General features: G+C 56.9%; 57 protein-coding genes, 2 tRNA genes and 1 pseudogene (2 of these 60 only partly in view). 32 read left to right on the top strand and 28 right to left on the bottom strand.

The features are described 5' to 3' along the window. Both ACZ9IM_RS18240 and ACZ9IM_RS18235 read left to right on the top strand, forming a co-directional pair. Positions 1 to 685: the 3' portion of a Shedu anti-phage system protein SduA domain-containing protein gene (locus ACZ9IM_RS18240; protein WP_476224641.1), read on the top strand. It extends 998 nt beyond the left edge of the window; 685 of the gene's 1,683 nt are visible here — the last part of the coding sequence; its start codon lies beyond the left edge, outside the window; its stop codon occupies positions 683 to 685. 113 nt (positions 686 to 798) lie between these two features. Beyond that, positions 799 to 1,618, top strand: a pseudogene (locus ACZ9IM_RS18235) (TolC family protein); the annotation flags it as partial. A gap of 104 nt (positions 1,619 to 1,722) precedes the next feature. On the opposite strand, the gene ACZ9IM_RS18230 reads toward ACZ9IM_RS18235, so the two are convergent. The 5 genes from ACZ9IM_RS18230 to ACZ9IM_RS18210 form a co-directional block, all read right to left on the bottom strand. Then, positions 1,723 to 2,544: an inositol monophosphatase family protein gene (locus ACZ9IM_RS18230; RefSeq protein ID WP_476224652.1), complete on the bottom strand. Its 822-nt coding sequence runs from the start codon at positions 2,542 to 2,544 to the stop codon at positions 1,723 to 1,725. A gap of 119 nt (positions 2,545 to 2,663) precedes the next feature. Next, complete coding sequence (locus ACZ9IM_RS18225) at positions 2,664 to 3,140, bottom strand: antitoxin Xre/MbcA/ParS toxin-binding domain-containing protein (RefSeq protein WP_476224640.1); 477 nt, start codon at positions 3,138 to 3,140, stop codon at positions 2,664 to 2,666. Positions 3,141 to 3,439: 299 nt separating this feature from the next. Beyond that, on the bottom strand, positions 3,440 to 4,024 hold the full coding sequence (locus ACZ9IM_RS18220) for a DUF6088 family protein (RefSeq protein WP_476224639.1): 585 nt from the start codon (positions 4,022 to 4,024) through the stop codon (positions 3,440 to 3,442). Positions 4,025 to 4,120: 96 nt separating this feature from the next. Then, entirely contained in the window at positions 4,121 to 4,339 is a 219-nt protein-coding gene (locus tag ACZ9IM_RS18215; RefSeq protein WP_476224638.1) for a BPSL0761 family protein, read from the bottom strand. A 66-nt stretch (positions 4,340 to 4,405) separates the two neighbouring features. Beyond that, positions 4,406 to 4,840 carry a hypothetical protein gene (locus tag ACZ9IM_RS18210; protein WP_476224637.1) on the bottom strand — a complete coding sequence of 145 codons (435 nt, stop codon included), beginning with the start codon at positions 4,838 to 4,840 and terminating at the stop codon, positions 4,406 to 4,408. 91 nt (positions 4,841 to 4,931) lie between these two features. Between ACZ9IM_RS18210 and ACZ9IM_RS18205 the strand changes: the two genes are divergently transcribed. Then, complete coding sequence (locus ACZ9IM_RS18205; RefSeq protein WP_476224636.1) at positions 4,932 to 5,213, top strand: helix-turn-helix domain-containing protein; 282 nt, start codon at positions 4,932 to 4,934, stop codon at positions 5,211 to 5,213. A gap of 518 nt (positions 5,214 to 5,731) precedes the next feature. On the opposite strand, the gene ACZ9IM_RS18200 is transcribed toward ACZ9IM_RS18205, so the two are convergent. Together ACZ9IM_RS18200 and ACZ9IM_RS18195 are read right to left on the bottom strand one after the other, a co-directional pair. Continuing rightward, the gene (locus tag ACZ9IM_RS18200; protein WP_427623947.1) at positions 5,732 to 6,256 is read right to left on the bottom strand and encodes a cupin domain-containing protein; all 525 of its coding nucleotides are present in this window, start codon (positions 6,254 to 6,256) and stop codon (positions 5,732 to 5,734) included. Positions 6,257 to 6,399: 143 nt separating this feature from the next. Then, positions 6,400 to 7,317, bottom strand: coding sequence for an AraC family transcriptional regulator (locus tag ACZ9IM_RS18195; protein WP_427623948.1), 918 nt, complete (start codon positions 7,315 to 7,317; stop codon positions 6,400 to 6,402). 331 nt (positions 7,318 to 7,648) lie between these two features. Here ACZ9IM_RS18195 and ACZ9IM_RS18190 point away from each other — a divergent pair, with 331 nt between their 5' ends. Next, a complete protein-coding gene (locus tag ACZ9IM_RS18190) occupies positions 7,649 to 8,608 on the top strand; it encodes an alpha/beta hydrolase (RefSeq protein WP_427623949.1) in 960 nt (319 codons plus the stop codon). Positions 8,609 to 8,694: 86 nt separating this feature from the next. Beyond that, positions 8,695 to 9,894: an MFS transporter gene (locus ACZ9IM_RS18185; protein ID WP_476224635.1), complete on the top strand. Its 1,200-nt coding sequence runs from the start codon at positions 8,695 to 8,697 to the stop codon at positions 9,892 to 9,894. Between the two features lie 89 nt (positions 9,895 to 9,983). On the opposite strand, the gene ACZ9IM_RS18180 is transcribed toward ACZ9IM_RS18185, so the two are convergent. Then, entirely contained in the window at positions 9,984 to 10,913 is a 930-nt protein-coding gene (locus tag ACZ9IM_RS18180) for a LysR substrate-binding domain-containing protein (RefSeq protein WP_052963155.1), read from the bottom strand. A 229-nt stretch (positions 10,914 to 11,142) separates the two neighbouring features. On the opposite strand from ACZ9IM_RS18180, the gene ACZ9IM_RS18175 reads away from it, so the two are divergent. Both ACZ9IM_RS18175 and cuyB read left to right on the top strand, forming a co-directional pair. Beyond that, positions 11,143 to 12,432 (top strand): dicarboxylate/amino acid:cation symporter, encoded by a 1,290-nt coding sequence (locus ACZ9IM_RS18175; RefSeq protein ID WP_476224651.1) that lies wholly within the window; start codon positions 11,143 to 11,145, stop codon positions 12,430 to 12,432. A 10-nt stretch (positions 12,433 to 12,442) separates the two neighbouring features. Next, entirely contained in the window at positions 12,443 to 13,933 is a 1,491-nt protein-coding gene (cuyB, locus tag ACZ9IM_RS18170) for a cysteate racemase (RefSeq protein ID WP_476224634.1), read from the top strand. Between the two features lie 152 nt (positions 13,934 to 14,085). Here cuyB and ACZ9IM_RS18165 read toward each other — a convergent pair whose 3' ends face one another. Then, the gene (locus ACZ9IM_RS18165) at positions 14,086 to 14,451 is read right to left on the bottom strand and encodes a histone-like nucleoid-structuring protein, MvaT/MvaU family (RefSeq protein ID WP_476224633.1); all 366 of its coding nucleotides are present in this window, start codon (positions 14,449 to 14,451) and stop codon (positions 14,086 to 14,088) included. A 302-nt stretch (positions 14,452 to 14,753) separates the two neighbouring features. Between ACZ9IM_RS18165 and potE the strand changes: the two genes are divergently transcribed. Further along, positions 14,754 to 16,094, top strand: a complete 1,341-nt coding sequence (gene potE, locus ACZ9IM_RS18160; RefSeq protein ID WP_476224632.1) for a putrescine-ornithine antiporter — start codon at positions 14,754 to 14,756, stop codon at positions 16,092 to 16,094. 48 nt (positions 16,095 to 16,142) lie between these two features. Then, positions 16,143 to 17,048 carry an amino acid ABC transporter substrate-binding protein gene (locus ACZ9IM_RS18155; RefSeq protein WP_476224631.1) on the top strand — a complete coding sequence of 302 codons (906 nt, stop codon included), beginning with the start codon at positions 16,143 to 16,145 and terminating at the stop codon, positions 17,046 to 17,048. Positions 17,049 to 17,177: 129 nt separating this feature from the next. Here the strand turns inward: ACZ9IM_RS18155 and ACZ9IM_RS18150 are convergent, their stop codons facing one another. The 4 genes from ACZ9IM_RS18150 to ACZ9IM_RS18135 form a co-directional block, all read right to left on the bottom strand. Continuing rightward, positions 17,178 to 18,365 (bottom strand): pyridoxal phosphate-dependent aminotransferase, encoded by a 1,188-nt coding sequence (locus ACZ9IM_RS18150; protein ID WP_476224630.1) that lies wholly within the window; start codon positions 18,363 to 18,365, stop codon positions 17,178 to 17,180. 40 nt (positions 18,366 to 18,405) lie between these two features. Then, entirely contained in the window at positions 18,406 to 20,031 is a 1,626-nt protein-coding gene (locus ACZ9IM_RS18145; protein ID WP_427623958.1) for a methyl-accepting chemotaxis protein, read from the bottom strand. Between the two features lie 362 nt (positions 20,032 to 20,393). Then, the gene (locus tag ACZ9IM_RS18140) at positions 20,394 to 21,536 is read right to left on the bottom strand and encodes a glycerate kinase (protein WP_476224629.1); all 1,143 of its coding nucleotides are present in this window, start codon (positions 21,534 to 21,536) and stop codon (positions 20,394 to 20,396) included. A gap of 274 nt (positions 21,537 to 21,810) precedes the next feature. Beyond that, on the bottom strand, positions 21,811 to 22,923 hold the full coding sequence (locus ACZ9IM_RS18135) for a sugar diacid recognition domain-containing protein (protein WP_427623961.1): 1,113 nt from the start codon (positions 22,921 to 22,923) through the stop codon (positions 21,811 to 21,813). A 169-nt stretch (positions 22,924 to 23,092) separates the two neighbouring features. Between ACZ9IM_RS18135 and ACZ9IM_RS18130 the strand changes: the two genes are divergently transcribed. From ACZ9IM_RS18130 to rarD, 3 genes are all read left to right on the top strand, one after another. After that, positions 23,093 to 24,403, top strand: coding sequence for an MFS transporter (locus tag ACZ9IM_RS18130; RefSeq protein WP_063343739.1), 1,311 nt, complete (start codon positions 23,093 to 23,095; stop codon positions 24,401 to 24,403). 341 nt (positions 24,404 to 24,744) lie between these two features. Further along, positions 24,745 to 25,758, top strand: coding sequence for an aldo/keto reductase (locus ACZ9IM_RS18125; protein WP_476224628.1), 1,014 nt, complete (start codon positions 24,745 to 24,747; stop codon positions 25,756 to 25,758). A 357-nt stretch (positions 25,759 to 26,115) separates the two neighbouring features. Further along, positions 26,116 to 26,997 (top strand): EamA family transporter RarD, encoded by an 882-nt coding sequence (gene rarD / locus ACZ9IM_RS18120; RefSeq protein ID WP_476224627.1) that lies wholly within the window; start codon positions 26,116 to 26,118, stop codon positions 26,995 to 26,997. Positions 26,998 to 27,125: 128 nt separating this feature from the next. Here rarD and hppD read toward each other — a convergent pair whose 3' ends face one another. Then, positions 27,126 to 28,202 (bottom strand): 4-hydroxyphenylpyruvate dioxygenase, encoded by a 1,077-nt coding sequence (gene hppD / locus ACZ9IM_RS18115; RefSeq protein ID WP_008075434.1) that lies wholly within the window; start codon positions 28,200 to 28,202, stop codon positions 27,126 to 27,128. Positions 28,203 to 28,450: 248 nt separating this feature from the next. Continuing rightward, the gene (locus ACZ9IM_RS18110; protein WP_476224625.1) at positions 28,451 to 29,398 is read right to left on the bottom strand and encodes a DMT family transporter; all 948 of its coding nucleotides are present in this window, start codon (positions 29,396 to 29,398) and stop codon (positions 28,451 to 28,453) included. A 274-nt stretch (positions 29,399 to 29,672) separates the two neighbouring features. Between ACZ9IM_RS18110 and ACZ9IM_RS18105 the strand changes: the two genes are divergently transcribed. From ACZ9IM_RS18105 to ACZ9IM_RS18095, 3 genes are all read left to right on the top strand, one after another. Further along, positions 29,673 to 30,545 carry a LysR family transcriptional regulator gene (locus ACZ9IM_RS18105; RefSeq protein WP_427623966.1) on the top strand — a complete coding sequence of 291 codons (873 nt, stop codon included), beginning with the start codon at positions 29,673 to 29,675 and terminating at the stop codon, positions 30,543 to 30,545. A 103-nt stretch (positions 30,546 to 30,648) separates the two neighbouring features. Further along, complete coding sequence (locus ACZ9IM_RS18100; protein ID WP_476224624.1) at positions 30,649 to 32,184, top strand: EAL domain-containing protein; 1,536 nt, start codon at positions 30,649 to 30,651, stop codon at positions 32,182 to 32,184. A 233-nt stretch (positions 32,185 to 32,417) separates the two neighbouring features. Next, complete coding sequence (locus tag ACZ9IM_RS18095; protein ID WP_008075430.1) at positions 32,418 to 32,783, top strand: histone-like nucleoid-structuring protein, MvaT/MvaU family; 366 nt, start codon at positions 32,418 to 32,420, stop codon at positions 32,781 to 32,783. Positions 32,784 to 32,956: 173 nt separating this feature from the next. On the opposite strand, the gene ACZ9IM_RS18090 is transcribed toward ACZ9IM_RS18095, so the two are convergent. Next, entirely contained in the window at positions 32,957 to 33,460 is a 504-nt protein-coding gene (locus ACZ9IM_RS18090; protein WP_427623969.1) for a DUF4946 domain-containing protein, read from the bottom strand. A gap of 156 nt (positions 33,461 to 33,616) precedes the next feature. Here ACZ9IM_RS18090 and gloA point away from each other — a divergent pair, with 156 nt between their 5' ends. Then, positions 33,617 to 34,138, top strand: a complete 522-nt coding sequence (gene gloA / locus ACZ9IM_RS18085) for a lactoylglutathione lyase (RefSeq protein ID WP_008075428.1) — start codon at positions 33,617 to 33,619, stop codon at positions 34,136 to 34,138. Between the two features lie 186 nt (positions 34,139 to 34,324). On the opposite strand, the gene ahpF is transcribed toward gloA, so the two are convergent. The 3 genes from ahpF to ACZ9IM_RS18070 form a co-directional block, all read right to left on the bottom strand. After that, a complete protein-coding gene (gene ahpF, locus ACZ9IM_RS18080; protein WP_427623970.1) occupies positions 34,325 to 35,887 on the bottom strand; it encodes an alkyl hydroperoxide reductase subunit F in 1,563 nt (520 codons plus the stop codon). 125 nt (positions 35,888 to 36,012) lie between these two features. Beyond that, a complete protein-coding gene (gene ahpC, locus ACZ9IM_RS18075; protein WP_007900047.1) occupies positions 36,013 to 36,576 on the bottom strand; it encodes an alkyl hydroperoxide reductase subunit C in 564 nt (187 codons plus the stop codon). A 137-nt stretch (positions 36,577 to 36,713) separates the two neighbouring features. Further along, complete coding sequence (locus tag ACZ9IM_RS18070; RefSeq protein ID WP_476224622.1) at positions 36,714 to 37,652, bottom strand: site-specific integrase; 939 nt, start codon at positions 37,650 to 37,652, stop codon at positions 36,714 to 36,716. Between the two features lie 178 nt (positions 37,653 to 37,830). Here ACZ9IM_RS18070 and ACZ9IM_RS18065 point away from each other — a divergent pair, with 178 nt between their 5' ends. Further along, entirely contained in the window at positions 37,831 to 38,850 is a 1,020-nt protein-coding gene (locus ACZ9IM_RS18065; protein WP_476224621.1) for a DNA-binding protein, read from the top strand. Here the strand turns inward: ACZ9IM_RS18065 and gorA are convergent. Together gorA and galU are read right to left on the bottom strand one after the other, a co-directional pair. Beyond that, a complete protein-coding gene (gene gorA / locus ACZ9IM_RS18060) occupies positions 38,847 to 40,205 on the bottom strand; it encodes a glutathione-disulfide reductase (protein WP_476224620.1) in 1,359 nt (452 codons plus the stop codon). The genes ACZ9IM_RS18065 and gorA overlap by 4 nt on opposite strands. A 129-nt stretch (positions 40,206 to 40,334) precedes the next feature. Then, positions 40,335 to 41,174 carry a UTP--glucose-1-phosphate uridylyltransferase GalU gene (gene galU, locus ACZ9IM_RS18055; RefSeq protein WP_007900040.1) on the bottom strand — a complete coding sequence of 280 codons (840 nt, stop codon included), beginning with the start codon at positions 41,172 to 41,174 and terminating at the stop codon, positions 40,335 to 40,337. Positions 41,175 to 41,454: 280 nt separating this feature from the next. Here galU and ACZ9IM_RS18050 point away from each other — a divergent pair, with 280 nt between their 5' ends. Both ACZ9IM_RS18050 and ACZ9IM_RS18045 read left to right on the top strand, forming a co-directional pair. Then, positions 41,455 to 41,643: a hypothetical protein gene (locus tag ACZ9IM_RS18050; RefSeq protein ID WP_007900038.1), complete on the top strand. Its 189-nt coding sequence runs from the start codon at positions 41,455 to 41,457 to the stop codon at positions 41,641 to 41,643. Positions 41,644 to 41,782: 139 nt separating this feature from the next. Beyond that, positions 41,783 to 42,064: a hypothetical protein gene (locus ACZ9IM_RS18045; RefSeq protein ID WP_123495387.1), complete on the top strand. Its 282-nt coding sequence runs from the start codon at positions 41,783 to 41,785 to the stop codon at positions 42,062 to 42,064. A 168-nt stretch (positions 42,065 to 42,232) separates the two neighbouring features. Here ACZ9IM_RS18045 and ACZ9IM_RS18040 read toward each other — a convergent pair whose 3' ends face one another. Together ACZ9IM_RS18040 and ACZ9IM_RS18035 are read right to left on the bottom strand one after the other, a co-directional pair. Continuing rightward, positions 42,233 to 42,463, bottom strand: coding sequence for a hypothetical protein (locus ACZ9IM_RS18040; RefSeq protein ID WP_007935641.1), 231 nt, complete (start codon positions 42,461 to 42,463; stop codon positions 42,233 to 42,235). 72 nt (positions 42,464 to 42,535) lie between these two features. Next, entirely contained in the window at positions 42,536 to 42,892 is a 357-nt protein-coding gene (locus ACZ9IM_RS18035) for a hypothetical protein (protein ID WP_427623976.1), read from the bottom strand. A gap of 212 nt (positions 42,893 to 43,104) precedes the next feature. Between ACZ9IM_RS18035 and ACZ9IM_RS18030 the strand changes: the two genes are divergently transcribed. The 5 genes from ACZ9IM_RS18030 to ada all read left to right on the top strand — a co-directional run bounded on the left by ACZ9IM_RS18030 (position 43,105) and on the right by ada (position 46,274). Further along, positions 43,105 to 43,407, top strand: coding sequence for a DUF1883 domain-containing protein (locus tag ACZ9IM_RS18030; protein WP_007900033.1), 303 nt, complete (start codon positions 43,105 to 43,107; stop codon positions 43,405 to 43,407). 28 nt (positions 43,408 to 43,435) lie between these two features. Then, a complete protein-coding gene (locus tag ACZ9IM_RS18025) occupies positions 43,436 to 43,606 on the top strand; it encodes a hypothetical protein (RefSeq protein ID WP_162130638.1) in 171 nt (56 codons plus the stop codon). 126 nt (positions 43,607 to 43,732) lie between these two features. Then, positions 43,733 to 44,443 (top strand): 2OG-Fe(II) oxygenase, encoded by a 711-nt coding sequence (locus tag ACZ9IM_RS18020; protein WP_427623978.1) that lies wholly within the window; start codon positions 43,733 to 43,735, stop codon positions 44,441 to 44,443. Then, complete coding sequence (gene alkB / locus ACZ9IM_RS18015) at positions 44,433 to 45,113, top strand: DNA oxidative demethylase AlkB (RefSeq protein WP_476224619.1); 681 nt, start codon at positions 44,433 to 44,435, stop codon at positions 45,111 to 45,113. Before ACZ9IM_RS18020 ends, alkB begins: the two co-directional genes overlap by 11 nt. An 87-nt stretch (positions 45,114 to 45,200) precedes the next feature. Next, complete coding sequence (ada, locus tag ACZ9IM_RS18010; protein ID WP_476224618.1) at positions 45,201 to 46,274, top strand: bifunctional DNA-binding transcriptional regulator/O6-methylguanine-DNA methyltransferase Ada; 1,074 nt, start codon at positions 45,201 to 45,203, stop codon at positions 46,272 to 46,274. On the opposite strand, the gene ACZ9IM_RS18005 is transcribed toward ada, so the two are convergent. After that, a complete protein-coding gene (locus ACZ9IM_RS18005; RefSeq protein ID WP_476224617.1) occupies positions 46,238 to 46,726 on the bottom strand; it encodes a GyrI-like domain-containing protein in 489 nt (162 codons plus the stop codon). The two genes, ada and ACZ9IM_RS18005, sit on opposite strands and share 37 nt — an antisense overlap. Positions 46,727 to 46,779: 53 nt before the next feature. Next, positions 46,780 to 47,763, bottom strand: coding sequence for an acrylyl-CoA reductase (NADPH) (gene acuI, locus ACZ9IM_RS18000; RefSeq protein WP_427623985.1), 984 nt, complete (start codon positions 47,761 to 47,763; stop codon positions 46,780 to 46,782). Positions 47,764 to 47,923: 160 nt separating this feature from the next. Between acuI and ACZ9IM_RS17995 the strand changes: the two genes are divergently transcribed. From ACZ9IM_RS17995 to ACZ9IM_RS17960, 8 genes are all read left to right on the top strand, one after another. Continuing rightward, entirely contained in the window at positions 47,924 to 48,988 is a 1,065-nt protein-coding gene (locus ACZ9IM_RS17995; protein WP_476224616.1) for an NAD(P)H-dependent flavin oxidoreductase, read from the top strand. A gap of 284 nt (positions 48,989 to 49,272) precedes the next feature. Next, on the top strand, positions 49,273 to 50,031 hold the full coding sequence (gene modA, locus ACZ9IM_RS17990) for a molybdate ABC transporter substrate-binding protein (RefSeq protein ID WP_427623988.1): 759 nt from the start codon (positions 49,273 to 49,275) through the stop codon (positions 50,029 to 50,031). Continuing rightward, on the top strand, positions 50,032 to 50,712 hold the full coding sequence (gene modB / locus ACZ9IM_RS17985) for a molybdate ABC transporter permease subunit (RefSeq protein WP_476224615.1): 681 nt from the start codon (positions 50,032 to 50,034) through the stop codon (positions 50,710 to 50,712). Between the two features lie 3 nt (positions 50,713 to 50,715). Continuing rightward, positions 50,716 to 51,795 (top strand): molybdenum ABC transporter ATP-binding protein, encoded by a 1,080-nt coding sequence (gene modC / locus ACZ9IM_RS17980; RefSeq protein ID WP_476224614.1) that lies wholly within the window; start codon positions 50,716 to 50,718, stop codon positions 51,793 to 51,795. A gap of 75 nt (positions 51,796 to 51,870) precedes the next feature. Continuing rightward, positions 51,871 to 52,908, top strand: coding sequence for a DNA topoisomerase IB (locus ACZ9IM_RS17975; protein ID WP_476224613.1), 1,038 nt, complete (start codon positions 51,871 to 51,873; stop codon positions 52,906 to 52,908). Positions 52,909 to 52,977: 69 nt separating this feature from the next. Next, the gene (locus ACZ9IM_RS17970) at positions 52,978 to 53,235 is read left to right on the top strand and encodes a hypothetical protein (RefSeq protein WP_007900018.1); all 258 of its coding nucleotides are present in this window, start codon (positions 52,978 to 52,980) and stop codon (positions 53,233 to 53,235) included. Between the two features lie 130 nt (positions 53,236 to 53,365). Further along, positions 53,366 to 53,596: a hypothetical protein gene (locus tag ACZ9IM_RS17965; RefSeq protein ID WP_008012835.1), complete on the top strand. Its 231-nt coding sequence runs from the start codon at positions 53,366 to 53,368 to the stop codon at positions 53,594 to 53,596. Between the two features lie 310 nt (positions 53,597 to 53,906). Continuing rightward, entirely contained in the window at positions 53,907 to 54,191 is a 285-nt protein-coding gene (locus ACZ9IM_RS17960; RefSeq protein WP_008012834.1) for a hypothetical protein, read from the top strand. A 65-nt stretch (positions 54,192 to 54,256) separates the two neighbouring features. Here the strand turns inward: ACZ9IM_RS17960 and ACZ9IM_RS17955 are convergent, their stop codons facing one another. The 3 genes from ACZ9IM_RS17955 to ACZ9IM_RS17945 form a co-directional block, all read right to left on the bottom strand. Then, a complete protein-coding gene (locus tag ACZ9IM_RS17955) occupies positions 54,257 to 54,532 on the bottom strand; it encodes a hypothetical protein (protein WP_427624011.1) in 276 nt (91 codons plus the stop codon). Between the two features lie 30 nt (positions 54,533 to 54,562). Beyond that, positions 54,563 to 54,649 (bottom strand) — tRNA-Leu (locus tag ACZ9IM_RS17950). Positions 54,650 to 54,844: 195 nt separating this feature from the next. Continuing rightward, a tRNA-Cys gene (locus ACZ9IM_RS17945) sits at position 54,845 on the bottom strand (it continues 73 nt past the right edge of the window).

The following is a 54,845-nucleotide window of genomic DNA, read 5'->3' as shown; positions in this document are numbered from 1 at the left end:
CAACAGCCGCAAGGAGTTTGAGATGAGACTGTATTGCGATGTGCATTACAGACAGGTTCCTTTGGTAGAAGGCAGGTCCTCTAAAATGATGCCGTATCCAGTAGTGGAGGCGGAGAATAATAGTAAGAATTTCGAAATAGATGCGCTGGCAAGGCGAGCAGTTTTGCGCTTCGTTGTGCAGCATTGCCTTCCCGGGAATTTGCAAGCATTGGGAGATACTGCCAAGGTAAGGGATGTTGGAACGTATAAATTTATAACAAACTGGTTAATGGTGATTGCTAGTTTGTCGGGTTTTATGCGGGGGATCTATCTGCCATTAATCTACATGGCTGATATATCAGGAGATTCTTGCAGTGTGAACCCTTACATGCTGGCAGGAAGGTTTTTTTCTGGAAGCCTCTCTCCCGCTCGATACTCGCAGTCGTTGATAAAAGATCACCGCCTCGTAGAGTCTGCCGAACATGAAGAAAGCACGGAACTGGCCCGTTGGAATCTGCGCACTCAGGACGAAAATGGTGTGAGTATGAATGAGGTAATGCTGAAAATTCGGCAAAGGTTTACCTTGGACGAGCTCAGTTTAATGTGCCAATACTTTGACTTTAAGCCATTTGAGGATGCTGCGGCTCCACAGGTGGTTGACCTGCTGCCACTCTGGGTTGAGGGAGAATCGAGGCCCGTAGGTTGAATCCACAGGCAAAAGTTGCCCTTCCAGAAGGTCCGCTTATGGCCGTTTTCAGCCTGTCGCAACCAACTAAAAATGAGCCTGGCTGGACGTTGGAATCAATACCCGAGACCAGTCTGGCCAAGTCGCAGGTGGCGTCGAGTCGGGCCGGGCTGTCGCCGACGGTTGGCGTGGGCTTGTCGGGTTCGCGGGGGGAGGGCGGCGATAGCACCACCAACACCACCTCAAGCGGGGTCAAGAACAGCGTCAGCGCTAGCTTGACCGCCAGTTGGGAGTCGGACCTGTGGGGCGAGGTACGCCGTAGCATCGAGTCGAGCCAAGCGACGGCCCAGCAATCCGATGCCTTGCTGGCTGGGGTGCGGCTGTCCATCAGCTCCAGCGTAGCCAGTAACTACTTCGCGCTGCGGCAGATGAATATCGATGTGCGGTTGTAGCAATAGCAACAGAAGATCAATCAGCAGCTGCTGGACATGATCCATTCCCAGTACACCCAGGGTGTTGCCACAAACGACCAACTGCTGGTAGCCCAGGATCAACTGACTACCTCAATTGCCGATCTGCAGACCTCGCTGCGCGATCGCGAGCAATACGAACATGCCTTGGCGGTGCTGGTGGGCGTGGCACCGAGCGAGTCTGCTGTAGCATCTCGAAATGACTTCACCTTCGTCCTGCCTCGGCCACCGCTGACCTTGCCTTCTACCCTGCTCCTGCGCCGCCCCGATGTGGTGGCTGCCGAACGCTCGGCGGCGGCCCATGTTCGGTAGTCAGGAGGCGCAGTTGCGCGCTGGCACCGTCAGCCAAGAGGCGGTGCTTACCCAGCAACTGGTGCTGCCGCAAGCCGAGCAGAACCTGCGGGACACCCAGGGCCAGCTCAGTCAGGGAAGTGTCGCGCTGATCCAGAGCCTGGGGGGAGGCTGGCAAGCCATCGAGCACTGAACGGCTAGGGTGCACCATGCAATATCCGGGTCTGCGCGTTATCGGATATTACATTCGGTTACTGAACGCATTGTCTGCCTGCTCTTCTGTTTGTTGTTCAAACATCATGGGGTCAACTTAGGAGGTAAAAGCCGCGACCAATCTCGATTTAGCAGATCAACACACGCATCTTGAGCTCCTCCAAAGCATCTGAGTGAGACCTTAGTCATGTCGGTGCTATAAGTGATGATGTTGCTGTCTTGGTCGAACAACTCGCCTTTACTCGCTCTAAGTAGAGCGTGCCCGGCGGCCACATCATGAGCCGATACGGGATAAAGCGAAACACCGCAGACCCCATCACCAGCAGCTACACGGGCAAGCCGATAGGCGATGCTCGGCATGGCATGGAATTTACCAGGGAAGCACAGCTCGCTATTTTCTCCAGGTCTACCCACCGCGGCAGCGCTGACCATAACAAGCCGGTCAGGCGTTAAATTTTGTTGACTCAGATCCACTTCAATGGGGGAACCGTTGCGAAGCAGGTGTGGTAGTCCCTCTGTCCACGCAATGCAATCTTTACCGCGGTCATCAGTTACAGGCGCGTAAACCACACCTAGTACTGGGATCGAGTGTCGTAGTAAGCCAACAGAAATTGATGAGCCTTTGACACCTTTCAGGAAATCAGCAGTACCGTCATTTGGATCGATTACCCAACACCATGGATGATTAGTTAAAGCATGCCCAGTTTCCTCACCCCAAAAATCACAGTCAACCAACTGGAGTAGAGATTTGCGAAGCTGTTGCTCAATCTCGACGTCTACCGCTGCTTTGTCGTCATAACCACGAGCGCCTCCAGGCCTTTCCCACTCGGAGACTAAGAGTTCACCAGCAAGCATCACCTCGATCACTACCTGATCGAGCAGTGTAATCAGGTTGATGTCATCCATTTTGCGCACACTCGCTCTCCTGTGATTACCTTACGGGGATATCCTATTGAGGCTCCCATTTGGTCTACAAAGCGCATACACGCGCCCCTATGATGAAATTGCACTTTCGCTGGCCTTCATCAGGCAACGCCCCCCCATTTCAAAGTTTGAAGCACACGACGAACCTGCTGACTTCCGATTTCGGTCCCGCAGTGCATGATGGGCTTATTTCCGCCGAGGGCTTTATTTGGTTTCGACATCCAGCATGTGGCCATATCTCTGCTCTGGAAGATCTCTTCAGCTAAACGGCAGACAATGGCTATTCGATCTATTCGTTCTGAGACGGTATGGTCGAGAGGTTTTTGCCCACGCCGACGTCGTTCGAGCGTGGATATTGGCGAATTGAGCAGCGCCTCCAAGCTACGGTCCTGAAGGTCAAAGGTTATGCGAACCGCTTGGTAAAGATGAGCGGATAAGCCTGCCTTGATCTGGAGAAGTCGCTCCGATTCCATCAGTAAATCGCGATTGGCGCTGAAATCCCAAAATGCAGTGATCGCTGCGTCACGGAGGTTTTCTTTCTTGCTTGCCTGACGTTGAGCAGTCGTTGGGGAGTTCATCTCAGCTCCATCGAAAACTAGGTAAATCCGTCAAATGAAGCAAACATTCCGCCCTGAGCATTTCTGTGTGGTGAACTGTTTGGTGGCGGAAAATTGCAAATGCTCGACCCCAACTGCGCTTCCTTACCATGCCCTAGGTGCCAATCACCACGGTTTGCGCGATAGTTGCGATCACCCATTTATACTCAGAGTCTGCTAAGAATTGCTTTGTCCCTCGATGAATTCGTCGCTGTCCTGGCGGTGGTACCCATTCCGTTGCCGGTCACCTGAGGCTCGGTGGATGCATCCTGTGATGACCTTTAAGTTACTTTACAGAACGAGACCTGCATCCAAGCGGGAATCTCACTGTCGACGAGTTGCTTGAATTCAGATGGGTCTAGCTTAGCTTTGATACTGGCGATGACGGCGTCATTCACTCCTGCTTTGCCTAAGTAGAAGAGGGCGCAGAGAGCTAAACCGACCTTCGTTCCGGCATGTTGCAATTTTTCAGGGGAAACGTGGAGCAAGCGTACGATTGCCCGACCAACCTTTAACTCGCGACTGGCACCGCTCGTGTAAAAAACAGGCCTGATCTGCATCTGGGTACTCAACCCGAAAGACCTGAGCGCCTCCGCACCATGCACCTGAATAATCTCGCGATTATTTCTAGCGATCATTCGGAGAATTGACTCAGTACTTGGCCGCACATTACCGGCGAAAAAGCTGAGCTTTGGCCGCATGTAAATACCGCGACTCAATCGTGCCAACTCACCTGACGCAGCGAGCCGGGACAAGGTTCTGGCCACAGCCGCACGCGAACCTGCGCTAGCGAAACGGTCTATGCTGAAAGGCTGTCCTTTGGGGGTGTACTTGATGCGCTTGACGATATTGGCGGTAACAGACATACCACACACCAGTTTTGAACGGAAAATTAGGAAGCACTTGAACGTATCTCAAACGTTGAGCTATCGAAGCAGTGCTACAAGGTTAGACAAAACTGCTTAGTCGATTGTGGAGCTCAGGAAGCGGGCTGTGAACACATTTTTCATTTGTTCCTCCACCTTTCCAGCCAGCAGAACTTCATCTGAAGTGGGGTAATGACGCAAGAGCCGGCGAGCCTCGTTATGTACGGATTCAGGCAACGCTTGGTCACCGGATAGATCAACCAGAAAGTCTCGGGTCTGAATTATCGATCGCGTACGCTCATGCGGCATCGTCATCACTGACTCCTTAGGTAGGGGAACCTGCAACACTTGCGCCAGCGTATCACGGAGAAATGCACGATATCAGTCGCGCTTTCTTTTGACGGCGGGGAACAGAACCCTAACGTTTTTTAGGTTCACCTCGGTGTTCACACCCAAATGCGAGTAGGTTCGATCAGGAACCTTGAAAAGTGGAACCCGCTCACCCTGTTGATTGATAGCCTCACTCGCTTCCAGGAGCGGCTCCATTTTCCATTGACCGGTTTCATTTACAAAACCCGGAGTTACGTACTGAATGGAGCGCACCCGAAATGACTCGTGCTGGACTTTGAGAATGTCTTTCAGCGCGTCAAATGATGACACCATGAGCATTTCACCTACGAACTCCTTACCGTAGCGTACGTGTGCTTCGAGGTAAAACCAAGGGATCATGACTGTCTGCCGCATGAACGGACGCCCCAGAAAATCGGCATTGAAAAGGCTGGAAATGATGGTTGGCCCGTCATGATCGTTGCTCATCGCTGGTACCTCAGCATCTCGAATGAACAATATATGTTGTAGTCATATATTGCGCAATGTCGCTTTATCGTTCCTTTTGTGAGAAAGCAAAATGGAACTGAAAGAAGCATTTGGTGCGACGCTCCGACAGGCTCGCCTCCGGAAGGGCCTGACGCAGGAGCATTTTTCGTTAGTAAGCAGCCGCACCAATGTCAGCTTACTTGAGCGAGGTGGTACCAGCCCGACGCTTGTGAAGCTCGAGGAGTTATGCAGCGTCTTGGGGGTTCATCCCGTCAGCCTAGTTACAGCGTGTTACATACGAAAGGAAAACATAACGGATCCCAAAGCGTTTTTAGCTCAAGTGCGAAAGGATCTGAAAGCCATTGATTCCTGAAAGCCATTGATCGTAGGTTCAGTGCTCACCAGATTTTCGTGACACAAGAAAAGGTCAATTTCGCTCGTGATGAGACGCTGGAGGGTGTTAGGCGCCTCATCGCGGCGAAAGAAGCATCGGCCGATAAGCTGGATTTTGTGGGTGCAAGCCTAAACCTGCGGTGCACCAGTGCAAAAACCAAGTCGCGTTAAACGCGATTGGGCTAGGCGCATCAATACATCCAACGATCATGCCGTGCTGCGAGATCAGGTTGCGCACGCATTTGATGGGAAAATTTTAAACTAGCGGAGTCTCAAGGCTGGTAGGCAAGAGTGTAAATAGCGGGAAAATACCCAGATTTAGATCTTTGATGCCCCGAAATTTATGAAATTACTTCCGGGTACTTGATGAAAATGAACACTCATGAACATTTCTAACATGGCATCTGGTTTAACATAATATACATTACACGTAACATGATGTTTCAGGATTAGCCCGGTTGCACGCAGATTTTGAAGCCCTCAATTCATCCAAGCCCTTCATCCTTGCGTCAGCTTTCCAATCAGCTCTGAATGCTCGGGAAACTGTTCTCTGAGCTTCTGCCGATTGCCCATCTCCATATCTGCAAAATCAAATCCTGGTGAAACCGCTTCACTGATCAAACCGTATTCCGCCAAACCATTCATCAGCTGCGAAGCTTTCCAGACGCCACCAGGTACATGCAGCTGCAGACATTGCCCGGCGATAACATCGCTGCCCATCACCACAATATTCAACGTGCCGTCTGGAAAAATCAGGCTGTACTGAATCGGGTTTCCCAAATGGTAGTAATGAACGATGTCCGATTGATTCAAGTGAAAATGACCTATAGGCGAATCCTTGGTCAGCAGGTAATAAATTGAAGTCATCAAGTGACGTTGACCTCCATTGACCTCGACCATAGCGTGGTGATCAGATTGAAAGGTTCTTCGGTAGAAACCGCCTTCCATGTGAGGCTCCAGAGCCAATGCGGCGATGACTGCTTCAGCGCTGGGAATTTGAATGTTGAGCTCACTGTTGGTCATGTGGATTGCCCTCCTTAAAACACTGTAGCTATTACTAATATCTATTCGATAGATTATAACTATGCTAAATGGTTGTTTAGTCGTTTTATCTCGATAGCGTTTAAAAGCGTGAGCAAACGCAATTCGTCAGCTTGACTCTATAGCTACCCCTGCCCTCGCAACACCGCAATATCCCGCTTGGGAGGTACGCCAAACAGACGGCTGTATTCGCGGCTGAACTGGGACGGGCTTTCATATCCAACCTTGTAAGCCGCACTGGATACGTCCTGGTGTTCATTGAGCATCAATCGCCTCGCCTCGTTCAGTCGCAGCCATTTCTGGTACTGCAAGGGGCTCATTGTGGTGAGTTGACGGAAGTGGTGGTGAAAGGTAGGCGTACTCATCTGTACCCGGGCGGCAAGTTCGTCGACACGAAGGGCCGAGGTGTAATTCAACTTCAGCCAATCGATGGCTTTGGCGATTCGATAACCCTGGCCATCGACAGAAGTGATTTGTCGTAGCCGGCTCGCCTGATCACTTTGCAAGAGACGGTAGTGAATCTCGCGTTGAATCAAGGGGGCCAGAACAGGAATGGACTCCGGCTCATCGAGCAGTGCCAATAAGCGCTCGAATGACGCCAGCATTGCAGGGGTCACTGAACCAATTCCTACCCCCTTCGCAACTGATCGATCACGGGTCGGTGGTAGGTCACTTTGTGCTATCAGCTCAGCCAGCATGCGCAGATCGAGCTTCAAAGTGAGTCCCAGGCATGGCTGTTCCGGGCTTGCTGCCAGCACCTCCGAATTGGCAGGCAAGTCCAATGAGGTGATCAGAAATCGCGACGTGTCATACGGATAGCCTTCGCCGCCTACCCAGAGCTGTTTCTCACCCCGGGCAACGAGGATGATGCTTGGCTCGACCATGCAGACGACGGGCGGCGATGGATGTTCGCGCCTGAAGAAGCCGAGGCCCGTAATGGGCGTTCCGTAATCACCTGGTTTCGGGATCTGCGCGCCGATGATCTGCGCAAGCGTTTCTTGCGGCGATGTCTGTTGCGGTGCGGTGCCGTGTTTGATCGTCATGTTCGTCTAGTACCTCTTCGCTGAACTCTAACTCGCCAGTTCACGACCGTCCTGCAAAAAAACAGAGACTCATAGAATCAGGCAAGTAATCCAGCGATATGCACTACAGGGAGTATGGGCAGAACCGGAGAATGTTCATCCGACACACCCATTGAGGAATCTCCCATGTCGTCAAGTATTGCTTCGTGATCGACAACGCCATGTTGGCTGATTAAGCACTGGGTCAAAGCACTCCAGCAAACTACAACTCAATCGAAAGGACTATCCGGTGAAAGGAATTTTTCTTGCCCTGGGGCTTCTCATCACCTCTTTTTCTTCAATGGGAGCCGATATGTCAAACGGCGCGGACAACTTCTACAAAAGCGAGAAAGTGACCGTTGAAAAGGTCACCTTCAAGAATCAATACGGTATGAAGGTGGCGGGCAACCTGTTCACCCCGAAAGACCTCGCCCCCAAATCCAGGAACGCCGCCATCATCGTCGGCCATCCAATGGGGGCGGTGAAAGAGCAGAGTGCGAACTTGTACGCCACCAAAATGGCCGAACAAGGATTTGTCACCCTGTCCCTGGATTTGTCCTTCTGGGGTGAGAGCGAGGGCGTGCCTCGCCAAGCCGTCTCGCCCGATATTTACGCAGAAGACTTCAGTGCCGCCGTGGACTTTCTCGGCACTCACCCAATTGTCGATCCTGAGCGAATTGGCGTCCTCGGCATCTGCGGCAGTGGCAGCTTCGCTATCAGTGCGGCCAAGATTGATCCGCGTATGAAGGCCATCGCCACCGTCAGCATGTACGACATGGGTGCGGCCAACCGTAACGGTCTCAAACACGCAGTGACTGCGGAACAACGCCAGCAGATCATTCGCGACGCCACCGAGCAGCGCTATGCCGAATTCCAGGGTGGCGATATCCGCTACACCGGCGGCACGCCGCTCAAACTGACCGGCAATGCCGTGGGTGACGAGTTCTACGATTTTTATCGCACCCACCGAGGCGAAGTCACTCCGGCCGGCGCATCGCCGCAGACAACCACCATGCCGACGCTGACCAGCAACGTGAAGTTCATGAACTTCTATCCGTTCAATGACATCGAGACTATCTCCCCTCGCCCGCTGCTGTTTATTGCCGGCGCCCAGGCACACTCACGCGAGTTCAGTGAGGACGCCTACAAGCGGGCCGCCGAGCCTAAAGAGTTGCTCATTATTCCAGATGCCGGACACGTGGATCTTTACGACCGGGTCAACCTCATTCCATTCGCCAAGTTGACCACGTTCTTCAAAAGCACCCTGAAGTAATCTGATCGGTGCCCTGGCCGGGCATCACTTCTCTCGTAGCCTCGTCCTCGGGGCTACGACGCTTCGCGCAATACAGGATTCAACCAATGACTGATCACCTCCTCCCTGTGCCCCATAAATCATGGGGCGCCGTATTCGCCATGTCGCTCGCCGCCTTCGTGCTGGTGGCATCGGAGTTCATGCCCGTCAGCCTCCTGACACCGATTGCCGCAGATCTACACGTCACCGAGGGACAAGCCGGCCAGGGAATCTCCGTTTCGGGGCTGTTTGCCTTGTTCACCAGTCTTCTGATCGCATCGGTGGCTGCGCGGATTGACCGCAAACCGCTGCTCCTTTCACTGACACTGCTTATGATTCTTTCTGGAACAGTAGTCGCGTTCGCCCCGAACTACTGGGTGTTCATGATCGGCCGCGCGCTGATCGGTGTTGCGATAGGTGGCTTCTGGTCATTATCGGCGGCAACCGCCATGCGCCTGGTGCCTGATGACCAGATCACTCGCGCAATGGCAACCGTCAACGGCGGCAATGCTTTGGCGACGGTTATTGCAGCGCCACTGGGCAGTTTTCTCGGTGCCCTGATTGGCTGGCGCGGTGCATTCCTGTGCGTCATCCCCGTCGCGATAGTCGCTTGTGTATGGCTGTTGTTAAGCCTTCCACCGATGAAATCGCAAAGCGGTTCAGGCACTGGCAACGTCTTCAGGTTGATGAAACGCACGCCGGTCGCATTAGGCATGCTGGCGGTCAGCGTGTTTTTCATGGGCCAGTTCATGCTGTTTACCTATTTGCGCCCGTTTCTTGAAACGGTCACCCACGTCAGTGTTTCCATGCTGTCGTTGATGTTGCTCGTCCTGGGTATTGCGGGCCTCGCAGGAACCTTCCTGATTGAAGCGTTCTTGAAAAATGGTCTGCATCGAACCCTCATCGTCATCCCGATCTTGATGGCAGTGATTGCACTGGCGCTTGTTTCATTCGGTAGCTCGGCGGCCACCACGACTGTTTTGCTTGGCCTCTGGGGACTGGTTGCGACTGCTGCGCCCGTGGGATGGTGGACATGGCTGGCGAGAACGTTGCCAGACGCTGCTGAAGCGGGAGGCGGCTTAATGGTGGCGATCATCCAACTGGCAATCACGTCTGGTGCAACCATTGGCGGGCTGGTCTTTGACTTGAGCGGCTATCGAGCGACCTTCGAATTGAGCGCCACTGTGCTGGGCGTGGCGGCCGTTCTTGCCTTCCTGGCTGCACGCGCAGCATCGCGGGAGCCTCTTGCCGCGATGAACATCGCTTGAAATACCACAAGACATGCCAAGGCATATCTTGTGGTATGGGAAAAGCGTGCCGGTAAAGCCAAACCCGCGCGGTCGTAAACCCCAAATCACTAATGAGCTGTTTTGCCATGGAGATCGCGGGAAGCTCCTTCGAGGGTTTTCCATAGACTGCGCATCGTAGGGTTCTCGTTGGTGATGGAGCAGTAGGAGCGTATCTCCAGTCGCGTACTCCATTCATCACCACCCGCTTTTACCAACTGACCTCGCTGAAGCTCGTCAATGACAGCGCTTTGTGGCAACCATGCCACGCCATACCCCTCTATCGCCATTCGCATCAAAAGCATCGCCATGTCTGCCTCATAGCACCGTTCCAGCACACTCACACTTGGACCATTTTTGATGACTATGTCGGCAACGCGCCCTAGAAAAGTTGTGGCCGTATAAGCGAGGTGAGGCACAGCTTTAGCTGAGGTGCCGGGCAGGCGATACAGCGGTTGCCCCTTCTTGTCAGGGGCACACAACGGAATAAAGGCGTCATGCCCCAACGTCAGGCAACCGAATTTTTCCGGGTCTAGAAGAATGGGTGCCAAGGGATGGTGGTAGACGATCATCAGATCGCAACTCCCCTCCTCCAAGGCTATGACGGCATCATGAATGTTCGCGGCAACGACTCGGGCGTTGAACTGCTCATTGTGCTGCTGAAATTGGGTTAGCCATTTAGGTAGAAATGTCATTGAAAGGCTGTGGCCAGCAGTCACCTGGATAGATCGCCCAGGCATTCGCTCAACCTCGCGCAGGGCCGAGCGCAGTCTCAATAACCCCGCCAATGCCTCGCGGCCCTCTTCACAAAAACTTCGCCCCGCAGGCGTGAGCTGAACGGGATAAGTACCGCGATCTACCAACTCCGCGCCTACCCATTCCTCAAGTGACCGTATGCGACGCGACAGAGCCGACTGGGTCACGCAGCGAACCTCCGCAGCCCGAGAAAAGTTCTTCCACTCGGAAATCGCTAAAAGATCATCCAACCATTTGATTTGCATACCGGCACCTCATGCCCCGAATGCGCAGTGTACTGCGCCTCAGTCAGGACAAAGCAGCAGTTTCGAAAACTATTCCAAAAGCGCATGAGGCTAGCGAGATTACTCATCACGACCTTTCAATCCCGCCCCTAGAATCGAAAACGTTGAAGCGATGCCATAGAGCTTCGACCCAATGACACTTGTCTCCTGCCAAGTAAAAAAAGCAAAAAAACCACTTGAGGAAAGCTCCGTGAAGAAAAATAAACTTCCGCGTCGGATCGCAATTGGCATCGCCTTGGGCGTGCTTGTCGGTTGGGCGTGCCACCATTTCGCAGGGAGCGAACAAAGCGCCAAAGAGATCGCCTCTTACTTCTCTATGGTCACCGACATCTTTTTACGCATGATCAAGATGGTCATCGCGCCGCTGGTATTCGCTACCTTGGTCGGTGGCATTGCCAGCATGGGAAACTCCCGCTCTGTTGGCCGGATTGGCCTAAGAGCCATGGCCTGGTTCGTCACCGCTTCGGTGATCTCGCTGGCAATCGGCATGGGCCTGGTCAACCTGTTCCAACCCGGTGCGGGATTGAACATGGAGGTTGTCCAGCATGCGGCAAGTCCCGTGGTGGTCAACACCGGGGATTTCAGCCTTAAGGTTTTCATCAGTCACGTGTTCCCTCGCAGCATTGCTGAAGCTATGGCCAACAACGAAATCCTGCAAATCGTGGTGTTCTCGTTGTTCTTCGGGTTTGCCTTGGCAAGTGTGAAGCGAGCGGGTTACACAACGATTGTCGATAGCATCGAAGAGCTAGCCAAGGTGATGTTCAAAGTCACTGACTTCGTCATGGCCTTCGCGCCCATTGGCGTTTTCGCAGCCATCGCATCGGCTATTACCACGCAAGGTCTTGGCTTGATAGTCGATTACGGAAAACTGATTGCCGAGTTCTACTTGGGCATTGTGATTCTGTGGTGCGTGTTGTTCGCTGCCGGCTACCTGTTCCTGGGTCGTTCAGTGTTTACCTTGGGCAAGCTGATTCGCGAACCTGTCCTGTTAGCATTCTCGACTGCCAGTAGCGAATCCGCGTATCCGAAAACCATGGAGGCACTGGAGAAGTTTGGTGCGCCGAAGCGCGTATCCAGCTTCGTTCTACCGCTGGGTTACTCATTCAATCTTGATGGTTCGATGATGTATCAAGCGTTCGCCATCATGTTCATTGCTCAGGCCTACAACGTTGACTTGAGCTTCACACAGCAACTGCTCATCTTGCTGACGCTGATGATTACCAGTAAGGGAATGGCCGGTGTAGCCCGAGCATCGGTGGTTGTGGTGGCGGCTACGTTACCCATGTTCAATCTTCCCGAAGCCGGTATTTTGCTAATCCTTGGCATTGATCAATTCCTTGATATGGCCAGGACTGCCACCAACGTGGTTGGCAATAGCATCGCAACGGCTGTGGTTGCCAAATCAGAACCACATGAAGAACTTGAAGAAGCGCCCGGCACGAAATCTCCGCTCCCGATTCATACTGCAGCCACTGCCTGAGAACCTGAACATGAAAGGTAAATCGAAGCCGTCCAGCGGGTCATCGTTTGCTCGCAAACTAGGTATCGTCGGCGGACTTGGCTCACTGGCCGGCGGCGATCTTTTCTACAAATTGGTGAAGTCCAGAGCTGTTTTGGAGGATCAAGGTCGCTATCACTTCCTGTTTGAGCAACACCCTTTCAAAGACGTCCTGATGCCCCTGGACCGGGGCGCGAACATGACCTCCAGGAAGTTCTACGTTTTTCAGGTTTGTCAGACATTCGAGGCAAGCGAAGTAAATGCCGTTTTACTACCTTGCTTTGCCAGTCACACCTTTCGAGAGGAAATTCAGGAGGAAATAGGCATACCCGTCCTGGATATGGTGGCTGCGTTGCGCAAGCATATTGATCACGTCGCTGAACGCGGCAGTACGTTGGGAATCATCGCATCCGACTATGTTCGGCACTCCGGGCTGTTTGAGCGATATTTCGGCAATGACTTCAAGCTCGTGTATCCAGATGATAACGAGCAGTCCGGGTTGATGGACGCGATGTATGGCATTAACGGCATCAAAGACGGGTACCTAGACGGGGTGCCGCTAGAGTGTGTTTATAAGGCGTGCCTTTCGCTTCAGGATCAGGGAGCCACAATCATATTGCCGGGTATGACTGAGTTCTCATTGATCTGTGGTGATCTGCAACGGCGAGGCATCACAGCTCTGGATATCAACGAGATTTATGCCGGTTTCGCGACGTCGCAAAGCGGCCAGTTGACACGTCCGCCGTTTAAATTAGGGATAGTTGGCGGAGTTGGGCCGGCGGCAACAGTCGACTTCATGGGTAAGGTAGTTGCGCATACCCCGGCAGGCCGAGATCAAGAGCACATTAAAATGGTGGTCGAACAAAACCCCCAGATTCCTGATCGCACAGCCAACCTGCTGTATGACGACACCGACCCGACAATGGCGATGTATGCAACATGCAAGCGTCTTGAAAGCGCTGGAGCCAATGCCATTGCGATTCCGTGCAATACAGCTCACGCCTTCGTCGAACGCATCCAGGCGCACCTGCGTGTCCCCATAGTGAATATGTTGACCGAGACGGTTGAGGCTATCGCTCAGCAATACGGTGCTGGCAAAACCGTAGGGCTGCTAGCGACGTCCGGCACAATCAAAAGTCAGGTCTATCACGAGGCTGCCCGGCGAGCAGGACTTCACGTCATCACCCCAGGCGTGGATTACCAAGTGTTGGTCATGGAGTCGATTTATGGAGACCATGGTGTTAAAGCGGGTTTCACTGACGGCATATGCAAAGACCAGCTTCTAACCGCTGCTGAGCACTTATGTGAACTGGGCGCTGATGTGCTCATCTTGGGTTGTACAGAGTTGCCTCTGGTGCTCGAACATAGCGAAGCTTACAAGATAAAAAAACATACGGTGGCGTTGATCGACCCGACAACTATTTTGGCATTGAAGTGTATTGAGCTTGCCCGTGAAAATACGGTCAAGCCTCACAGGCACTAGCCCATATCAGCTACAGAAAGGCCCTTCTCGGGCAATGATCGGACATGTAGGCGCCAGCGGTGCGGCGATCCGCTGGCGCCTACGAAAAGCGGTTTACTCGGTTAACTGACTGGCATTACCCTCCTCAGGCCTTTTTTGTACTCAAACCAAACTCACTTGGTCCGCCAGGACTCGACAGTGGCAGAGCCGAATTTGGCTTTCCACTCCCTCAGTATCTTCTGGTTGCCGCCCTTGGTCTCGACGACTTCGCCAGTGTTTGGATTTTTGTAGATCTTCACCTGGCGCGGCTTGCGTGTGCCGGATTTCGGCGCGGTTACTGATGCGCGACGACCCGTTTGTGGCTCAAGAAGATTGATCACGTCTTTCAGGCTATAGCCGTATTTGGCTAGCAAATCACGCAGCTTCTTTTCGAAATCAATTTCCTTTTGAAGGCCTGCATCACCTTTCAGTGCTTCGAGCGCCTGGAGCTGTTTAGCCAGATGTTTTTCCAGTTGACGGAACTCTACGAGCTTGGACATGTAAAACCTCATATGTGTTTTGTATGTACATGTGACAGAGCCAGCTAAAGAAAAGTCCCCCTACAATGACCGTTGACTGATCTAAATCAGATGCTTGAACAACAAACGAAGTCAGCTTGTTGTCTCAAGTCTCCTGCTTTGGAGTCATACCCTGTCGGCCATTTCTTTTTGCTGTTCAGAACCCCAAAAGCCATCTTCGATGAGACTAACTGGCGATAAATCTGTTCGATGGGCTATTTCCCGACCTTGAGCATGGCAATCAGGGCTATGGTCAATGTGTTGAGCAGATCAAGGAGTTTCCGATGGCCGACTCAAACAAGAAAATGAGCCTCATGGGGCTCACCACTCTGGTGACGGTGAACATGATGGGGTCGGGCATCATCATGTTGCCGACGAGCATGGCCCAACTCGGGGCCGTTTCGTTGCTGTCATGGATCGTCACTGCCGTCGGTTCGATGGCCATCGCTTACTGCTTTTCCCAGTGCGGCATTTACTGCCTGCGCTCAGGCGGGTTGTCTGCCTACACCGAAGAGGCGCACGCCAAATCAGGCTTCTTCCTCTGTTCGTACCTGTACTTTCTCTCGCTGGGCATCGCCAACGTGGCCGTCGCCATCTCTGCGGTGGGTTACATGACATCGTTCGTGCCCTGGCTGGGCAGTGGCGCCATTCCTCTGTTCATCGGTACGGTTGGCCTGCTCTGGTTGACCACCGTGGCCAACTTCGGTGGCCCCGGTATCACCGGCAAGATCGGCGCGATTACCGTGTGGGGGGTGATCATCCCGGTGGCAGGCTTGAGCATCATCGGTTGGTTCTGGTTCAAGCCCGATGTGCTGATTGCCGCCTGGAATCCGAACAACCTGCCGATCTCCGACGCTATCAGTAAGGCTATTCCCCTTACCCTGTGGGCTTTCCTCGGCATGGAGTCGGCGGCACAGGCCTCCGATGCAGTGGAAGATCCCAAGCGCACCGTACCGTTGGCCTGCCTGTTCGGCACGCTGGGTGCGGCAGTGGTGTATGTGCTGTCGACTACGGTCATCCAGGGCATCGTACCCAATGCCGAACTGGCCAACTCTTCGGCGCCCTTCGCGCTCGTCTATGCACATATGTTCACCCCCACGGTCGGCAACATCGTCATGGCGCTGGCGGTGATGGCCTGTGTTGGTTCGCTGCTGGGCTGGCAGTTCACCCTGGCGCAAACGGCCAAGATGACCGCTGACAGAGGCATGTTTCCGAAATTGTTCAGCAAGGTCAGCGCACAGGATGCGCCCATAGTCGGCATGCTCGTCTGCGGCGTCTTTCAGACCTTGATGGCGCTGTCGACCATCTCGCCCAATGCCAGCGCCCAGTTCGGAAAGCTCGTCAGCCTGGCAGCAGTGACCAACCTGATCCCATACGTGACAGCCGCCACCGGCCTGCTGGTCATGATGTACAAAGCCAAAGTCAGTACAGGGGTCTACACCCGCAACACGACGCTTTTACTGATCGCCGTGGCCTATTCGTTGTACGCCCTTTATGCCTGCGGCAAAGATGCCGTTTTCGGTGGACTCATTGTCCTTGCATTCGGCTACTTGCTCTATGGCTTCCTCTCCAAGCGTTTTGTCGATGTGTCTCCAACCGTTCAGACCAGGGCCGGCAATCCTTAGCTGTATCTTCAGGACAGCACAGACATCCGAATGTGGGGCGCCAAGGATATGAAAGTACAACTGACCAAAGCCACTAACTTGCTGTTCATCTGCCTGTTCACAATGGTGCCGGTACTGGCTGGTGCCAATACCCTTGAACGCCTGCGGGCAAGTAATACCTTCACCCTCGGTTACCTGCCGGACTTCGCACCCTTTACCGTCCAGGCAGGCGACAAAGCCAGCGGTTATGCGATCGAGCTTTGTCTGAAGGTCGCCGACAAAATCAAGACCGAGCTGGGTTTGCCCGCGTTGCAGGTACGTTACCGCCCCGTCTCCATCAACGACGAGATGAATGCCGTGAGCTCGGGCGAGATCGACATCCTCTGTACGCCGACGCCACCCACATTGGAGCGACGCAAGCGTGTGAGCTTCTCGGTTCCGATCTACACGGCCGGCCTCTCGGCAGTGGTGCGCCAGGAAGCGCCTGAGGCGTTGCTCAATGTACTTAATGGCAAAGTAGCCCATACCGGACCGACCTGGCGTGCGACCATCAATCATGGGCTGGCCAACCAAACCTATGCCGCCACCGCAGGTGGCGTCACCGAGGCATGGATCCGTCAACAGATGCGATTACTCGGGGTGGTGGCTACCCTGGTCACGGTCGAGAACACTGAAGCGGGCCTCAAACTGGTTGCCGAAGGCAAAGCCGATGCCTTCTTCGCCGAGCGCATGATGTTGAAGAATCTCCTCGCCAATAACTATTCCGCAGGGAATCTGGTCCTGCTGGATCGAATTTTCGAGTACTCGCCGACTTCAATGGCGGTGGATCGAGACGATGAAGATTTCCGTTTGCTGGTCGACACCGCGCTGAGTGAAATGTACCGATCGGGCGAGATCGAGCAGGCATACGACACCTACCTGGAAGGCATTACCGACACGGACAAAAAGCTGTTCAAGGTCTATGCGATACCGTAGAGGCAATCCTGAAAAGTACAACAGCCATCGCGGGCAAGCCCGCTCCCGCGGAGTTTTGTGAACGCCACAAAATCCCGTGTAGGAGCGAGGCTTGCCCGCGAAAAGGCCATCAAACTCAACACACATCCTTCAGGCCCGTCGCACCTGCAGCAACTGCGCCGCACACGATGCAATCCGCTGACACGCATCCGCCAGCCTCGCCTGATCCACCACCAGGCCAATGCGAATATGCCCCGCCGCGCTCGGCCCGAAGGCTTCGCCAGCCAGCACCGACACGCCGTACTCTTCCAGCAAACGCTCGGCAAAATCTTGCGCACCGAGCCCGGTCTGGCGCACATCGACCATCACGAACATCCCGCCATCCGGTTTGATTGGCCGGATACCCGGGCAACCGCTTAGCCTTGCGCACACCAGATCGCGACGCTGGCGATATTCCTCACGCATCAGCGCCACTTCCGGCAAATCTTTATCGAGCGCCACTTGCGCGGCGTTCTGGACGAAATCCGGAAGGCCGAACAGCATGCACAGCGACAGATGCATCAAATGTTCAGCCAACGGTTTCGGGCCGATCATCCAGCCCACCCGCCAGCCGGTCATGGCATGGGATTTGGACAGACTGTTGATCGTCGCGGTGCGCTCGGCCATGCCCGGCAGACTGGCCGGGCTGATGTGCTCGCCCTCAAACAACAGGTCGCTGTAGACCTCGTCGCTGATCAGCCAAAGGTCATGCCGCACACACAACGCTGCCAACGCTTGCCAACTCTGCAACGACAGACTGGCACCGGAGGGGTTATTCGGGCTGTTGAGCAAAATGACGCGGGTTTTTGAGGTGATCAGCGCCGCGACATCCGCCGGTTCAACCCGAAAGCCATTTTCCGGACGCACCGCCACCGGCACCACGCTGGCTCCGCAGGCACCGAACACGCCTTCATAGGTCACATACATTGGTTCGGCGACGATCACTTCATCGCCAGGGTCGAGCAGGCATTGGGCAACCGAATACACCGCGCACTGCGCGCCAGGCAATACGATCACATGGTCGGCATCTACCAACTGGCCGCTGCGCCGCTGATGACGGCTGGCGATGCTACTGCGCAGCGCGCGGGTGCCGCGTACATCCGAGTAATGGGTGTCACCCGCCAACAGGCTATCGATGGCGGCGTGAATGATCGGCAGCGGCGTGTCGAAATCCGGGTCGCCAATGGAAAGCAGCAACACGTCGACGCCCTGCTCGCGCAATTCCAGCGCTCGATCATGAATCTTCCAGGCTGCGGCTCCGTCACCATCGATTCGTTGGGTCAAGGCTGAATAGCGCATGTACTTCTCCTAACGCGCGAGTTCCAGTTTCAACCCTATCTCAAATCACGAAACGCGCCACCATCGCATTCAAATCAACCGCCAATCGCGACAGTTCGTGGGTGGCGGCGCTGGTCTGGTTGGCACCGGCGGCAGACTGGGTAGCCAGGTCGCGAATGTTCACCAGATTGCGGTCGACTTCACGGGACACCTGAGCCTGTTCTTCCGAGGCGCTGGCGATCACCAGGTTGCGTTCGTTGATCAGTTGAATCGATTGGGTGATCTGCTCCAGGGCGATACCCGCCGCACGAGCCATTTCCAGAGTGCTTTGGGTGCGCTGATTGCTTTGCTGCATCGATGAGACCGCTTCGCCGGTGCCGTTCTGGATGCCGGCGACCATCTTCTCGATTTCCTGGGTCGACTGCGCGGTGCGATGGGCCAACGCCCGGACCTCGTCCGCCACCACCGCAAAGCCACGCCCGGCTTCCCCGGCACGGGCCGCTTCGATCGCGGCGTTGAGGGCCAGCAGGTTGGTCTGTTCGGCGATGGCACGAATCACGTCCAGCACTTTGCCAATGTCGCGGCCCTGAGTCGCCAGGCCCTCGATCATCAACGCGGTGTTTTGCACGTCGTGGGTCATGGTCTGGATCGCGTCGACGGTTTCCACCACCCGGTCACGACCTTCGCGGGCCGCCTGGGTCGACTGGTTCGAGGCTTCGGAGGTCGACACCGCGTTGCGCGCCACTTCTTCCACGGCGGCAGTCATTTCGTTGACGGCGGTGGCGGCCTGTTCGATTTCGTTGTTTTGCTGTTGCAGGCCACGGGACGCTTCTTGCGTCACGGTGCTGAGTTCTTCCGCGGCGGCGCCCAGTTGCGTCGCGGAGCCGGCGATCTGTTCGATGGTTTTGCGCAGGTTGATCTGCATGGCGGACAAGGCGCCAAGCAAACGCGCCGGTTCGTCGTTGCCGTCGACTTCGATGACCTTGCTCAGGTTGCCGCCAGCAATGGTTTCGGCCGCAAGCACCGCACGGTTCAGCGGTGTGAGGATGCTGCGGGTCAACAGCCAGGCCAGCAGCACGGTCAGCAACGAAGCCATCACCGCCACCGTCACAATGCCGATAAAGGCTTCGTTGTAATGCTCGCCCGCCTTGGCCGACGCGACTTTGGCATCGGCGGCGTTGAGCGCCACCAGTTTGTTCAGTTGCTCGCCCATCTGATCGGTGCCTTCCTTGATCCGGGTATTGATCAGGGCGCGCATCTCCTCCAGTTTGTTCTGCCGCGACAGGTCCAGCATTTGGCTCTGGGCCTGCATGTAGTTGTCGAGGGTTGTCGCGAAGGTTTTGTACAGCGCGGCTTCTTCAGGGCCGGCCGGCAAGGCGGCATAGCTGGCTTGGGCGCTGCGCACCTTGTCGACGAGCACGCCGATGCGGGTCTGGGCTTCCTGCAATGCGGCCGGATCACGGTTGACCAGTACGCGGAACGAGAGAATCCGCAGCCGCAGGACGTTCTCCGTCACGTTACCCAGAAACCCGATGCTGGGTAACTGCGTGGCTTCCATGTCGATTGAGGCCTGGCGGATGATCGACATGCGGTTCACGGCAAACACACCCAGCACGATCACCAGCAAGGCAATGAAGGCGAAACCCAGGAAAGCTCGAGGCGCGATTTTCAGATTACGCAGTGACATAGGATGATCTCGGTAATTGAGGCGGCGAGCATCCTTGCGGGGGATCACTGTTCGGGTGGGCAATGGCGCGCGCACCTTTCAGTTTGGCGCCACTGTTGTAATAGGTTTGTGTGCGCCTGTTAGCTGTATCGGCCGGGGTTGAGGTTTTTGCAGGGGTTGGAGAAATATTTTTCGAGGGCGGCAGGAGTGTTTCAGTGGTGAAACAGATGCTGCGCGGAGATCGGCTTTGCGCAGTAGCTTTTGTGGCGAGGGAGCTTGCTCCCGCTGGGCTGCGAAGCGGCCCCAGAGAGTTTACGGCTGCTGCGCAACCGAACGGGAGCAAGCTCCCTCGCCACAAGAATTTCTTTCTGCTGAAGATTGAGTCAGGCCTTGCGAGCCGCCACCCGCCACACCCGCGCAATATCACGGGCGCGCTCGCGCAACAAACGCGGCGCCTCGGCGCAGGCCTGCTCCAGTGTCATCGGACCGCTTGCCAACGCGAAGGCCGCATCGATGCCATGCTCGTACAGCGCCTGATACCCCTCGCCCAAGGTGCCGGCGATGACGATGACCGGCACGCCGTGCTGGCGTGCGATGCGCGCCACGCCAAACGGTGTTTTGCCGCGCAGGGTCTGGGCATCGAAGCGACCTTCGCCGGTGATCACCAGGTCGGCGCCTTTGACCGCCTCGGCCAGCCCCACCAATTCGGCGACCACTTCCACCCCGGCCTGAAATTGCGCACCGAGAAACGCCTTGGCGGCAAACCCCAATCCGCCCGCCGCGCCGCTGCCCGGCTCGTCGCGCACGTCCTTGTCCAAAGCTTGTGCGCAGAGTTCGGCAAAGTGCTCGAGGGCCTGGTCCAGTTGTTCGACCTGTTCGGGTGTTGCACCTTTCTGCGGGCCGAAAATCGCTGAGGCGCCATGAGGGCCGCACAGCGGGTTATTGACGTCGGCGGCGATGTCGAAGCGCACCTTGGCCAGACGCGGATCGATCTCACTCAGATCAAGGCGGGCCAATTGCGCCAGGGCCAGACCACCCGGCACCAGGGTTTGGTCCTGAGCGTCCAGCAGTTTCACGCCCAAGGCCTGCATCGCCCCGGCGCCGCCGTCGTTGGTGGCGCTGCCGCCAATCGCCAGGATCACCCGTTGTGCTCCGGCATCCAGCGCGGCGCGGATCAATTCACCGGTACCGTAGGTGCTGCTGGTGCAGGCATCGCGCAGGTTCGGCGCAACCAATTGCAGGCCACTGGCCTCGGCCATTTCGATGATCGCGGTGTGACTCTGTGGCAACCAGCCCCACGCGGCATCGACCGTGGCACCCAACGGCCCGCGAACATGGGTACGGCGCAGTTCGCCGTCGCATGCGGCCAGAATCGATTCGACCGTGCCTTCCCCGCCATCAGCCATCGGGCACTTGATCAAGTGTGCATCCGGCCAGACTTCCGCCAACCCCAGCGCAATGGCCTCGGCCACACATTGAGCACTCAGGCTGTCCTTGAACGAATCGGGGGCGATGACGATTTTCATGCGAATTCTCCAGTTCCAATGCGTCCATGCTGCCAGCCGCCATGAACAATAACGCCGGTCCGCTGCACAAGCGGTCAAGAGGATTATTGTTCATTTCCACAAAACTCACTGCCTACATAATTCTCAACGTAGGAGCTGCCGAAGGCTGCGATCTTTTGATCTTGCTTTTTTCCGGCGCACTGAAGATCAAGATCAAAAGATCGCAGGCTTCGCCAGCTCCTACATTTGAACGCGTGCGAATGGATGCGCGTGATCGACCGGGGAATTGTGTGTATCAGTCGGTTTGGGGCAGGAGCTGGACTCCAAGGTAAAGCGCGAGCATTCCATCCAGCTTCAGCGGATCGACGCCGCTGAGTTCAGCGATTCGTTCCATGCGGTAACGCAGACTGTTGCGATGAATGCCCAACGCCTCGGCGCAGGCCTGGCTCTGGCCGTCGTGTTCGCACCAACTGCGCAGGGTCGCCAGCAGTTGGCCGTTGCCATCCTTGGCGATGACTTTGCGCAGCGGACGCAGCAGTTCATCCAGCGCATCGTCGTTGCGGTGCCGCCAGAGCATCACCGGTAGCCGATAGCGGTTCAGCGTCAGCAAGCGCGAATGCGGCAACACATCACGCCCGTAGGCCAGCAAATCACCGACCCGACGATAGCAGCGGCGCAATCCCGACAAGCCATCGGCCTGCCCGCCCACGGCAATGCGCAAAATATTCCAGCCTAGGCCATCGAGCTTCTCCAGCAGCCGATCATTTTCGATCGCAGGCGTCGCCGGTCGGCACCATAGCAACGAAGACTTGGCCGAGCTCACGCACCAACTGTCCGGATAACGCGACATCAGCCAGGCGCTGAGCGCTTCGACGGTCTGGCCCGGGCCGTGTTCCAGGCCCAACTCGAATAGATACGGCACTCGCGTCAACTGCGGTTTGAGCCCCAGTTGCTGCGCTTCGTCCAGCAACCGCGGCGAATCCCCCGCCTCGCTGAGCAGCAGCGCCAACAGATCGTCGCAACGCTGACGCCGCCATTGCTGCTCGGCCTGCTGATTGCGCTGGCCCACCAGCATCTCGGCGGTCATGCGCACCAGCTCGGCGTAGGTGCGCAATTGCTCGGGTTCGCCGGTAATGCCCAGCACCCCAATCAAACGCTGATCGAGCAATAGCGGCAGATTGATGCCCGGTTGCACGCCTTTGAGGTGAATCGCGGTCTGCGCGTCGATCTCGACCACGCGCCCGTTGGCCAGCACCAACTGCGCGCCTTCGTGGCGAGTGTTGATGCGCTCCGGTTCGCCGCTGCCGAGAATCAATCCCTGACTGTCCATGACATTGACGTTGTACGGCAGGATGGCCATCGCCCGGTCGACGATGTCCTGGGCCAGGTCGTGATCGAGTTCGAACATAGCGCGGTTCCTTGAAAACGTGATGGAACGGGTTGTACACCCGCACAGGCCTTGGTCATAAATCCTGTGCTCAGGCACAAAGACAACCACCCAAGGGGTGGCCGAGACTCACTGGGCGATCAACGTTACCCTTGCGTCGCAAAAAATCATAATAAAGAGAGAGCCCGCCATGTCACAGAGCGCCGCAGCTACCCTGGCCACCGCTGACGACAAAAACGCCGTTTACAAACGCATTACCCTGCGCTTGATCCCCTTCATCTTCATCTGCTACCTGTTCAATTACCTTGACCGGGTGAACGTCGGGTTCGCCAAGCTGCAGATGCTAGACGCACTGAAATTCAGCGAAACCGTGTACGGCCTCGGTGCCGGAATTTTCTTCATCGGCTACGTACTCTGCGGCGTACCGAGCAACCTGGCCCTGACCAAATTCGGCCCGCGACGCTGGATCGCGCTGATGATGATCACTTGGGGCACGCTCTCGACTTGCCTGCTGTTCGTCACCACACCGACCGAGTTCTACACTTTGCGCCTGTTTACCGGTGCGGCCGAAGCCGGTTTTTTTCCGGGTGTGGTGCTTTATCTCTCGCAGTGGTTCCCGACGTTCCGTCGTGGCCGCATCATGGCGCTGTTCATGTCGGCAATCCCGGTGTCCGGCCTGCTCGGCAGCCCGTTTTCTGGCTGGATCCTCAACCACTTCGGCGCAGGCCAGGCTGGTTTGGCCGGCTGGCAGTGGATGTTCCTGCTGCAAGGCATACCGACCGTTATTCTCGGCGCCCTCGCCTACTTCCTGCTCAGCGACAGCTACGCCAACGCCAAGTGGCTGACCCCTTACGAGCGTTCGGTGCTTGAGGCCGATCACGCGCAAGACCTGGCCAGCAAACCGAAAACCGCCACCGATTCCCTGCTGGCGGTGTTCAAGAACCCGGCGATCTGGGCCTTCGGCCTGATTTATTTCTGCATCCAGAGCGGTGTCTACGCGATCAACTTCTGGCTGCCGTCGATCATCAAGAATCTGGGTTTCAGCGATAACCTGGTGATTGGTTGGCTCAGTGCGATTCCGTATCTGCTGGCGGCGGTGTTTATGTTGATGGTCGGTCGTTCCGCTGATTTGCGCAAAGAACGCCGCTGGCACTTGGTGGTGCCGATGCTGATGGGCGCGGTGGGTCTGTTGATTGCGGTGAACTTCGCTGCCAACCCCGCCATTGCCATTCTCGGGCTGACCATCGCCACCATGGGCGCCCTTACCGGCCTGCCGATGTTCTGGCCCGTGCCGACCGCCATGCTCAGCGCGGGTGCGGCTGCCGGTGGGTTGGCGTTGATCAACTCCATGGGGCAGATGGCGGGTTTTCTTAGCCCGTACCTGGTGGGTTGGGTCAAGGACAGCACCGGGTCGACTGATGCGGCGCTGTATCTGCTGGCGGGTGTGATTGTTTGTGGGAGTTTGCTGGCGTTGCGCATGACGCGGACGTTGCGGGTTTAAAGGGCAAGATCAAAAGATCGCAGGCTGCGCCAGCTCCTACACGGGAATGATGTACACCCTGTAGGAACTGGCGCAGCCTGCGATCTTTTTGCTTTGCATGCTTTTGTGGCGAGGGGCTGTTGTGGCGAGGGGGCTTGTCGGAGTGCCGCATCAACCCGTTCGGCTGCGAAGCAGTCGTAAACCCGTTACATGCGGTTCAACTTTGAAATGCCGGGGCCGCTTCGCGCCCCAACGGGGGCAAGCCCCCTCGCCACAGGTGATCGGGCCTAATAATTCCGATTGCTCCCAGTCACGGTTCTGGTATTTGATTAGGGCTTTCTGACCGGTAAAAGGATTTCGTCATGAGCTATCGCACGCTGGGTCATTCGGGTTTACAGGTGTCGACCCTTACATTGGGCACCATGATGTTCGGCGAACAGACCAGCACCGAAGATTCCCTGCGAATCATCGACAAGGCCTGGGACCAGGGCATCAACTTCATCGACACTGCGGACGTGTACACCAACGGCCGTTCCGAAGAGATCGTCGGCGAAGCGATCGCCAGTCGGCGGCAGGAATGGGTACTGGCCACCAAGGTCGGCTTCGGACCGGTGGACGGTATGCCGAACCGCAGCGGCCTGAGCCGCAAGCATCTGTTCAACGGCATCGACGCCAGCCTGACGCGGTTGGGCACCGATTATCTGGACATCTATTACCTGCACCGCGAAGACCACAACACGCCGCTGGACGTCACGGTGTCCGCCATTGGCGATTTGATCCGCCAGGGCAAGATCCGCTACTGGGGCCTGTCGAATTACCGTGGCTGGCGTATTGCCGAAGTCATCCGCATCGCCGACAAACTCGGTGTCGACAGGCCGGTCATCAGCCAACCGCTGTACAACATCGTCAACCGTCAGGCGGAAACCGAACAGATCACTGCTGCACAAAACTATGGCCTCGGCGTGGTGCCATACAGTCCTCTTGCACGTGGTGTGCTCAGCGGCAAGTACGCGCCCGACGTGACACCGGACGCCAACAGCCGCGCGGGCCGTCAGGACAAACGCATTCTGGAAACCGAATGGCGGGTGGAGTCGTTACGCATTGCCCAACAGATCCAGGAATACACGCAGGGCCGTGGCGTGGGCATCGTCGAGTTCGCGATTGCCTGGGTACTGAACAATGGCGCTGTGACTTCGGCCATCGTCGGGCCTCGCACTGAGGAACAGTGGGATGCGTACACCAAGGCGCAGGCGGTGACGATCACGGCTGAGGACGAGGCGTTTATTGATTCGCTAGTGACACCGGGTCACGCGTCGACGCCGGGGTTCAATGACATGAGCCACTTTGTACCAGGGCGTAAACTGCGCACGGTTTGAGATTAATCGCGAGCAGGGCTCGCTCCCACAGGGTTTTGTGTCGATCACAAGATCTATTGGCGTTCCCGGCCAACTGTGGGAGCGAGCCTGCTCGCGATGGCGGTTTCACATTCAGCATTGATGTTGACTGGCAGTCCGCTTTCGCGGGCCCGCTCCCACAGGGTTTTGTGTGGATCACAAGATCTACAGTCGATCACGGCCAACTGTGGGAGCTAGCCTGCTCGCGATGGCGGTTTTGCATCCACCATTTGTCTGTGCTTCTGCCACACTCGATGGGTGTTGATCGTTCGGACAATATTCAACACAAAAACCACGTATCCTGCGCGCCCCGTTTGACCTTCAACCCGCGAGGACAGTTTGTCTAAAGGTATCGCTCTATCGGTTACAGCCTCGATGCTGTTTGCCGTCATGTATTACTACACATCGCTGCTCTCCCCCTTGAGCGGCGTAGAAATCTTCGGTTGGCGGATGCTGCTGACCGCGCCGTGCATGACCGTGTTCATGGTGGTGTCCGGTGAATGGAAGCGCGTGGTCGAGATTGTTCGGCGGCTGGCTGGCAAGCCGAAGCTGATTGTCGGCCTGATTGGCTCCGCAGTGCTGCTGGGTCTGCAACTCTGGTTGTTCATGTGGGCACCGCTCAACGGTTATAGCCTCGACGTGTCGCTGGGGTATTTCCTGTTGCCGCTGTCCATGGTCCTGACTGGGCGAATCGCCTATGGCGAGCGTCTTTCCTATCTGCAGAAAATCGCCGTGTTCTTCGCCAGCCTTGGCGTGCTCAACGAGTTGTATCAGGTCGGCGGTTTTTCCTGGGCGACCTTGCTGGTGGTGGTTGGCTATCCGATCTATTTCATCCTGCGCAAACGCCTGGCGACAGACAACCTTGGCGGGCTCTGGCTGGACATGGCGTTGATGCTGCCGGTGGCGTTCTGGTTCGTGCAGGGCGGCGAGCAAGGTTTCGGCGTGTTTGATCAACATCCGTGGCTGTCGCTGTTGATCCCGATACTCGGGGTGATCAGTGCTTCGGCGCTGGTGGTCTACATCATTGCCAGTCGGCTGCTGCCGTTCAGCCTGTTCGGGTTGTTGAGTTACGTCGAGCCGGTGCTGTTGCTCGGCGTTGCGTTGCTGCTGGGGGAAAGTATCAAGGCCGGCGAATGGCTGACCTATATTCCGATCTGGTTGGCGGTGGTGGTATTGGTGTTTGAAGGGTTCAAGCATTTGATGCGTCATCGACGCCCGTAACATTGCATGCACAATGAAATGTGGGAGCGAGCCTGCTCGCGATAGCGGTCTTTCAGCCAACATCCATGTTGAATTTGAAGTCCCCATCGCGAGCAAGCTCGCTCCCACAGTTTTAAAGCTGAACCGGGTTAATCGGTAGAGAGCACACCCCGACGAACCTGGTCACGCTCGATGGATTCAAACAGTGCCTTGAAGTTGCCTTCGCCGAAGCCATCGTCACCTTTACGCTGGATGAATTCAAAGAACACCGGGCCCATCAGGGTTTCCGAGAAGATCTGCAGCAGCAGACGCTTGTCGCCCGACTCGGACGAACCGTCCAGCAGAATGCCCCGCGCTTGCAATTCGTTGACCGGCTCGCCGTGATTCGGCAAACGGCCTTCGAGCATTTCGTAGTAGGTGTCCGGCGGCGGCGTCATGAAGCGCATACCGATGCTTTTCAAGTGATCCCAGGTCTTGATCAGGTCATCGCTGAGGAAGGCCACGTGCTGGATGCCCTCCCCGTTGAATTGCATCAGGAACTCTTCGATCTGCCCGGCGCCCTTGGAGGACTCTTCGTTCAGCGGGATACGGATCATGCCGTCCGGCGCGGTCATGGCCTTGGAGGTCAGGCCGGTGTATTCGCCTTTGATATCGAAGTAACGGATTTCACGGAAGTTGAACAGCTTTTCGTAGAAGTTGGCCCAGTAGGCCATGCGCCCGCGATACACGTTGTGGGTCAGGTGATCGATGATCTTCAGGCCGGCCCCGACCGGGTTGCGGTCAACGCCTTCGATGAACACGAAGTCGATGTCGTAGATCGAACTGCCTTCGCCGAAACGGTCGATCAGGTACAGCGGCGCGCCGCCAATGCCTTTGATCGCCGGCAGGTGCAGCTCCATCGGACCGGTTTCGATGTGGATCGGTTGGGCGCCGAGTTCCAGGGCACGCTTGTAGGCCTTTTGCGAATCCTTGACGCGGAACGCCATCCCGCACACCGACGGGCCATGCTCGGCCGCGAAGTACGACGCCACGCTGTTGGGTTCGTTGTTGAGGATCAGGTTGATCGCGCCCTGGCGATACAGGTGCACGTCTTTGGAGCGGTGGGTCGCGACCTTGGTGAAGCCCATGATCTGGAAGATCGGCTCCAGGGTGTTAGGGGTCGGCGATGCGAATTCGATGAACTCAAAGCCCATCAGGCCCATTGGGTTTTCGTATAAATCTGCCATGGTTGGCGCCTCATCATTTTCTTGTCAATTAACGGATCGTTAGTTGCTAGCAATGCTGAGACCGGCGGGTGGCGCGCAGGAGATGCCCCGCACGCTGCGGGCGAGGAAGTCACCGTAGATCAATTGAAACCCAAAACTCTTCATTGTCGACCCAAGGCTCTTGCGGGCGAGGCTTCTGCTGCCAGAAGACGATTATTCTTATATGCGTAACCCGATTCTACACAGCGTAAATCAGTTTGTCCGCCTTCTTATAAAATCCCCCTTTTTGTAGCGTGCGCAAGCGGTTTGTTGCACAGAAAAATCCCCGCCAGGATCAGCCCGCCGCCCAGGCACATCACCAGTGTCAATTGCTCGCCCAGCAACAATGCGCCAAACAGAACGGCGGTCAGCGGGTTCAAGGCGATGAACACACCCGAACGCGTCGCACCGATTTTGCGGATACCGTCGTAATAACCAATATAGGCCAGTGCCGAACCCAGCACGCCCAGGTACAGCAGGCTCAACCATTGTTGCGTGCCGAGTTCAGCCAGTGCCGCGACACTCAGCTCACCACGCACGGCGCTGGTCACCCAGAGCATCAGCGTGCCCAGCAAAATCGAGTACGTCACCGTCTGCACCGGCCCCAACGTTTGATTCAGGCCTTTGGAGAACAGAGAATAAATGCCCCAGCCGAGCACGCAGCCGAAAATCAACAGATCGCCGATCCAGGCATCAGTACCACCGGCCAGTAACTGCGGATTGCGGCTGACGATCACCAGGCTGGCGCCGGCAATGCAGATCGCAATGCCGGACACTTTCGCCCCACTCAGCCGCTCCTTGAACAATAGCCACGACGCCAGGCCGATCACGGCCGGATTCAACGCCACGATCAACGACGCCCGTGACGCGTTGATGTAATGCAGCCCATAAAAGAAGCACAGGTTGTAGAAGAAAATCCCGAAAAAACCCAGCAACGTCAGTTGCAGCCATTGCCGAGGGCTGGGGCGTACCAAAGGCACCCGCGCCAGCAACAGAAACAGCAGCAACGCCACGCTCGCCAGCAAGAACCGCAGGCTCGCGGCCAATAACGGACTGAGGCTATCGGCCAGAAATCGCCCGGCGACGAACGTCCCGCCCCAGATCATGGTGACCGCGGCCAGTTTCAGATAAACCGGTACATCGGAAGTTTTCGCAAGTGTCTGTTCGTACGTAGTCATTAAGTCTCCACCATCAGAAATCGGGTACATGGCATAACCAGTCAGTTAAGCCATAGCGCACCCGTAGCAGCTGCCGAGCCCGCGAGGCTGCGTTCGACTGCGCAGCAGTCGCAAAATCAGGGACTGCGGCACGTCAGGTAGACCGCATCAGCCGGATTCACGACTGCTTCGCAGCCGAACGCAGGCTTCACCAGCTGTTACAGATTGCGATCGGCCTCGGCACATGGCGTATCATTCTGCTAATACCCGATCATCGTAAAATGAGTAAATACTCATGACCCTGACTCAACTCGAGATTTTCTCGCTGGTGGCCGAACTGCGCGGTTTCACGGCGGCAGCCCATCGTTTGGAGATTTCCCAATCCGCGGTGTCCCACGCGCTCAAGTCGCTGGAACAGGAACTGGGTGTAGAACTGCTGCGTCGGCATCAGTCTCAGGTCGAGCTGAGTGACATCGGCCAGCAGCTGTTACTGCGCGCTCGGGCGATGCTCGGGCTGGCCAACACGTTGCGCCAGGAAGCGGCGGATGCCCGCGGGATGAAACGCGGCACCCTGCGCATCGGCTCGTTCGGCCCGACTTCATCGATCAAACTACTGCCGAAAATCCTGCAGCATTACCGCGCCGCACACCCGGGCATCGAGGTTCACATCGACGAAGGGCCGGATCGCCAAGTGATCCAGTGGCTGGAAGAGCGACGTATCGATATCGGCTTCGTGGTGTTGCCCCTGGAGCGTTTCGACACTTTTGGGCTGATCGAAGACCAGATGGTCGCGCTGCTGCCTGCCGACCATGCGCTGGCCGGTCGCGACAGTTTGAGCTTGAGCGATTTATGCCACGACCCTTTTGTACTGACCGAAGCCGGTTCTTCGGAACTGGTATCGCGCTTATTCAACGCGGCGCGGTTGACGCCGAATATTCGCTATCGCTGTTCGCAGTTGCTCAGCACACTGGACACCGTAGGCCGTGGCGACGCCCTGACCGTTGTCGCCGAAAGCTCTTTGCCTGACCACAACGACAACCGCTACGTGAAAAAACCGCTGTCGCCACCGGTCAGCCGCCAAGTCGGGCTGGCGGTGCTCGATCAGCGTCAGTCATCACCTGCGACGCTGGCCTTTATCAAACTGGCTTCAAGCCTGAATGATCATTGAACGGCATAGGTGCTGCCGGCCAACTATCATGGCTGAACTCTTCTGGGAGGCGTGTCGCCCTGCCAGCCTTTGAGAGCCCTCTTTTATCGCGATGGATTTGCGAATGCAATTGAACGTCAAAAGTCGCCGCAAACGCGGCACCCGGATCGTCGTGACCGTTCTGAGCGCGCTGCTCCCGGTGGCGTTGGGGGGCGCCATCCTCTATCTGCAGGCTGAACGTACGCTCAAGCAAAGTACCGAACTGTCTGGCGAAGAAGCCGTTCGCCAATTCGAGCTGATGCTCGACAACACCGCACTAGCGGCGCAAGAACTACTGCCTCTGGCCGGCCAAAACTGCAACGACGTTAAACTGGCCCTGCGTGAACAAGTCACCCGCCGACCATTCGTGCGCTCGACCAATCTTGTATGGAACACCAACCTCTATTGCAGTTCGTTGTTCGGTGAATATCAGGAAAAGATCAATCCCGACGATTACACCCAAGGCAAGCTATGGCTCATGAACGGCAATCCAGTCACGCCCAATACCGCGTTGTTGGTGTATCGGCTGAATGAAGGAAACCAGGGCGCATTGACTACGCTGGACGGTTATCACCTGAGTAACGTGCTGCGCCTGATTGGTCGCAAAACATTATTGTTGCTGCAAGTCGGCCCCCACTGGTTGTCAGCCGACGGCAAGGTCCATGACGATGCCCTGCCCGCCTTGCCCGTGGCGCTAAACACGCTGGCGTCTTCGCGTTATGCCTTTACCGTTACCGCAGGTTTTCCCGAAGGAGAAACCTGGCGTTACATGCGCAGTGAGTACCCGCCGCTGTTCAGTCTGTTGATGTTCTTCAGTGTGGTCTCCGGCTCAATCGGACATGTGCTGCAGAAACGCTCGATGTCGCCGAGCCGTGAAATGCAGCGGGCGCTGGAGGCAGCAGAGTTCATTCCTTATTTTCAGCCCGTGGTGCACGGCGACAATAAGCAGTGGTCCGGCGCCGAAGTATTGATGCGCTGGGAACATCCCAAGGAAGGCCTGGTGCGCCCTGATCTGTTCATCCCGTTTGCCGAACATTCCGGGCTGATCGTGCCGATGACTCGCTCCTTGATGCGACAGACCTGCGCATTGCTGGCTCCCCTATCGACCTCGTTCGACAGGCCGTTTCACATTGGCATCAACATTACCGCCAGTCACTGCCGGGATCTGGAACTGGTCGAAGACTGCCGTGAATTCCTCAGCGCTTTCGCCCCGGGCAGCATCAACCTGGTGCTGGAGCTGACCGAACGCGAACTCATCGAGCCGACAGCCATCACCCTGCAATTGTTCGAGCAGCTTCACGGGTTGGGCGTGATGATCGCGATCGATGACTTCGGAACGGGTCACTCAAGCCTGGGTTACTTGCGTCAGTTCAATGTGGACTTTCTGAAAATCGATCAGAGCTTTGTCTCCATGATTGGCGTTGACGCCCTGTCCCGACACATTCTGGACAGCATCATCGAACTGTCGGCCAAACTCGATCTGGGTATTGTCGCCGAAGGCGTGGAAACCGTAGAACAGAATGACTATCTGACGGCCCACGGCGTGAACTTCCTGCAAGGTTATCTGTTTGGTCGGCCGATGCCCGGCGCAGACTTCATTAGAGCATTAAGTGATCGTTAACTAACCGCTCTAAGGGGCGAAATCATGAAGATGCGCACCAAATTGAATCAAAAGACTACTCTTGTTACATGAAGAAAAAGTCAGGATTTACTCTTGGCCAATTAACTACTACAATTTTTCATGCCTGTGCAGAACTGGCAGGTGCGCCATTATCACCGAGTCGCTTCAAGGCTCTTGGCTTATAGCTTTGTTTGCGGTTGGTATCAGCCAAACACACTATTGGAGTAAAGATATTGTCCAGACTCGCTGAATTCCGTGCAGCTGAAAAGGCCCTTCAAGAACAGCTCAAGCAGTTGGAATCGCTGAAGAACGATGCCGGGCTCAAGAAAGAAATCGAATTCGAAGAAAAGCTCCAGGGGCTGATGAAAACCTACGGCAAGAGCTTGCGCGACATCATCGCCATCCTCGATCCAAACCCGGCAAAATCCGGCCTGCAGCAGGCAGCAGCGCCTAAAACCCGCCGCGCTCGCGTGGTCAAGGTGTATCAGAACCCGCACACCGGCGAACTGATTGAAACCAAGGGCGGCAATCATCGCGGCCTGAAAGCCTGGAAGGAACAATACGGTGCTGCCACCGTTGATTCCTGGCTGCGAGGCTAAGCACTCGCGATCATGAAAAAGCCCTGCAATGCAGGGCTTTTTCATGGACAGCGTCTAAATGCAACGAAAGTCGCCGATCAACTCGTTACATCCCGATGAACTTTATGCTTAATCCCTTTGGCTATCTAAAAAATGTCGAACACGCTGAAATCTACTGATACGTAAACCTTAAACTAAAGTTTCAAGCTGTTTCGAGCCGCCGCTATGTCGTCCTGACTTGCCTTATAAACCTCTGCCTGCCCCGCATAAGAAAGAACATAGGCCTTATCGGCGTCAACCGCCGCGACCAATGTTTGAGACAGCACATGTCGACCGTTCTGCGTAATCGTGCAGGTAGTTTCCAGCGCCGATAGCCGGCTTAAGGTAGTCGGGTGAATTTTAGTGCAAACGCTCTGATATCCACTCTGAAAAAAGTCCTTTTGCACCGACTTGCGCATTTCCAGGAGCACGCCTTCCAGGTTCACCTGATGACCACTTTCTACCTGAGTCATGGTCAACTCCATCACCATCACCGGCGTACCATCCTGATCGTTTTTTACCGCGCGTTGCCGGGATACCTGGGGTTTAGCCTCGTCTTGCGCAATAGCCTCGACGGTCCATCCGCCTGGCCAGGTCATGACCGGAGCCTCTGCATAAACGGGGGTAACACCTGAAAGCAGACACATCAGGACGAACATCGATTGACAGAATCGGGTCATTGCAATGAACACTCACGAATTGAGCCGTAAAGTCTGAGCCTCACCCGGCTGTCAGGCAAGCCTGCGGTTTTGGTTTGGCGATGCCGGAGCCCTTGCGTATCATTGTGACCATTCTTGGATTTTCCGGAGGGCCCCATGAGCCTGCACGAACTCAATACATTTCCCGGTGTGACTGCACAACCCGACACCGCCACCCAGAAGTTCGTCTTCAACCACACCATGCTGCGGGTCAAGGACATTACCAAGTCCCTGGATTTCTACACCCGCGTCCTGGGTTTCTCGCTGGTGGAAAAACGCGATTTCCCGGAAGCCGAGTTCAGTCTGTATTTCCTGGCGCTGGTCGATAAAAACCAGATCCCGGCCGATGCCGCGGCTCGCACCGAGTGGATGAAATCGATTCCCGGCATTCTCGAGCTGACCCATAACCACGGCACCGAGAACGACGCGGATTTCGCCTACCACAATGGCAACACCGACCCACGTGGCTTCGGCCATATCTGCATTTCGGTACCGGACATTCGTGCCGCGTGCGAGCGCTTCGAAGCGCTGGGCTGCGATTTCCAGAAACGCCTGAACGACGGCCGCATGAAGAGCCTGGCCTTCATCAAGGACCCGGATGGTTACTGGGTAGAAATCATTCAGCCTGCACCGATGTAAGCCCCACACACAGAAATGATCGTTCCCACGCTCTGCGTGGTAACGCCTCCTGTGACGCTCTGCGTCACGCTTTGGGACGCGGAGCGTCCCGGGCTGCATTCCCACGCAGAGCGTGGGAACGATCAGTGCGAGACACAAAAAAACCCCATGATCACTCATGGGGTTTTGTGTTTTCGGCGTCGGCGTTTATGCAGGCGCCGAGGTGCGGATCAAGTGATCGAATGCACTGAGGGAAGCCTTGGCGCCCTCGCCCACCGCAATCACGATCTGCTTGTACGGCACGGTGGTCACGTCACCGGCCGCAAACACGCCAGGCATCGACGTTTCACCGCGGGCATCGACGATGATCTCGCCACGCGGCGACAGCTCGATGGTGCCTTTGAGCCAATCGGTGTTAGGCAACAGACCTATCTGCACGAAGATTCCTTCCAGCTCGACAGTGCGCAACTCGTCCGACTGACGATCCTTGTAGCGCAGGCCGTTGACCTTTTGACCATCGCCAGTCACTTCAGTGGTTTGCGCACTGGTGATAACAGTAACGTTCGCCAGGCTGTGCAACTTGCGCTGCAATACCGCATCGGCGCGCAGTTGTACGTCGAACTCCAGCAGCGTCACGTGGGATACGATACCGGCCAGGTCGATGGCTGCTTCGACGCCGGAGTTACCGCCGCCAATCACCGCCACACGCTTGCCTTTGAACAGCGGACCGTCACAGTGCGGGCAGTACGCCACGCCCTTGTTGCGGTATTGCTGCTCACCGGGAACGTTCATTTCACGCCACCGGGCGCCGGTCGCCAAAATCACGGTCTTGGCTTTCAAGGACGCACCACTGGCGAAGTGGATTTCGTGCAGCGCGCCATTTTTGCCCGGCACAAGCTTGTCGGCGCGTTGCAGGTTCATGATATCCACGTCGTACTGCTTGACGTGTTCTTCCAGCGCCACGGCCAGTTTCGGCCCTTCGGTTTCCTGCACCGAGATGAAGTTCTCGATGGCCATGGTGTCGAGCACCTGCCCACCAAAACGTTCCGCCGCCACACCGGTGCGAATACCTTTACGAGCAGCGTAGATCGCCGCCGAAGCACCGGCCGGGCCACCGCCGACGACCAGTACATCAAAGGCTTCTTTAGCGCTGATTTTCTCGGCCTGGCGCTCGATGCCGCTGGTGTCGATCTTGGCGAGGATCTCTTCCAGGCCCATGCGGCCCTGGCCGAAGTTAACGCCGTTCAGGTAAACGCTTGGGACGGCCATGATCTGGCGCTCGTCGACTTCAGCCTGAAACAGCGCGCCATCGATGGCGACGTGGCGGATGTTCGGGTTCAGCACAGCCATCAGATTCAACGCCTGGACCACGTCCGGGCAGTTCTGGCAGGACAGCGAGAAGTAAGTCTCGAAGTTGAACTCGCCTTTGAGCGAGCGTATCTGTTCGATCACTTCAACGCTGGCCTTCGATGGGTGGCCGCCAACTTGCAGCAGGGCCAGCACCAAGGACGTGAATTCGTGGCCCATCGGGATACCGGCGAAACGCAGGCTGATGTCGGCTCCCGGGCGGTTGATCGAGAACGATGGCTTACGTGCATCGTCACCGTTGTCGAGCAAAGTAATCTGGGTAGAAAGACTGGCAACGTCTTTGAGTAATGCGAGCATTTCCTGGGATTTCGCACCGTCATCGAGGGATGCAACGATCTCGATCGGCTGGGTGACCCGTTCCAGGTACGATTTCAACTGGGCTTTAAGAGTGGCGTCCAACATACGGGCGATTTCCTTTATTCGTGTCGAAAAAAAACGCCCGAGCGAATCTCGCCCGGGCGTTTTTGAGGGCGGTGCAGCTTACTTAGGAGGTGCGGAGTTCCGCCCTGATGAAGCGCGTCACAGACTTAGATCTTGCCGACCAGGTCCAGGGACGGAGCCAGAGTGGCCTCGCCTTCTTTCCACTTGGCTGGGCAAACCTGGCCCGGGTGAGCAGCAACGTACTGAGCAGCCTTGATTTTGCGCAGCAGCTCGGAAGCATCACGGCCTACACCGCCGTCGTTCAGTTCAACGATTTTGACCTGGCCTTCAGGGTTGATCACGAAGGTGCCACGGTCAGCCAGACCAGCTTCTTCGATCAGCACGTCGAAGTTGCGGGAGATAGCGTGAGTCGGGTCGCCGATCATGGTGTACTGGATTTTGCCGATCGCTGGCGAAGTGTTGTGCCAGGCAGCGTGAGCAAAGTGGGTATCGGTGGAAACGCTGTAGATTTCGACGCCCAGCTTCTGGAACTCGGCGTAGTTGTCAGCCAGGTCTTCCAGTTCGGTCGGGCAGACGAAGGTGAAGTCAGCTGGGTAGAAGAACACGACAGACCACTTGCCTTTCAGGTCAGCGTCCGACACTTTTACGAAGTCGCCATTTTTAAAGGCGTCAGCTTTGAACGGTTTAACTTGGCTGTTGATGATAGGCATCGATGACTCTCCGTCAGGGGTTAAGAAGTTGATGGGTGAATCCTACCCAGTCGATCGCCGGCTGGCTCATTGGCAAACCTGATGCTGCTGATTGGTTTTCGCTATTAGCCGACAGTATTAATAGAAGAAAACGTGATCTACAGCGTCAATGGCTTTTCAGCGATGCGGGTCATCCCGATAAACGGGCTGGATTCAACATAGCGCATGGCGGACTTCATATCCTTCCAGCCCACGTAACTCATCAACGACTTCAAATCCCAACCGCTCTGATGAGCCCAGGTGGCAAATCCACGCCGCAAGGAGTGACTGGTGTAGTGCTCGGCCGGAATACCGGCGCGTTCCAGGGCCTGGCGCAACAACGGGATCACGCTGTTGGCATGCAAGCCCTCCTCGCTCAAATGACCCCAGCGGTCGATACCCCGAAATACCGGCCCGCGGACCAACGCGGCGTCAGTGATCCATTGGATATAGGCCTGCACCGGACACAAACGCTGCAAGGCTGGCGTCTGGTACGTCTGGCCGAGGTTCTCGCGGTCGCTCTTGCTGCGAGGCAAGTAGAGGGTAATGCCTGAGCCGGCGCTGGCCTGCACATGCTCAATCTGCACGCGACACAATTCATCGCTACGGAAACCGCGCCAAAAGCCCAGCAGAATCAGCGCCGTGTCGCGCCTGGCACGCAGCAATCCCGGTTGATCGCCCTGCGCCTTGGCGGTTTGCGCCTCCTGCTCCAGCCAGGCCACCACTTGCTCCAGATGCTGAAGCTGCAATGGCTCGGCCTGTTTCTCCTGTGCCGGGTGCAGCGCGCGAATGCCCTTGAACACTTTGCGCACCACGGGCGCCTTGGTGGGATCGGCGAAACCCTGACTGTTGTGCCACTGGGCCAGCGCGGACAAGCGCAACTTCAAGGTATTGATCGATAGCACGCCTGCGTGGGCCACGAGATAGCGCGCCACGCTGTCACTGGTCGCTGGCAGGAACCCGCCCCAACTGACTTCGAAGTGCTCGATGGCCGCGCGATAGCTGCGACGGGTGTTGTCGCGCGTGGCGGCTTGCAGGTAGCGATCCAGTTCAGTCATGGGCTCAGTTCTCGAAAACGTACCGCTCTGGCGGGTGAAACCACGGATTACAGTGCATCACACGGGGTAATACCAGTATATCCCGCATGATGAATCATAGAATTTAAACTTTATTCATATCATGGTACATTGTGTATATTAGTGGTACGTACCACAGTATCAAATCGTAGGAGAACACATGGCACGTGGCGGCGTAAACAAGGCACTGGTGCAAGCGGCACGCTCAGCAATCCTCGCCCGGGGCGAACACCCGAGCATCGACGCGGTGCGGATCGAGATGGGCAATACCGGTTCAAAAACCACAATCCATCGCTATATGAAGGAGCTCGATGACGGCGCCGAACCCGCGCAAACACCTTCCGAGCCTATCGATGATGAGCTGACAAATCTGGTGTCACGCCTGGCGCAACGCCTGAAAGAGCAGGCGCAAGAGCCCATCGACCAGGCACGCGCACAGTTCGAGCAACAACGAAAAGAGCTGGAAACCCAACTGCATGAGGCCCGCGAGGCCAATACCGAATTGCACCAGCAATACGAAATTCAAAGTCTGGCACTGACCCAGGAATCAGCAGAACTGCATGACACCCGCTCCATGCTGCAAAGCGAACAAACCCGCAACGCCGGATTGAACCAGGCGCTGGCAGATTTCGAATTACGCTTGCAAGACAAGGATGAGCAGATTCGCTCGCTGGAAGAAAAGCACCTGCACGCTCGTGAGGCGCTGGAACACTACCGCAATGCCGTCAAAGACCAGCGCGAGCAGGAACAGCGCCGCCACGAAGGCCAGGTGCAGCAGATTCAGATGGAGTTGCGTCAGGCGCAGCAAGGCGCACTGGTTCGCCAGGATGAAATCACCCAACTGCATCGCGATAACGAGCGCTTACTGACGGAAAACCGCGGAACGCTGCGAGAGTTGAGCCTGTCGCAAGAGCAACTCAAGCACACCAATAGCCGGCAGGATCAGCTGCTGGAACAGGTCAACCGTATCGACAGCGAACGCACCCTCCTCCAGGAACGCTTGCGCATTGCCATGCTGGAAAGCCAGTCACTCAAGCAGAACATCGACGAACAGTCGCACATCAACAAAGCGCTGGAAGTTGAACTGATCAAGTTGCAGGCAAGCCTGGATGAAAGCGCGCGACTGGCCGCTGTCGTTGCGGCAGGGCCAGACGCATCAGCGCCGCGTAAGGACGATTAACTCGCGACCGGCGTACGCATGGTGACGAACTCTTCGGCGGCAGTCGGATGCACGCCGATGGTTTCGTCGAAGTCACGTTTGGTCGCGCCTGCCTTCAAGGCAATTGCCAACCCCTGAACGATCTCGCCGGCTTCCGGGCCTACCATGTGGCAGCCCAGGACCTTGTCAGTCTTGGCGTCCACCACCAGCTTCATCAAGGTTCGTTCCTGGCATTCAGTCAGGGTCAGCTTCATCGGCCGGAAACGGCTTTCGAAGATCACCACCTCATGCCCGGCCTCCCGCGCCTCTTCTTCGGTCAGGCCGACAGTGCCGATGTTAGGCAAGCTGAACACGGCGGTCGGGATCATCTTGTAATCCACCGGACGATATTGCTCGGGTTTGAACAAACGCCGCGCCACGGCCATGCCTTCCGCGAGCGCGACCGGCGTGAGCTGTACTCGCCCGATCACATCGCCCAGAGCCAGGATAGATGGCTCTGCGGTTTGATACTGCTCATCGACCTCGACAAAACCTTTCTTGTCGAGTTTGACGCCGGTGTTTTCCAGCCCAAGGTTGTCGAGCATCGGACGCCGGCCGGTGGCGTAGAACACGCAGTCCGCCTCCAGTACACGACCATCCTTGAGCGTGGCTTTCAGGCTGCCATCGGCTTGCTTTTCGATGCGTTCGATATCGGCATTGAATTGCAGGTCCATGCCGCGCCTGGACAACTCTTCCTGCAAATGCTTGCGCACCGCACCATCGAAGCCACGCAGGAACAGATCACCGCGATACAGCAGCGTGGTCTCGGCACCCAGCCCGTGGAAAATCCCGGCAAACTCCACCGCAATGTAACCACCACCGACCACCAGAACGCGCTTTGGCAGCTCTTTAAGGAAGAACGCCTGGTTAGAACTGATCGCGTGCTCGTGCCCCGGAATCTCCGGGATCTGCGGCCAGCCACCGGTAGTGATCAGGATGTTTTTGGCGGTGTAGCGTTTGCCATCGAACTCGACGGTATGCGGATCGACGATTTTCGCGTGGCCTTCATGCAAGGTCACGCCGCTGTTGACCAGCAGATTGCGATAGATGCCGTTCAGGCGATTGATCTCGCGATCCTTGTTGGCGATCAGCGTCGCCCAGTCGAACTTCGCCTCACCCGGGGCCCAGCCGAAGCCTTGCGACTGCTCGAAGTCTTCGGCGAAGTGCGCACCATAGACCAGCAATTTTTTCGGCACGCAGCCGACGTTCACACACGTACCGCCCAGGTAGCGGCTCTCGGCCACGGCGACTTTCGCGCCGAAACCGGCCGCAAACCGCGCAGCCCGCACACCGCCGGAACCGGCGCCAATCACATACAGGTCAAAATCGTAGGCCATTTCTATCTCCTCGGCAGGCCACCAGCATACCTGCGAGCGGCCTTTGGGCAAGCGTTGCAAACTATTTGAGGCCGGAAAATGAAAAAGCCACCCGAAGGTGGCTTTTCAATACAAGCAGCTCAGGCGCTATCAGTAAGCCTTGCCAGTCTTGTAGAAGTTCTCGAAGCAGAAGTTGGTCGCGTCGATGTAGCCTTCGGCGCCACCGCAGTCGAAACGCTTGCCTTTGAACTTGTAGGCCATGACGCAGCCGTTTTGTGCCTGCTTCATCAGGGCGTCGGTGATCTGGATTTCGCCGCCCTTGCCTGGCTCGGTTTGTTCGATCAGGTCGAAGATGTCCGGGGTCAGGATGTAACGGCCGATGATCGCCAGGTTCGACGGCGCATCTTCAGGCTTCGGTTTTTCAACCATGCTGTGAACGCGGTAGATGTCGTCGCGGATCATCTCACCGGCAATCACACCGTACTTGTGAGTTTCTTGCGGATCGACTTCCTGAATGGCAACGATCGAGCAGCGGAACTGCTTGTACAGCTTGACCATCTGGGTCAGTACGCCGTCGCCTTCCAGGTTTACGCACAAGTCATCCGCCAGTACCACGGCGAACGGTTCGTCGCCGATCAGCGGGCGACCCGTCAGAATCGCGTGGCCCAAGCCTTTCATTTCGGTCTGGCGAGTGTAGGAGAACGAGCACTCGTCGAGCAGTTTGCGGATACCGACCAGGTATTTCTCTTTGTCGGTGCCCTTGATCTGGTTTTCCAGCTCGTAGCTGATGTCGAAGTGGTCTTCCAGAGCGCGCTTGCCACGACCGGTGACGATGGAAATTTCGGTCAACCCGGCATCCAGTGCTTCTTCGACGCCGTACTGGATCAGTGGCTTGTTTACCACCGGCAGCATTTCTTTGGGCATGGCTTTAGTCGCTGGCAGGAAGCGAGTACCGTAACCGGCTGCTGGGAACAAGCATTTCTTGATCATATAAGTCCTTGAAAGGGCTGTGTGTACGAGTTTCGGCGCAGTCTAATCAGGCGGCGTGCACCTTACAATGCCCCGCGCTGGCTAACCGATGCCATCATAGAGAAATATTCTGATGGATAGTTCCGCAGATACATTGCACAACCTCTTATAGATAGCAGAGATCGGCAGATTTGCGCGGCCATCATCCGAAAGACAATCCGCCCTACCCTACACCATAGGCACCCGTTGAGGGCATTTGGCGCTATCATTGTGCGATTGAACCAGCCAACGAGGCAGATAGATGTCGGCAGCAAAAAGTGTTAATGGGTACCTGATCAATCAGGCAAAAGACGGCCAGTGGTGGGTAGACAGCGTCGGCGGCGAAAATATTGCCGGGCCGTTCCCTACCGAAGCGTTGGCGATTGAAGTGGCATCAGTGTTGCAAGATCAACCCGCAGGCCCCAAGCGGCGCGGCAAGGACAAGCCTTGAACTGAACCTGACACGACGCAGCCCTGCCTTTGTGCAGGGCTTTTTTGTGATTATCTGCAGAGAAGTGGCCATTCGCTACAATCTTTCGATGCCACCGCTGTCACAGCCTTTAGCCCCCATCACCGACGATCACCACGACATGAATAAATTTTTGCCACTGATTGCAGTTCTGGCCCTGAGCGGCTGCGCCACGTCCGAAACGACTTACCTGAAAAATGGCGAACAAGGCCTGAGCATCGACTGCTCCGGGGAAGCCAACGACTGGGCCACCTGCTACGAAAAAGCCGATGCCTCGTGCGCTGGCACCGGTTATCGGATTGTCGGTACCGACGGCACACCTTCGCCGCAGGAAAGCGACAAGACCTTGGGCGTCGACGTCGGCAATTACAAAAACCGCAGCGTGGTGGTGGTCTGCAAGTAGCTCTCCCGTGTTAAGAAACTTGAGCTACGCAAATCCTGTGGGAGCGTGGCTTGCCCGCGAAGAACGATGACGCGTAATACCTGAAAAACCGCGGTGTATTCTTCGCGGGCAAGCCTCGCTCCCACAGGTTCAGTGTCTTAACTTAACGTCATTAGGGCTCCCCCTGCCCTACATATGGATTTCGGCGAATTTGATCCCGAGCCCGCGCACGGTCTCGATTAAATCGTCGAGGCGACTGAAGGACTCGACTTCATCGTTGTCATCCACCAGGAAAAAACTGCGCCCGGCGCTTTTCTTGAAAAACACGATCCACTCCCCCGGATTCGCCGGGTTCTGAATCACGTGGGTGGCAGAGATATGACCCTCTGCATGGCGCTCCCGCACCTGCTCTCGCTTCATGCTCAACTCCAGAAATGACAATGCCGTCAAAGCGCGACTTTGACGGCATCGATGCTGACTGGGGGTAGTTTATCAGCCGGATATGCATGCGGTGGCGGCATTGCGTACATCCCATGGGCGCAATGGCACATTGGAGATGCGCTCATGCAGCTTGATGCTGCTGCCGCCAGAGCGGTCTTCAATTTCAAACACGGCGGCCGGCCCCGACGAGAACTTTTGCGGCACGATAACTCGCACGCCGTCCTTGTGCGGTTCGACTTGCAGGGCTCCACGGCTATCGGCGAGCTTTTCGACCAGGCATTGGGCGTACTCATGGGGATTCTTGCCTGATATCACGCTCATGGTGGGCAGTGTCTCATTGATGTCCGAGACACTCGCACATCCACCCACTGCCAACGCCAACGGCCCGACCAGAACTCCCCACTTCATACAGAACCTCCGATAAAGACCTTCCGACAGCACAAATGCTGGTTTTCTCCGAGGCTCACTGCTTTTATCGCTCATAGAATTCCGTATAACTGTTTTTAATTGTCAAAGCGCACCTCGAGAGCCGGATAATAACCTGTTCGGGCTGATAAACTGCGCCAATCGCCCATGCTATCGTTTTGATTTTGTAGAAAAAGCCCTTCTGGAGGCGCCTCATGAAATTTATCCACCAGCGCGAGCACCTCAACGAAGACGACATCGTCGTCATCCAGTGCTCCCAAATGTGCAACATCCGCTTGATGAACGACGCCAACTTCCGCAGCTTCAAGAATGGCGGCCGTCATACTTACCACGGCGGCGCATTCGACACCTTCCCGGCCCGCATCACTGCGCCAAGCACCGGTTTCTGGAACATCACCATCGACACGGTCAATCGCCGGCCGATCAGCGTGACCCGCAAACCGACCCTGACGCACTCGATCAAAATCATCCGCCGCTCCAGCTCCAAACTGAGCTGAGCCCACACCAAAACAGGCAGGTATGACCGTGGCCCAGACGACCAAATACGTCATCAAATACAAACTCAACGGCGAGCGCCGCTTTGAATTCGCCCAGCTGGAAAACGGCACGGAAGCAGAAGCCAAGGCTGCACTCGACGTCATTCATGGCCAGACTGAAGATGTCATCAGCGAGATCAGCGTGAGCAAAGCGCTGTAAAGCGATCTGGAGCGACAACATGGACGTCTGCTCCCCTTTCGAATTCGACCGCAAGCGCCGGAGTGCCCACTCCCGCAACGCTCACTAAACTGACCGCCTCGACCTTTTGGTCAAGGAGTCAGAACCTTGTTTACCGACCCGATTCATAACGATGCCCTCGACTGGATCACGCTTGCGCAGCAACTCGATCAGGATGGCTGCGCGCTAATCCGGTCGTTTTTAGGCCATCAGTCCTGCGATGAAATAAGCGCCCTGTACGACCGGCCCGAGCCCTTTCGCTCCAAAGTGGTGATGGCTCGCCACGGTTTTGGCCGGGGCGAGTACAAGTACTTCAAGTACCCGTTGCCGGATCCGGTGGCCCGGTTGCGTAGCGCGCTCTACCCTCGACTGGTTCCAATCGCCAATCGCTGGTACGAATCGATGGACCTGCCGACCCGTTTCCCCGAATCGCACGAAGCATTTTTGCAGCGCTGTCATGCCGCCGGTCAGGAACGCCCGACACCTTTGTTGCTGCAATATGGGCCGCAGGACTACAACTGTTTGCATCAGGACCTGTACGGCGAACACGTTTTTCCGCTGCAAGTGGCGATTCTTCTGTCAGAACCGGGGGAAGACTTTACCGGCGGTGAGTTTGTGCTGACTGAACAACGTCCGAGGATGCAGTCGCGCCCGCAAGTCATCGGTCTGAAGAAAGGCGACGCGTTGATTTTTGCCGTGAATCAGCGTCCGGTAAAAGGTGTTCGCGGCTATTACCGAGTAACGATGCGTCATGGCGTGAGTCGCCTGCACAGTGGAAAACGGCATACCCTTGGAATCATCTTTCACGATGCGTTATGACCCCATGAGCCCGATCACTTTTGATCTGTTTGCCGATACAGAACCCGAGCAGCCGTCCAGACGCGAGCAGATTGGCGAACAATCCTACGTGCTTAGAGGCTTTGCCCTGCCTTGGCTCGACCGGTTGCTGCCGGCGCTGGAGGCGGTTCTGGCCGCCGCGCCCTTTCGGCAGATGGTCACGCCCGGCGGCTTTACCATGTCGGTGGCACTGAGCAGTTGCGGCACCTGGGGCTGGACGACTGACCGCAGCGGCTACAAGTACACCCGTAATGATCCGCAGACCGGCGCGCCCTGGCCTGAAATGCCTAAGGTGTTTTTCGAGCTGGCGCAAGCGGCGGCACGAGAGGCAGACTTTATGGATTTCGTACCGGATTCCTGCCTGATCAACCGCTATATTCCCGGTGCCAGAATGTCGTTGCATCAAGACAAAGACGAAGGTTCCTACGCGGCTCCCATCGTTTCGGTGTCCTTGGGGTTGCCGGCGACGTTCCTGTTCGGTGGCTTCGAACGCAGCGCCAAAAGCCAACGCGTGCCGCTGTTACACGGCGATATTGTGGTCTGGGGCGGCGTCGACCGTTTGCGTTATCACGGCGTATTGCCGATCAAGGAGGGTTATCATCCTCAGTTGGGCGAACAACGGATCAACTTCACCTTTCGTACCGCGGGATGAAACCGTTGAGTTCGACCGCAAGACCCGGAGTGTGGCGTCTCTGCCGGCTGGTTAATCTGCATGAAACGGGTCAACGGACATGAAGCCATGACAACTCAATCGACAAAAATCGCTACCGAGAACGATCCTCGCTGGGCTGCCGTGGTCGCGCGCGATCCCCGCGCCGACGGGCAGTTTGTGTATGCGGTGAAAACCACCGGCATCTACTGCCGCCCCAGCAGCCTGGCGCGTTTGCCGAAACCGCAGAATGTCGAGTTCTTCGACACCGCCGAGCAAGCTCAGGCGGCGGGTTATCGCCCCAGCAAACGAGCCGCGAAGGATCAAAGCGACGTCGCCGCACAGCACGCCACAACCGTGGCCGCCGCATGCCGTCACATCGAATCCGCCGAGACGTTGCCGGCGCTGAATGAACTGGCGGACGCCGCCGGCCTGAGCAGTTTCCACTTCCATCGCGTGTTTAAGGCCATCACCGGCCTGACGCCCAAGGGCTACGCCACCGCCCATCGTTCACGCAAGGTTCGCGAGCGCCTGGTGGACGGAGGCACGGTCACCGACGCGCTGTATGACGCCGGATTCAACTCCAACAGCCGATTCTATGAGGCCGCGGATCAAGTGCTGGGCATGAAGCCCGGCGATTACCGTGCGGCCGGGCAGAACAATGACATTCGTTTTGCCGTCGGCCAGTGTTCTCTGGGAGCGATTCTGGTGGCGCAAAGTGAGCGCGGCGTCTGCGCGATTCTGTTGGGGGACGACCCGCATCAATTGGTCTGTGACCTGCAGGACAAGTTTCGGCGTGCCAACCTGATTGGCGCCGATCATGAGTTCGAGCAGTTGATCGCTAAAGTGGTGGGTTTTATCGAAGCCCCGGCCCTCGGCCTGGACTTGCCGCTGGACGTACGCGGCACGGCGTTTCAGGAACGGGTGTGGCAAGCGCTGCGGGAGATTCCCGCCGGCAGCACCGCCAGTTACGCCGATATCGCTCAACGCATCGGCGCACCGAAAGCCGTGCGCGCCGTGGCCCAGGCCTGTGGTGCGAACAGCCTGGCGGTGGCAATCCCTTGCCATCGCGTGGTGCGCAGCGACGGCAACCTGTCGGGCTATCGCTGGGGCGTGGAGCGCAAGCGTCAGTTGCTGGAACGCGAAAACGCGGCTGAGTCCTGAATGCCGATGTAGATCGCCACTGACTCCGGGCCGGTGTAGACCTCGAAGTCCGTGGCGAATTTGCGACGAACCTGCGGGTTATCCTCGAAGTAAGCCCAGACCAGGCCCCACGTCTGGATGACGCTGTCGGGCATCGGCCCTTTGGCGCTGAATACCAGGTAATCGCCGCCCTCAACCTGAATCTGCGCAAAGTCCTCGGAGGGCGCGGTGACCGCTGCACCCGCGGTCACATCGAAGTGGCCCGAAGCGTCGGACTCGTAGTTGGAATAGACGCCGTACATAAAGGAATCCGGCTGCTTGTGGGCGATCTTGTCGAAAACGTCCTCAACGAAAAACTGTTCCCACATAGGGCCGATACGCGCGGTATCTGGCTGCTTTTCTGCGGCATTTAGGGTTCGAACCTGCAAACCCGAGACGCTAAAGGGCAGCACTTCACGCAGCTTTACATCCATTGTCGCTATTTCCTTGTTTCTACAGTTTGTCTGTTTGATTGGCGCCGAGACGATCAACGATTGACGTCGACTACCACCCGACCACGCAACTGGCCGGCAAGCAGGCGCTGGGCCGCGTCGATGGCTTCACTCAAGCCGATTTCGTGGCTGATCAGCGGCAGCAAGGCAAAGTCCAGATCCTTGGCCAGGCGATTCCAGGCCAGTATCCGCTTGGCTTTGGGTTGGGTCACGCTGTTGATGCCGGCCAGGGTCACACCGCGCAAAATGAACGGCGCAACGGAGGCCGGGAAGTCCATGCCCTGGGCCAGTCCGCAAGCAGCGACGATGCCGTTGGCCCGAGTGCTGGCGCAAGCGTTGGCCAGCGTGTGGCTGCCGACCGAATCGATCACCGCAGCCCAACGTTCCTTGGCCAATGGTTTGCCCGGCTCCGACAACGTGGCGCGATCGATGATTTCACTGGCACCCAATTGCTTGAGGTAGTCGTGCTCGGCGGTGCGGCCGGTGGACGCCACCACGCGATAGCCGAGTTTGTTCAGCAGCGCGATGGCGAAACTGCCTACGCCACCGTTGGCGCCTGTCACCAGCACTTCGCCTTGATCGGGGTTCACACCGTTGTGCTCCAGCGCCAGGATGCTCAGCATCGCTGTGTAACCGGCCGTGCCGATGGCCATCGCTTGCGCGGCGGTGAAGGCTTTGGGCAACGGGATCAGCCAGTCGCCATTCAGGCGAGCTTTCTGCGCCAATCCGCCCCAGTGTCCTTCGCCCACACCCCAGCCATTGAGCAGGACTTGATCACCAACCTTGTAATCCGGATGCCCGCTGACTTCGACAGTGCCTGCCAGATCGATCCCCGGCACCATCGGGAATTTTCGCACCACCGGGCTGCTGCCCGTGATCGCCAGGCCATCCTTGAAGTTCAGCGTGCTGTACGCCACACGCACCGTCACATCGCCTTCAGGCAATTGATCATCACTGATCTCTTGCAAGGTGGCCCGGTAACCGTTGTCGTCCTTGTCGATCAAAATACCTTTGAACATCACTGCCTCCCGATGGAATCGCTCAGTTGTCGTGCTGTTGAAATAACACATGAAAACACATCGCCGTAGCCGACTTTAAGCCAATCCTCAAACTCGACTGGCCTTGCGTCAGTCATTACTGATACAAATTCGCTTCTACCGACGTCGGAGAACACTGCACATGAGTCAATGGCCAGACACCCGCATTCTTGACCTGCTCGGGATCGAACTGCCGATCATCCAGGGCCCCTTGGCCGGCGCGACAACGTCGGCCATGGTGATTGCGGTGAGCAACGCTGGCGGCCTGGGCTCGATGCCCGCCGCGATGCTGAGCATCGAGCAGTTGCGCGAGGAGCTGAAAACGATTCGCCAACACACCCAGCGCCCGTTCAGCGTGAATTTCTTCTGCCATCAACCTCCGGCCCCCGATGAGCAACGCGCACGGGACTGGAAAAACCTGCTGGAACCGTATTACCGGGAACTGGGTGTCGACTTCGACGCGCCGACGCCAGTGTCCAATCGCGCACCGTTCGATAATGCAGCCTGCGAAGTGATCGAAGAATTTCGTCCCGAAGTGGTGAGTTTTCACTTTGGCTTGCCGGAAAAGTCTCTATTGGATCGGGTAAAAGCTACCGGGGCGAAAATTCTCTCTTCGGCGACTACCGTCGAAGAGGCCATCTGGTTGGAACAGCATGGTTGCGACGCGATCATCGCCATGGGTTACGAGGCCGGCGGTCACCGGGGGATGTTCCTCAGTGATGACCTGAGCAGCCAGGTAGGGACATTTGCCCTGGTGCCACAAATCGTCGATGCGGTGAAAGTGCCGGTAATTGCGGCGGGCGGGATTGGAGATGCGCGGGGTGTCGCGGCGGCTTTTCTGCTGGGCGCTTCGGCGGTCCAGGTGGGTACGGCTTATTTGTTCACGCCGGAGGCCAAGGTCAGCGCTTCTCACCAAAAGGCGTTGCGAACGGCCAAGGAGAGCGAAACGGCGGTTACCAATATTTTCACCGGCCGCCCGGCACGCGGGATTCTCAATCGGGTGATGCGTGAACTGGGGCCCATGTGTGACAAAGCGCCGACGTTCCCCCTGGCGGGCGGTGCGTTGATGCCGTTGCGGGCCAAAGGGGAGGCGGACTTCAGCAGCCTTTGGGCCGGGCAGGCGTTCACGTTGGGGGTTGAAATGACTTCGGCAGAGCTGACCCGGCGGTTGGCGGATGAGGCGTTGGCCAAACTGACTCGCTGCTAGACAGCGACCAACAAAAAACTGTGGCTAGGGGGTTTCCTGTGGTGAGGGCGCTTCCTGTGATGAAGGGGCTTTCCTGTGGCGAGGGAGCTTGCTCCCGCTGGGTCGCGAAGCGGCCCCAAAAGCTTCACGACTGCTTCGCAGCCGAACGGGAGCAAGCTCCCTCGCCACAGGAGCCGCTTCATCACAGTTCAACTCTCTTCACGCTGCTAGAAAGTTCCGTTTACAGGCAATTCGCTATATATTCCGCTATATAGCGTTTCACTCGCCTACCACGGAGCCGTTCCATGACCATTCGTGCCTCACGTTTTGCCCCCGCGTGCCTGTTCACCGTGTTCGCTTTCGGGTCCGCCCAGGCGGATGAAGTCCAGGTCGCCGTTGCTGCCAACTTCACCGCGCCGATCCAGGCCATTGCGGCCGATTTCGAGAAAGACACCGGGCACAAACTGGTCACCTCCTTTGGTGCAACCGGCCAGTTCTATACCCAGATCAAGAACGGCGCGCCGTTCGAAGTGTTCCTCTCGGCAGACGACACCACCCCGAAAAAACTTGAAGCCGAAGGCGACACGGTCAAAGGCTCGCGCTTCACCTACGCCATCGGCACCCTGGCGCTGTGGTCGGCCAAGGACGGTTACGTCGACGCCAAGGGCAAGGTGCTGAGCGACAATCAGTATCAACATCTGTCCATCGCCAACCCGAAAGCCGCCCCGTATGGCCTGGCTGCCACTCAAGTGCTGGCCAAACAGGGGCTGACCGACAAGGTCAAAGACAAGATCGTTGAAGGCCAGAACATCACCCAGGCCTACCAGTTCGTATCCACTGGTAATGCCGAACTCGGTTTTGTGGCCTTGTCGCAGATCTACAAAGACGGCAAAGTCACCAGCGGTTCGGCCTGGATCGTGCCGGCCGATCTGCATGACCCGATCAAACAAGACGCGGTGATCCTCAATAAGGGCAAGGACAACCCGGCCGCCAAGGCGCTGGTTGACTACCTCAAAGGTCCGAAAGCCGCCGCTGTCATCAAATCCTACGGTTACCAACTCTAAATGACGCTATCGAGTGCCGATTATTCCGCCATCTGGCTGACTCTCAAACTGGCGTCCCTGACGACCGTGATCCTGTTGGTCATCGGCACTCCGATTGCGTTATGGCTGTCGCGTACCCAGTCCTGGCTGCGCGGCCCGATCGGGGCGATCGTCGCCCTGCCCCTGGTGCTGCCGCCCACGGTGATTGGCTTTTATTTGTTGCTGGCGCTCGGTCCTAACGGGTGGGTCGGCCAGTTCACCCAATCGCTAGGGCTCGGCACCTTGACCTTCAGTTTTGCGGGGTTGGTGATCGGTTCGGTGCTGTACTCGATGCCGTTCGTGGTCCAGCCACTGCAAAATGCTTTTTCCGCCATTGGCACTCGCCCACTGGAAGTGGCTGCAACCTTGCGCGCCAACCCCTGGGACACGTTCTTCAGCGTGATTGTGCCGCTGGCCCGTCCCGGTTTCATCACCGCGGCCATTCTCGGTTTCGCCCACACCGTCGGCGAGTTCGGCGTAGTACTGATGATCGGCGGCAACATTCCCGACAAGACCCGCGTGGTCTCGGTGCAGATCTACGATCACGTCGAAGCCATGGAATACGCCCAGGCTCATTGGCTGGCCGGGGCGATGCTGGTGTTCTCGTTTGCAGTATTGCTGGCGCTCTACTCCAGCCGTAAAACCAAAGCGGTCTGGAGCTGATCGATGATTCATGCGCGCTTGAAACTGAATTATTCGGGATTCTCCCTGGATGTGGACCTGCAACTGCCCGGCCGCGGAGTGACGGCGCTTTACGGCCATTCCGGTTCGGGTAAAACCACGTGCCTGCGCTGCATCGCCGGTCTGGAACAGGCCGGGCAGGGTTTTGTTCAGGTCAACGATGAAGTCTGGGAAGACAGCGACAAGGGGATTTTTGTCCCGCCGCATAAACGCGCTTTGGGTTATGTCTTCCAGGAAGCCAGCCTGTTCCCGCATTTATCGGTGCGGGCCAATCTGGAGTTCGGCCTCAGGCGCATCCCTCGCCAACAGCGCCGGGTCGACATGGCGCATGCCACTGAGTTGCTGGGGATTGGCCATTTGCTGGCCCGTGATCCGCAGAACCTTTCTGGCGGTGAGCGCCAGCGGATCGGCATCGCTCGTGCCCTGCTCACCAGCCCGAAACTATTGCTGATGGATGAGCCGCTGGCGGCGCTCGATACCCAGCGTAAGAACGAAATCCTGCCGTATCTGCAACGGCTGCACGATGAGCTAGACATCCCCGTGCTGTACGTCAGCCACTCCCAGGATGAAGTCGCGCGGCTCGCCGACCACCTCGTTCTGCTCAGCAACGGCAAGGCTTTGGCCAGCGGCGCCATCGGCGAAACCCTGGCCCGGCTCGATCTGCCGCTGGCGCTGGGCGACGATGCCGGCGTGGTGATCGAAGGACACGTCAGCGCCTATGACGCCGACTACCAGTTGTTGACTTTGCAACTGCCCAACACGGAGCTGAGCATTCGGGTCGCCCATTCGCCGATGGCCGAGGGCCAGGCGCTGCGCTGCAAGGTCCAGGCGCGGGATGTCAGCCTGAGCCTGCAAGGCGTCGAACAAAGCAGCATTCTCAATCGCCTGCCGGTCACGGTGATCAGTGAAATCGGTGCCGATAACGCCGCTCACGTACTGATCCGCCTGAACGCGGCCGGCACACCGCTACTGGCGCGAATCACCCGCTATTCCCGGGATCAACTGGGCGTGCACCCCGGACAGCAACTCTGGGCGCAAATCAAAGCGGTGGCGGTGCTGGCCTGAATTCGTCGGCACCCCGACGATGGCGCGCGGTCAATGGCTTAACGCCCCATGATTCGTCGCCCAGGATTGCCCGCCATGCCAGATACCGCGTTGCCCGATGTTCTGCCGCCCGACCTGCATTACGTCGATGACAGCCAGCCCGGCATCACCCGCAAACTCCTGCGCGGCAAGTTTTGCTACTTTGACCCGGCGGAGCAACGCATTACCGATCCGGATGAAATCAAACGCATCAATGCACTCGCGGTGCCGCCCGCCTACACCGATGTGTGGATTTGCCCCGACCCGCGCGGCCATCTGCAAGCCACCGGCCGCGACGCTCGCGGTCGCAAGCAATACCGTTATCACCCGCGCTGGCGAGAAGTGCGCGATGCCGACAAATACTCGCGTTTGCGGGACTTCGGCCTGGCCCTGCCGAAACTGCGCAAGCAACTGGAAGCGCTGCTGGCGGCCCCCGGCTTCAGCCGCGACAAGGTCATGGCCACGGTGATTACCTTGCTCGATGCGACGCTGATCCGGGTCGGCAACACGCAATACGCCCGGGACAACCGCTCATATGGCCTGACGACCCTGCGCAACCGTCACGTCGAGGTCAACGGCAGCGCAATCCTGTTCCAGTTTCGCGGCAAGAGCGGAATCGAGCACCAGATCACCGTAAAAGACCGCCGCCTGGCGCGAATCATCAAACGCTGCCTGGAAATCCCCGGGCAAAACCTCTTTCAGTATCTGGACGAAAACGGCGAGCGGCACACCATCAGTTCCTCCGACGTCAACGCCTACTTAAAGACGCTGACCGGCGCCGATTTCACCGCAAAGGACTACCGCACTTGGGCCGGCAGTGCGTTGGCATTGGCGGTGCTGCGCGAGTTGCAGTGGGAATCGGAAGCCGACGCGAAGCGCCATGTGGTGGAAATGGTCAAGAACGTCGCCCGACAGTTGGGCAACACTCCGGCGGTTTGCCGCAAGTGCTACATCCATCCGGCGGTCGTTGATGGTTTCATGCAGGGCGCATTATCCAAACTGCCGCGATCAAGAGGACGTAAAAGATTGAGGGCAGAAGAAGTCGCGTTGGCTGTGCTTCTGGAGAAGCTTATCGAGACGGCTGAAACACCCTAAGACCTCTTCGAGGCGAATTAAACCGACGAACTGACCTGTCCTTTTTTTGCGTGATTGCAAAGGGCTTCTATGCTTGATCTGAATACGAATAGCTTCGGTGACGCCATGGAAGACATTTTCGTTGTGAAACGCTGCAACAAGATCATCATTCATGGCCGCCGGGCCGGAGAACCCGATCACCCGCCACCCGATGCTGCCGTCTGGTATCGCATTACCGATACCCGCACTCGCGGCTTCATCGGTGACGGCTTTGATCTTGAAGAGGACGCCGCGCGCGAATGTCGGCGGCTTAACGCGGTCAGCTCGCCGAAGTCCCGGCAGGCCTGAAGCTGGCCTGTTTTATTTCCGGGTCTATACTTAGAGGTGCTGAAGGATCAGCGACCCATCGGCAGAAAGCTCGCTCCCCGCGGGCTTTTTGTTGCCCTTTACCCGATTTCTTTGAACGGAGGTGTATGTCATGTCCGAGAAAGAGTCCATCACCACCCTGCTCACCCTGCTTGACTCCCGTCAGGCGCGCCTTGCCGCCGCGTGCAAGGAGATCGCCGATTGGGTTGATAATCAAGGGGGGCATCCGACAGCCCTCAGGATTCGCGATCGTCTGAATGACATCGAGAAAGACACGCCGCAGATTCGCAGCGCACTGTCTTCACTCAAACCTGTAGAGCCGCCGCTGCCTCGGTTCAGATGAATCGACCCAAGTACTTGAGCCATGCACAAAGCCCCCTTCAGGGCACCTGAACGGTGACAATCGTCACCAGGCTTATACCTGCCTGCCTGTCATGCGCTACACACCCACCCGGCCAAATTTGCCGGGATTTTTTTGTTTGTGTCTTTTCCCATTTCACACGGCCTTCACAAATCATCCCCTACAGTGCATCCACTCCTTTCAAGAAATCCCCCTGGCCCGCCCGCATGCGGGCCTTTTTTTGCCTGTTGTATAGCGAACGAACGCCCTCGCCCGCCTGTCGAACGATTACACATCACGAAGGAGATACCCCATGGTCACTCACTTCAAAGTCGGCGGGCACCTGGCCTGCGGACACAAAGGCAGCAACCTGACGTCAAGCAGCATACTGACCCGGGTGAAATGCCGAAGCTGCCGAAACACCGATGCGTTCAAAGAAGCACGCAAAGCCGAACGCAACGCTGCCCGTCGCGCCGCGCGCAAGGCCAAAGCAACCCACACCGCCAATGACTGGCGCGCAGCCTGGACCCAGCGGCTGATCGAAATGCCCGGTTTGCAAAGACTGCCGCGCGGTTTCACTGGCCAGCCATTCGTGTAGCTGACTCCCACCCTCAACAGGGGGCGCTATACGAGAGGAAATACTGCAGAGGCGCTGGCCAACCCTCAGTCGATAGCAAGGACAAGAACAGCAAACCGCTGAATATTCCCGACAATGCCCAGGTCATCACGTATTACTACAGCGTTGAGAACCTGCCGCAGGCCAAGATCGATTGTGAAACCGGTGTTGGGAAATGGACGCAGAAGTAGCTGCTTTATGAGCTGAAGGTACTCAGGGTCGATACAGGCGAGATAGCGAGCATCGCGGCTGAAATTCTTGTGACGGGTATCAACGATAGAGCCTGTCAAAAATTGAGAGGCAGAAACGACAAAGGCCTGCATGAGAAATCTCATGCAGGCCTTTGATAAATATGGTGCCCGAAGCCGGAATCGAACCGGCACGCCCTTACGAGCGGGGGATTTTAAGTCCCATGCGTCTACCAGTTTCGCCATTCGGGCGGTAGCGCGGTAAAGCGGTCTGAAGACTGACCAGTAACGATCTGGCAGTTCTGACGCTTGTGCAACAGAGGGGGAAATATATACATCCCGCCCCGGTGAAGCAAGTTCGCAAAGATCCTTTTCAAGACTAAATCTTGCAGGACTGCGAAAATAAAAAAGCTCCGTAGATCATGGATCTACGGAGCTCGTTTAAAGT

The organism is Pseudomonas sp. TE12508, assembly GCF_056279485.1.
The sequence above is the reverse complement of the archived record's forward strand: the minus strand, read 5'-3'. Positions and strand labels throughout refer to the sequence as shown.

What these genes read in the sequence shown, in the direction of transcription:
- modB (WP_476224615.1), top strand. Translation starts at nt 50,032, where the DNA reads ATGACGCTATCGAGTGCCGATTATTCCGCCATCTGGCTGACTCTCAAA.
- ACZ9IM_RS18180 (WP_052963155.1), bottom strand. Translation starts at nt 10,913, where the DNA reads ATGCAAATCAAATGGTTGGATGATCTTTTAGCGATTTCCGAGTGGAAG.
- ACZ9IM_RS18140 (WP_476224629.1), bottom strand. Translation starts at nt 21,536, where the DNA reads ATGAAAATCGTCATCGCCCCCGATTCGTTCAAGGACAGCCTGAGTGCT.
- ada (WP_476224618.1), top strand. Translation starts at nt 45,201, where the DNA reads ATGACAACTCAATCGACAAAAATCGCTACCGAGAACGATCCTCGCTGG.
- ACZ9IM_RS17995 (WP_476224616.1), top strand. Translation starts at nt 47,924, where the DNA reads ATGAGTCAATGGCCAGACACCCGCATTCTTGACCTGCTCGGGATCGAA.
- ACZ9IM_RS18210 (WP_476224637.1), bottom strand. Translation starts at nt 4,840, where the DNA reads ATGAGCAACGATCATGACGGGCCAACCATCATTTCCAGCCTTTTCAAT.
- ACZ9IM_RS17970 (WP_007900018.1), top strand. Translation starts at nt 52,978, where the DNA reads ATGCTTGATCTGAATACGAATAGCTTCGGTGACGCCATGGAAGACATT.
- ACZ9IM_RS18145 (WP_427623958.1), bottom strand. Translation starts at nt 20,031, where the DNA reads ATGTCACTGCGTAATCTGAAAATCGCGCCTCGAGCTTTCCTGGGTTTC.
- gorA (WP_476224620.1), bottom strand. Translation starts at nt 40,205, where the DNA reads ATGGCCTACGATTTTGACCTGTATGTGATTGGCGCCGGTTCCGGCGGT.
- ACZ9IM_RS18070 (WP_476224622.1), bottom strand. Translation starts at nt 37,652, where the DNA reads ATGACTGAACTGGATCGCTACCTGCAAGCCGCCACGCGCGACAACACC.
- acuI (WP_427623985.1), bottom strand. Translation starts at nt 47,763, where the DNA reads ATGTTCAAAGGTATTTTGATCGACAAGGACGACAACGGTTACCGGGCC.
- modA (WP_427623988.1), top strand. Translation starts at nt 49,273, where the DNA reads ATGACCATTCGTGCCTCACGTTTTGCCCCCGCGTGCCTGTTCACCGTG.
- ACZ9IM_RS18200 (WP_427623947.1), bottom strand. Translation starts at nt 6,256, where the DNA reads ATGACCAACAGTGAGCTCAACATTCAAATTCCCAGCGCTGAAGCAGTC.
- ACZ9IM_RS18195 (WP_427623948.1), bottom strand. Translation starts at nt 7,317, where the DNA reads ATGACGATCAAACACGGCACCGCACCGCAACAGACATCGCCGCAAGAA.
- ACZ9IM_RS18065 (WP_476224621.1), top strand. Translation starts at nt 37,831, where the DNA reads ATGGCACGTGGCGGCGTAAACAAGGCACTGGTGCAAGCGGCACGCTCA.
- ACZ9IM_RS18030 (WP_007900033.1), top strand. Translation starts at nt 43,105, where the DNA reads ATGAAATTTATCCACCAGCGCGAGCACCTCAACGAAGACGACATCGTC.
- ACZ9IM_RS18040 (WP_007935641.1), bottom strand. Translation starts at nt 42,463, where the DNA reads ATGAAGCGAGAGCAGGTGCGGGAGCGCCATGCAGAGGGTCATATCTCT.
- ACZ9IM_RS18215 (WP_476224638.1), bottom strand. Translation starts at nt 4,339, where the DNA reads ATGACGATGCCGCATGAGCGTACGCGATCGATAATTCAGACCCGAGAC.
- ACZ9IM_RS18225 (WP_476224640.1), bottom strand. Translation starts at nt 3,140, where the DNA reads ATGAACTCCCCAACGACTGCTCAACGTCAGGCAAGCAAGAAAGAAAAC.
- ACZ9IM_RS17955 (WP_427624011.1), bottom strand. Translation starts at nt 54,532, where the DNA reads ATGCAGGCCTTTGTCGTTTCTGCCTCTCAATTTTTGACAGGCTCTATC.
- ACZ9IM_RS18050 (WP_007900038.1), top strand. Translation starts at nt 41,455, where the DNA reads ATGTCGGCAGCAAAAAGTGTTAATGGGTACCTGATCAATCAGGCAAAA.
- ACZ9IM_RS18190 (WP_427623949.1), top strand. Translation starts at nt 7,649, where the DNA reads ATGTCAAACGGCGCGGACAACTTCTACAAAAGCGAGAAAGTGACCGTT.
- ahpF (WP_427623970.1), bottom strand. Translation starts at nt 35,887, where the DNA reads ATGTTGGACGCCACTCTTAAAGCCCAGTTGAAATCGTACCTGGAACGG.
- ACZ9IM_RS17975 (WP_476224613.1), top strand. Translation starts at nt 51,871, where the DNA reads ATGCCAGATACCGCGTTGCCCGATGTTCTGCCGCCCGACCTGCATTAC.
- hppD (WP_008075434.1), bottom strand. Translation starts at nt 28,202, where the DNA reads ATGGCAGATTTATACGAAAACCCAATGGGCCTGATGGGCTTTGAGTTC.
- ACZ9IM_RS18105 (WP_427623966.1), top strand. Translation starts at nt 29,673, where the DNA reads ATGACCCTGACTCAACTCGAGATTTTCTCGCTGGTGGCCGAACTGCGC.
- gloA (WP_008075428.1), top strand. Translation starts at nt 33,617, where the DNA reads ATGAGCCTGCACGAACTCAATACATTTCCCGGTGTGACTGCACAACCC.
- ACZ9IM_RS18150 (WP_476224630.1), bottom strand. Translation starts at nt 18,365, where the DNA reads ATGCGCTATTCAGCCTTGACCCAACGAATCGATGGTGACGGAGCCGCA.
- ACZ9IM_RS17965 (WP_008012835.1), top strand. Translation starts at nt 53,366, where the DNA reads ATGTCCGAGAAAGAGTCCATCACCACCCTGCTCACCCTGCTTGACTCC.
- ACZ9IM_RS18130 (WP_063343739.1), top strand. Translation starts at nt 23,093, where the DNA reads ATGTCACAGAGCGCCGCAGCTACCCTGGCCACCGCTGACGACAAAAAC.
- galU (WP_007900040.1), bottom strand. Translation starts at nt 41,174, where the DNA reads ATGATCAAGAAATGCTTGTTCCCAGCAGCCGGTTACGGTACTCGCTTC.
- ACZ9IM_RS18090 (WP_427623969.1), bottom strand. Translation starts at nt 33,460, where the DNA reads ATGTTCGTCCTGATGTGTCTGCTTTCAGGTGTTACCCCCGTTTATGCA.
- ACZ9IM_RS18165 (WP_476224633.1), bottom strand. Translation starts at nt 14,451, where the DNA reads ATGTCCAAGCTCGTAGAGTTCCGTCAACTGGAAAAACATCTGGCTAAA.
- ACZ9IM_RS18045 (WP_123495387.1), top strand. Translation starts at nt 41,783, where the DNA reads ATGAATAAATTTTTGCCACTGATTGCAGTTCTGGCCCTGAGCGGCTGC.
- potE (WP_476224632.1), top strand. Translation starts at nt 14,754, where the DNA reads ATGGCCGACTCAAACAAGAAAATGAGCCTCATGGGGCTCACCACTCTG.
- modC (WP_476224614.1), top strand. Translation starts at nt 50,716, where the DNA reads ATGATTCATGCGCGCTTGAAACTGAATTATTCGGGATTCTCCCTGGAT.
- ACZ9IM_RS17960 (WP_008012834.1), top strand. Translation starts at nt 53,907, where the DNA reads ATGGTCACTCACTTCAAAGTCGGCGGGCACCTGGCCTGCGGACACAAA.
- ACZ9IM_RS18220 (WP_476224639.1), bottom strand. Translation starts at nt 4,024, where the DNA reads ATGTCTGTTACCGCCAATATCGTCAAGCGCATCAAGTACACCCCCAAA.
- ACZ9IM_RS18110 (WP_476224625.1), bottom strand. Translation starts at nt 29,398, where the DNA reads ATGACTACGTACGAACAGACACTTGCGAAAACTTCCGATGTACCGGTT.
- ahpC (WP_007900047.1), bottom strand. Translation starts at nt 36,576, where the DNA reads ATGCCTATCATCAACAGCCAAGTTAAACCGTTCAAAGCTGACGCCTTT.
- ACZ9IM_RS18155 (WP_476224631.1), top strand. Translation starts at nt 16,143, where the DNA reads ATGAAAGTACAACTGACCAAAGCCACTAACTTGCTGTTCATCTGCCTG.
- alkB (WP_476224619.1), top strand. Translation starts at nt 44,433, where the DNA reads ATGCGTTATGACCCCATGAGCCCGATCACTTTTGATCTGTTTGCCGAT.
- ACZ9IM_RS18125 (WP_476224628.1), top strand. Translation starts at nt 24,745, where the DNA reads ATGAGCTATCGCACGCTGGGTCATTCGGGTTTACAGGTGTCGACCCTT.
- ACZ9IM_RS18205 (WP_476224636.1), top strand. Translation starts at nt 4,932, where the DNA reads ATGGAACTGAAAGAAGCATTTGGTGCGACGCTCCGACAGGCTCGCCTC.
- cuyB (WP_476224634.1), top strand. Translation starts at nt 12,443, where the DNA reads ATGAAAGGTAAATCGAAGCCGTCCAGCGGGTCATCGTTTGCTCGCAAA.
- ACZ9IM_RS18005 (WP_476224617.1), bottom strand. Translation starts at nt 46,726, where the DNA reads ATGGATGTAAAGCTGCGTGAAGTGCTGCCCTTTAGCGTCTCGGGTTTG.
- ACZ9IM_RS18100 (WP_476224624.1), top strand. Translation starts at nt 30,649, where the DNA reads ATGCAATTGAACGTCAAAAGTCGCCGCAAACGCGGCACCCGGATCGTC.
- ACZ9IM_RS18135 (WP_427623961.1), bottom strand. Translation starts at nt 22,923, where the DNA reads ATGTTCGAACTCGATCACGACCTGGCCCAGGACATCGTCGACCGGGCG.
- ACZ9IM_RS18035 (WP_427623976.1), bottom strand. Translation starts at nt 42,892, where the DNA reads ATGAAGTGGGGAGTTCTGGTCGGGCCGTTGGCGTTGGCAGTGGGTGGA.
- ACZ9IM_RS18230 (WP_476224652.1), bottom strand. Translation starts at nt 2,544, where the DNA reads ATGGATGACATCAACCTGATTACACTGCTCGATCAGGTAGTGATCGAG.
- ACZ9IM_RS18185 (WP_476224635.1), top strand. Translation starts at nt 8,695, where the DNA reads ATGACTGATCACCTCCTCCCTGTGCCCCATAAATCATGGGGCGCCGTA.